The organism is Streptococcus sp. CCH5-D3, assembly GCF_001556435.1.
Taxonomy (GTDB): Bacteria; Bacillota; Bacilli; order Lactobacillales; family Streptococcaceae; genus Streptococcus.
Genome location: NZ_LSIW01000051.1, coordinates 1 through 46,847, shown reverse-complemented (window position 1 = coordinate 46,847; position 46,847 = coordinate 1). Strand labels below are relative to the sequence as shown.

Genomic DNA, 46,847 nt, shown 5'->3' with positions numbered 1-46,847 from the left:
TTTTGGAACCTTTTCAAGTTTGTGGCAAGTCTGTTAGGACAACTTTTATATCTTATCACCCAATTTAGTTCTTGTCAATAGGGTTTAGTAATGTTTTAACCTTTTTTAGACTGAACTTTTTTGAATCCTTGATACAATACCCATCCAACAACTACGCCAAGAGCATTCTGGCAGAAATTAGGAATCACTTCTGCGATTGAAGCTCCTGTTCCATACATAAATACTGAAGCAAGTGCATAGCCACCCACCATCACAACTGCTGCAATCAGAAGGCCTAGGATACGATAGTTCCCTTTAAAGCCAGCAAAATAACCTTGTGCACCATGGATTAACAAACTGATAAACATCCATTGCGGAGCAGATGATAGCAAATCTATCAAAAATGCAGATAGTCCTCCCACAATTGCCCCTTCTTTCTTCCCAAGATAAAAGGCTGTGAAGTAGATTCCTGCATCTACCAAAGTTAAAAGTCCTGTTGGAGTCGGGATTTTAGCTACGAATCCAAAGGTCACTGATAAAGCCGTTAAGATAGCTAATAATGTTAACTCTTTTGTTTTCTTATTTTGCATATTGAACTACTCCAAATTCATTTGATTGTTTAATTGATTCATAAACAAAGGCTTTAGCATTTGCTACAGCTTCCGTTTCTGAACATCCTTTAACTAATTCACTAGCTATACTTGAAGCAAATGTACATCCTGCACCGGTATTATTTTTGTCTAGCACAGCTTCTTCAAACAATTTGTAGTCTGTTCCATCATAAAAGACATCTATCGCTTTATTTCCATCCAAGCGGTTTCCACCTTTGACAACGATAGTCTTAGCTCCTAATTCATTGAGATAGCTAGCCGCATGCTTCATATCATCAAGAGTCTTGACCTTTCTATCTATAAGCAGTTCGACTTCAGGTAAGTTTGGAGTGATAACTGTGATATAAGGGAAAAATTTAACCAATTCATCACGTAGTTGAGAAACTTCAACGTCATGAGTCTCCTTACATACTAAAACGGGATCCAAGACAATTGGAATATCAGAATGATTTTTAACAAAATCCAACGTTAATTCTGCGATTTCAACGTTAGGCAACAAGCCAATTTTAATTGCTGAGAAGGGGACATCTTTTAGTGAATCAAGTTGTTGTTTAAAAACATTAGTATCAACCGGAATGACCTCAAAACCATTCTCAGGCATAGCTGTTAGACAGGTAAGAGCCACAAATCCATGCTGTTTATTTGTGGTAAATGTCGCTAAATCTGCATGAAGTCCGCCACCACTAAAAATATCATTCCCTGAAATCGCTAAAATCAATTCATCACTCATATCGTATCTCCTTTAAATACAAACCATTACCAGCTGCCGTTGGTCCTGCAAGATTACGGTCACGACTTTCTAACACTGTCTTAACTTGCGAAACAGGCATGCGACCATTGCCAATCTTCAACAAGGTGCCAACCATATTTCTAACTTGCTTATAGAGAAAACCATTACCAGAAAAAGTAAAGATATAAAATCCAGTTTTCTCATCGATAGATACACTAGCCTGTGTAATTGTACGTTCTTTATTTTCTACAGAAGTTCCTGAAGCTGTGAAGCCTGTAAAATCATGTGTACCGACCAAATCCTTAGCAGACTCCTGCATAGGTGCTAAACTTAGAGGGTAGGGATAGTGGGTCGCATAATTACGCATCATGGGGTTCTTAGGTCGCCCTGCATCTACTAGGAACTCATAAGTTTTACTATGTTTGTTGTATCGCGCATGGAATTCCTCCGATACAAGTTCGATACTAACAACATCAATATCATCTGGACATTGCGTATCTAAACCGAAACGCAACTTCTCTGGATCTCGCTCTTGAGGTAAATCGAAGTGAATAACTTGTCCATAGGCATGAACACCTGCATCTGTACGACCCGCTCCATGAACGGTGACAGGTGTACCGCTATTTAACCGTAAGAGAGTCTTTTCAAGTTCTTCTTGAATGGAACGTGCATTTGGTTGTCTTTGAAAACCTGAGAAAAGTGTACCATCATAGGAAATTGTCGCTTTGTATCTAACCATAGAATTATCATATCAGATTTTTTTAAGGATAAAAAGTAGGTCAATCGCCAACTGACCCCATACAGTTTTTGACGTAAAGAAAAAGACGCATTAAGCGTCCTTCCTTTATAAATCTTCTAAGGCATCCTTTACTTTATTGAAGAAACCTTTTTTCTGTGGTGCGATTTTTTCATCACCACTTGCTTTGGCGAATGCAAGGAGAGCTTCTTTTTGAGCAGCATTTAGCTTCGTAGGAGTTACAATCTTAACTGTAACGTGTTGATCTCCTTGTGAACCTCCACGAAGACGTGGAGCACCCTTTCCTTTTAGACGGAAAGTTTTGCCTGTTTGAGTTCCTGCTGGGATGGTCATCTCAACATTTCCGTGAACCGTTGGTACTTCGACAGTGTCACCAAGGGCTGCTTGGACAAAGGAAATATTAAGTGTATAGTAAATCGTTGATCCATCACGCGTAAATTTATCGCTTGGATTAACATTGATGATTACAAAGAGATCTCCATAAGGTCCACCATTGAAACCAGCTTCACCTTGACCAGCAAGACGGATTTGTTGACCTGTTTCAACACCTGCTGGAATCTTGACAGATACTTTGTGGCTTTGTTTTTCATGTCCTGTTCCATGACAAGTTTGACATGGCTCTTTAATTTCTTGACCTGTTCCATGACAGACATCACAGGTTACTTGACGACGCATCATACCAAGTGGTGTTTGCGTATCGACATTGATAACCCCTTGACCATGACAGCGACCACAAGTTACAGGGCTTGTTCCAGGTTTTGCACCAGATCCTGAACATGTCTTACATGTCGCTTCACGATTGTAGTGTACTTCTTTTTCTGCACCAAAAATCGCCTCTTCAAAGCTTAAGTTGACACGGTACTGAAGGTCATCACCTTGACGTGGAGCATTTGGGTTACGAGTAGCACCACCACCAAAGAAGCTAGAGAAAATATCCTCAAAGCCTCCAAAGCCTGCACCACCATCAAAACCACCAAAGCCTCCTTGACCACCAAAACCATTCGCACCATCTGGTCCGTATTGGTCATAGGCTGCACGTTTTTGGTCGTCACTTAGAGTTTCGTATGCCTCTTGGACCTCTTTATATTTTTCTTCCGCACCTGGTTCTTTATTAATGTCTGGGTGGTATTTCTTAGACATCTTACGATAGGCACGTTTAATTTCATCTTGAGAGGCATCCTTAGATACCCCAAGACGATCGTAATATTCGGTATTGTTCATACAAGATACTAAGAGCGAACAGAAAGCGACTGAAATTTAGGAAACCGACAAGAAATCCTGATTTCTTAGGAGGTTTATTTAATTTCCAAGCTTTCCGCTCGTGTTCAATTTCTCGAACTCTCTCTGTTCCTTTCTATTTTATTTGTTACGATACGAAGCACAAATATATCTTATATTCACTTCACTTATTTTACCGAAAAACAGAGGCTGGGTTGCAACCTCTGGATTTCTTACTATCATTTACTAATTAGTCAGAACTGAGCACGTCCTAACCTCTTGGTGAAAAAGAGAAACCTCCCTAGAAACTAAAGTTTCTGCGTCGGATATCCTATTTTCACTGTGAGGTTTTAACGGGCTTTGCATCTTATTTTTCAGTAAACTCTCCGTCTACGACATCATCGCCTGAGTTATCTGCTGTTTGTGCACCTTCTGCTCCTGCTTGAGCTTGTTGTGCTGCTGCAGCTTGTTCGTAAAGTTTAACCGCAAGAGCTTGAGCTTTTTCGTTAAGAGCTTCCAATTTAGCCTTCATGTCATCAAGATTGCCTGATTCTTGAGCTTTCTTAAGGTCATCAAGAGCTGATTGAGCAGCATCACGTTCTGTATCGAAGCCTTTACCTTCAGTTTCTTTGATTGTTTTTTCAGTCGCAAAGATAGCTTGGTCAACTTCGTTACGAAGATCTACTTCTTCTTTACGTTTTGCATCTGCTTCAGCATTTGCTTCAGCATCTTTCATCATCTTTTCAATTTCTTCATCTGTCAAACCAGAGTTAGATTGGATAACAATTGTTTGTTCCTTTTGAGTTCCAAGGTCTTTAGCTTTAACAGATACGATACCGTTCTTATCAATATCGAAAGTAACTTCGATTTGTGGGATACCACGAGGTGCAGCTGGGATATCAGTCAATTGGAAACGTCCAAGAGTCTTGTTATCTGCTGCCATTGGGCGTTCCCCTTGAAGAACGTGGATATCAACGGCTGGTTGGTTGTCTGCTGCAGTTGAGAAGACTTGTGACTTAGATGTTGGAATTGTAGTGTTGCGGTCAATAAGTTTTGTGAACACTCCACCCATTGTTTCGATACCAAGTGACAATGGAGTTACATCAAGAAGGACAACGTCTTTGACATCACCAGTGATAACACCACCTTGGATAGCAGCACCCATAGCAACTACTTCATCAGGGTTAACTGATTTATTTGGTTCTTTACCAGTTTCAGCTTTAACAGCTTCTACAACGGCAGGAATACGAGTTGAACCACCGACAAGGATGACTTCGTCAATATCTGACAAGCTCAAACCTGCATCTGAAAGGGCTTGGCGAACTGGAGTTTTAGTACGTTCTACAAGGTCACGAGTCAAATCATCGAATTTCGCACGAGTCAATGTCATCTCCAAGTGAAGAGGTCCAGCCTCACCAGCAGTGATGAATGGCAAGCTGATTTGTGTTGATGTGACACCAGAAAGGTCTTTCTTAGCTTTTTCAGCTGCGTCTTTCAAACGTTGAAGAGCCATCTTGTCTGTTGACAAGTCGATACCATTTTCTTTCTTGAATTCTTCAACCATGTGGTCGATGATTTTTTGGTCAAAGTCATCACCACCGAGTTTGTTATCCCCTGCAGTTGCCAATACATCAAAGACACCATCACCAAGTTCAAGGATAGATACGTCGAATGTACCACCACCAAGGTCGAATACCAAGATTTTTTCTTCTTTATCAGTCTTATCCAAACCATAAGCAAGGGCTGCTGCTGTTGGTTCGTTGACGATACGTTCTACTTCAAGACCAGCAATTTTACCAGCGTCTTTAGTTGCTTGACGTTGAGCATCGTTGAAGTAAGCAGGAACTGTAATAACAGCTTTGGTTACTTTTTCACCAAGGTAATCTTCAGCATAACCTTTCAAATATTGAAGAATCATAGCTGAAATCTCTTGCGGTGTGTATTCTTTACCGTTTGCAGAAACTTTTTCAGAAGTACCCATCTTAGATTTGATAGAGATGATGGTATCTGGGTTTGTTACTGCTTGACGTTTTGCAGCGTCACCAACGATGATTTCACCATTTTTGAATGACACAACAGATGGAGTTGTGCGGTTTCCTTCTGGGTTTGCGATGATTTTTGATTCAGTTCCTTCAAGAACTGCTACTGCTGAGTTTGTTGTACCTAAGTCAATACCAATGATTTTAGACATATGTTTTTCCCCTTTTTACTTAATTTCTATTTTGCTTTTTTATCTTTCATTCATAGTTTTCTGTCATTTCGGACAAGTTTTCAATTAATTATATACAACTACCATGGCTGGGCGTAAGACGCGTTCGTGGAGTTTATACCCTTTTTGGAAAACTTGTGCAATCGTATCTGCTGGATGTTCATCATCTGCAGGCATTGTTTGAATCGCCATGTGGAAGTTATGATCGAAATCACCATCTGCTGGAATTTCTTTAATCCCTTCCTCTTTAAGAGCATGCACTAAACTTTCTTGCACCATTTCCAAACCTTTTTTGACATCATCAGTCAAGCCCTCAACGGCAAGAGCACGTTCAAGGTTATCAAGTGATGGCAAAATTGCTTTTGCCAAATCTTGGCTACGATACTTTTGCAATTGTTGACGTTCTTCATTAGAACGGCGCTGAATGTTTTGCATTTCTGCATGGGCACGAAGGTATTTGTTTTCAAATTCTTCGGCACGCGCTTGGGCTTCTTCAAGTTCAGAAGGTTCGTTTACTTCCTCTACAACTTCTTCAGTTGTCTCAGTAGCTTCCTCTTCTTCCACTTCTTCTTTTTTAATATCTTCAGTCAAGGCATACACCTCTTTCTATACTTATTAAATGTTATATCTTAGCTAACTTCATAATGGTTACTATTGAGGTAACGGTAATAATCCGTCAACTTCATAACCAAAACTCTACTAATAACATTGACCAAACTAACCATGCGACGATAATCCATTTCAACTGGGCCAATCACATGCATGAGCGCCATCCCACGATAAGGAATCAGGAATTTATGACTCATAACTGTGACATTTTCAAGCGCTTCTTCAGTTGATTCTGCAACCGAAATCTTGGTCACTTCATCATCGGAGATAGCTGATCGAAGCTCAAGTGCCACATGTTGTGGATTGTCCAAAAATTGATAGGTTTTTAAGTCGGCATAAGTCAGTGATGCAACCTTACCTTCGATGAAAATCAATTCCTTAAAAAGTTGTGAAAAGATATAATCAAACAAATCTAGAACATTATCTGTTATCTTGAAATACTTTTGCACAATCTGAGGAATCTCAGTTCTCAATCGGTAATGGATCTCTAAGACAGTGTTTCCTAAAAAACGTTCTTGAACAAGCTTATGAAGAATTTCCAAATCACTAGACAAGAAATTTTTTGGAATAGCAAATTGAACTGTCACAGGCTTAGATTCATCTAGAGTAAGAACCGCTAAAGCGTCGTGATTGGATAGATGAACAATGTCAAATCCAGTCAGACGTTGTCGTGTCGGTTCCACATCTTGAATCACTGCTGTACATCCTGTCATTTCTGCCAGCAGCTTCGCCGCTGCATCCAAGATATCTTCAAGTTTAAAGGCTTCAAAATCAAAGGCCTTGACCACTTGATAAACATCTTGTTCATCAATCGTATCAAGATTCAAAGAATTAGCGACGAAATACTGGAAACCTGCTCGGCTTGGCATACGCCCACTAGAAGTATGAGCTTTTTCAAGATAGCCCATTTTTTCAAGCTTGGCCATGTCATTACGAATGGTCGCTGAACTCGAATCAATTGATTCTTGTAATGCTTTAGAACCAACCGGTTCATGTGTACGAGTGAACATCTCAACTATCAAATTCAAAATAGTGTTTTGCCTTTGCGTAATCACGATGTCACCTCATTTCTATTTATTAGCACTCTAACACATCGACTGCTAACTTATGATTCTATTATACACCTAAACTTGAACATGTCAACCCAAAAAACCAAAAAATTAGCACTCTTATAAAAAGAGTGCTAAAAATACATCTTAAGACCTAGAAAAGCAAAAAAAGAGCACCTCAGAGGCACTCTAATCTTATCAATCATATTTTGACAAATGATAGGTCTCAATAATAGATATGAGGTGTTTGGCATAATCTGGATCACTGCTAAAACCCGCAGCTTGTAGTTTTTCTGCCGCAACTTTATAACTAGTCGTTCCTGCTATCTCTTTATAGGTCGACTCGCCCCATGTTCCTTGGCGAAGTTCTTCTAAATAAGTCATCATAGAACTTGACCAATCCTTAAAAACTGCAAAATCCACCTTTTGGTATTGCCATTTCCCTTTACTGTAGATACTATCCTTTAAACGAATACGTTCTTGACCTGGCTGAGCAGGGAGACTGTAGATGTTATGGTATTTAACAGATAAAAGACTGCTACCATAATTTGACTCATATGCAGCTTGACTAAGGAGAATAGACGCAGGTACACCATAGTTTTTAGACATCTTTTGAGCTGTTGGAGCTAAGGTCTCAATAAATTCTTGCTGTGTGTAAGCAACCTTTACCGCACGAGCATTATCATCTGTAGAGGCATGAAGAATCAAAGGTAAGAGAATACCTAAAGCAAAAACAACAACTAAGGTAATGAAGGCTTTTAGTTTAAAACGTCGTCTCACTTAGCTTTCTCCTTTAATAATGCCAAATATTCTTCCAAAGTAAGATTATGTTCAGTCATATACTCTGCTGACTCTTTACCAACATAGCGGAAATGCCAATCCTCGTAGCCTACACCCGTTGACGATGTTTTACCATCTGGAAAACGAAGAACAAAGCCATATTTCGGCGCCAATTCTTTGACTTTAGCTACTGTATCTGGATCTGCTTCATTTAAGCTATCTACAGTACTCATATCAATCGCAAGACCTGTTTGGTGTTCACTCGCTCCTGGTGGTTGTGAATAGGTTTGAACCTTTTTCTCCGCCTGAGACTCCGTCAAACTTGGGTCAGCAGCCATTTCCTGCTGAACATAACTGTTATAAAGTTCAGTCTGATAAGCAACACTACGATAACCTGATATCAAGTGATAACTTGGATCAATTTCTTGAGCAGCTGCTAAAAACTCCTTAACGTTCTTAGCAATTCTTGCATCTACAGAAACACCATCGACATCAGCAATCTCAGGGTTAAGTTCTTTAGACTTATTATCTCGATTTACCAAAAGCAATTGCCAGTCTTTAGGCGATACATCAGGTAGTCCCTTTGCATCCTTGCTTTGAGTCGCATCGGTAGCTTGCTTACTACTTTTTGTTACTGACGATCCATTGGTTTGTTGGACTGTACGACTGACACCAAATACTGAATAAAGTCCTGCTACAACTAAAAGAATTGCAATCAAGACACTACTGATAACCAAAAACCAGTTGGTTTGCTTTTTCGCCTGACGGCGACTTGGATAGTTATTTTTTACCATTTTCTTTTTCTATTATCTCTCGCCCAACCTGACGATAAGTCATATCGCCAAGTGCTTCTAATGTAAATTTACCATTTTCATAAGCAACAACAGTAACCGAACCGTTGTCCAATGAAGGATGCTCGACAGAAGAATCAATTAACCAAGCAAAGGTTGCAATGGTCATACCGTGACTAACGACAATAGCATTACCGCCACCAGACCTCTCAAGATTTTCTGCAATAGCTATGAACCCCTCTAAAATACGTTTTCTGAGCACTTCCCAAGGCTCTGCCCAACCAGCCGTATCCACATCAAGGATACCCTGTGCAAGCTCAGGATAAGTTACCTCATGCAAATCCTTACCTTGAAAAGCATCTGTTCTCGGTAGCACACCGTAGAAAAGTTCACCGTCATAGCCACCATCTAAACTACCAAAACACCACTCACGAATACGTTTGTCACGTTTATAAGGAATAGTTTCTAAACCCGTCTCACGTAAAATGATATCCATGGTTTGAATCGTTCGACCTGAATCACTAGAATATGCGACCTTGAAAGGAATACCTGCTGCTTTCAGACCTACCCCCAATTCACGAATACCTTCTTCACCGAACGGGGTCAAAGGGCTATCAGACCAACCTTGTGCACGACCAATGGTGTTAAACATAGTTTTGCCATGTCTCGCAATATACAACTTAACCTCACTCATAGCGCCCCTTCTTTCCGTCATTTTTGAATTCATTATAGCACAAATCCCCTCCACTATCTAGCCAGCGAGACCATCAGAAAATGCCTTACCAATTGGCAAAGCATTTAACATCCGCTTAGTTTTTAAAGCTGTGAACAGGAGCTGGGATTTGACCACCACGCGCAATGAAGTCAGCCGATGAAGCTTTGTTTACCTTCATTACTGGTGCATAACCAAGAAGACCACCAAGTTCCAACATATCACCTTCCTTACCATAAGGAATGATACGAACAGCTGTTGTTTTCTGGTTAATGACACCGATAGCCGCTTCATCAGCAATCATAGCCGCGATTGTTGTATCTGGCGTATCAGCAGGAATAGCAATCATGTCTAGACCAACAGAACAGATAGCTGTCATGGCTTCCAATTTTTCAAGGTTGATATGACCAGACTGAACCGCCGCAATCATACCTTCATCTTCAGAAACTGGAATAAAAGCACCTGACAAACCACCAACTTGGTTACATGCCATGATACCGCCTTTTTTAACTTGGTCGTTAAGAAGGGCTAGAGCTGCAGTAGTACCATGCGTACCAACAACTTCAAGACCCATCGCTTCAAGTACACGGGCTACTGAATCACCAACTGCTGGTGTTGGCGCAAGAGACAAATCTACAATACCAAACTCGACACCAAGACGTTCGCTGGCCATTTGACCAACCAACTGACCAACACGTGTGATTTTGAAGGCGGTCTTCTTAACTGTTTCAGCTAGAACATCGAAACTTTCGCCTGGAACTTTCTCAACTGCACGTTGCACAACACCAGGACCTGAAACCCCAACATTGATTACAACATCAGCCTCACCAACACCGTGGAAGGCACCTGCCATAAATGGATTATCTTCAACCGCATTAGCAAAGACCACCAATTTACCTGGGCCCAATGGATCTGCCTCAGAAGCCTCTTTGATGATACGTCCCATGTCACGTACTGCTGTCATGTTAATACCAGTCTTTGTTGAACCAATGTTGACAGATGAGCAGACAAAATCAGTCTCTGCAAGCGCACGTGGAATAGAATTAATAAGAATCTCATCACCTTTTTGGTAGCCCTTTTGAACGAGTGCAGAGAAACCACCAATAAAGTTAACACCGATTTCCTTAGCTGCTCGGTCTAACGCCTTCGCAAAAGGTACATAGTCTGTTGCATCTGTTGCCGCACCGATGATTGAGATTGGAGTAACAGACACACGTTTATTAACAATCGGAATACCAAGTTCAGCTGCAATTTCGTCACCAACAGCTACCAAATTCTTAGCCTTAGATACAATCTTGTTATAGACTTTTTCCGCCGCCTTATCGATATCTGAATCGATACAATCTAGTAGTGAAATCCCCATGGTAATGGTACGAACATCAAAGTTCTGTTCCTCAATCATGGCAATGGTTTCTGTGACCTGTTTAATATCCATTTTAAGCTACTCCTATCTTACAAGTTGTGCATAGCATCAAAAATTGCTGAACTTTGGATGTTGATTTTAACGTTCAATGACTCACCAAAGGCTTCCAATTCAGCACGTAGGTGTGTAAAATCTTGTTTGTCTTCTGATGATACAACCGCCATCATGGTAAAGAATTCATCAAGAACTGTTTGAGAAATATCATCAATATTCAAGCCAAGTTCTGCCACCTTAGTCGCAACACCCGCAACAATACCTGATTTGTCCTTACCTACAACTGTAATAATCGCTTTCATGAGAAGCCTCCATCATTTTATTTTGTATAATTTTAGCATATTTTGATTAAAAATGCTATTTTTTATGAAATTTGCATATTTTTTCTTGAAAAAGACGAATATTTCCGAGAAATTTAACTAATATCGTTTATGAAAATATCCTCTCTTTGACCCAACTACTTGTGGATAAACTTGTTCACAACCTAAATAATTTCCTTCTTTTAAAACCTTGAAAAATCAAGATTCAACACTATTAACAGACTTTTCCACACCTGTGGATAAGTCTGTGGGTAACTTGTCGATAAACAAAAAAATATCGCCAAATTCAGGCGATATCTTAGCTTTATTTCCATTTTAAATTAACATGGGCATTCATTTCTTTATAAGCAGTATCTATACGCTCTTTGGTTTCTTCATCTAGTTTATTTCTATATTTACCACCCTTAATGAAATCCTCTAAAATATAAGTTTGGTAAGTATACAAAGGATATCCCTCTGGCGAAGATGTTCCTTTAGGCGTACGGTTAACCCAAGTCGGATGCGCTTGTGCAGTCTTAATCGTGGTTTGACCATTCTTTTTCTCAAGGGTGACATCCATTAAGACACCTCTCTCTGTCCACTCTGCACTATCCACACCATCCATAGTCTCTATGCGCTGGTTTGAGATGAAATTCCCCATTGAGTAAATAATAAGTTTTTGCTGTCCATCCTTTTTAACCACCTCAGAAGGTTCTACCACATGAGGATGACCTCCAAAGATAATATCAGCACCCCAATCAATCATCTTATGATAGAGTTTAACCTGTTCATCTGTCGGTTCCAAACGATATTCAACACCCATCTGAGGCATGATAACCGTGATATCCGCTTCTTTTTCGGCACGCTGAATCTCGGCTTTCATACGTTTTTCATCCAAATTCGATAAGTGGTCTGCAACCTCTTTATCCGTCAAGTTCGACTCTAGGCCATTGTAACCATAAGCATAGGAAAGTATTGCAACTTTGATACCATTAACATTCTTGATGAGCAGTGGCGCCTTGTCTCGCACCGGCTTTTCGTAAACACCAATAGGATCAATTCCCACTTTCTTAAAAGCATCAGCCGTTGTAAAAGCTCCCTCTAAACCAGAATCCAAGATATGATTATGGGCCAAATCCATAACATCATAACCAGCATCCTTAATAGCTGCTGTCACTGATTGAGGAGCATTAAACAGAGGATAGCCTGACAAAGGATAATCAGGATTAATCGTTCCCTCGAAATCACCCAAAACCAAATCAGCCTGCTTTAACCACGGCTTCACATAAGTAAAATTCTCCGTGAAATCATAGCTGCCATCTGCCTGCAGGGCACTCATATAGAGACCGTCATGATAGAGCAAGTCCCCATTAGCCATGATACGTGCTGTCTGTACCTGGTTTGAGGCATTCTTTTGCTGTTCATTCTTACTATGAACAATTAAAATCTCAAGAAAAAGCAAACCTAAGACGAGAGCAATCAACCCCATCAAAATCTTATTAGTCATCGCATTGTCACGCTTTTTAGCCTGGCTCTGTTTCATAATACTCTCCTTTTTCATACTTCTAGTGTACCAAAAAAACTTATCCATTGATGATAAAAAAGATTAATAAACGGTTACATCTCAATTCCATGGCGATTGAAAACATCAGTTTTCTTAGACAAGATAAAAACTCTACTTCATACGAAGTAGAGTTTGGTTAATAATTAGCGTGTTGGTGTGTATTCCAAATCTTTACCATGTTTAGCTACAAAATCAGACATTTCAGAGTCTGGAATTTGACGCAAGTAGAGATTAGCACGAATCGTTTCATCTTCCTCACGACAAGTCGAAAGAACGAGGTATTTATCTGAAGCACTAACCTTCAAATCCTTGTTTTTAACACTTGCTTGATCATAGATGATATCCAACTGTTGTTTAAAGTCTTTATCGCTTTCAAATGATGTACGATAGAAAGCTGTGTCTTCAGGCACAATTACCATAGCGAGCGCTTCATAATAATACTTACGTTGAGGCGTCTCAATAACAACATATTTGTGTTTATCAAAGAACGACTGATCACTATAGTAGTTAACATCGTTGAACATACGACTATCAGCAACCTTACTTCCTCGAGCATGGCCGAAGAGCCAAGTCAAACGATCGCTGAAATCTTTCTTATTATCTGTATCCATGAAGACCGTTCCCAAATATGGAACGTTTCCTCCATCAAATGTTTTATCTAAGTAGGTTGAATTGTCCGTTGTTTGAACAACTGGCTCATCCAATTTAGTCCCTGGTGCATAGACATAAGCGATAGTATCAGGGTTTGTCGCCTCAAGACCATCAAATTTATTTTTGAGGTAGGCTTTCTCCTCATCTGAAACTTTATAAGTGTTTGCTTTTTTAGTCGTTAAAACACTCTTAACACCATTAGAGGACGATGCTGTCGGAGACATAAACTGGAAGCCAAGGAAGATAGCCAAAGCAGCAATGACTAAGGCCGAAATCCCAGCAATCAGTTTTTTGCGAGATCCAGTAGATTTACGATTATGATTACTCATGAAATGTCAAATCCTTTTCTTTATCCATAGAAAAATATCACCGAAGCTCTAGCCCCAGTGATATTCTTTTTAGCAATAGCAGTTAATTATTTAACAGCTGCTGTGTTTGGAAGAGCTTTAGCTTCAGCTTTAGCTGCTGGAGCTTTCTTTTCTGCAGCTTTAACAGCTTTAGCTTCTTCTTTAGCGTCTTTGTTAGCGTTAGCTTTATCAGTAACTACAAACTCATCTTTGATGATGTTTCCGTTAGCATCACGTTTTGGTTCGATGTGTTCACCAGCATCTTCAAATTTTTGTTTAGTTGAATCTGCGTCAACGTTGTTAAGACCATCTTTAGCAGCTTGAGTAAGACCACCTTCGTTGTTTGTGAAGAAGTCACCACCAGTTGCTTCAGTTTTGTTATCAAGGTTTCCAGTGTGAACGTTACCGTCGTTAGCGAAAACTGCTGCTGATGAAGCGAATACTGCAAGAACTGCAGCTGATGTAAGCAATACTTTTTTCATAATTGTTTCTCCTCTAATGGATTATTATATATTTAGTATCAGGACCTCCCTGACATCTATAGATTATAACACTATCTAGAGATATGTCAACAAATTTTAAAAACTTTTTTAAATTTTTAATATATCCTACAATTCCTACAAACAAAGGTTTTTTGAGGTGTGTTGCCAAATAGTAATAATTAATCATTTTTAATTTTAATGTTATTTTAGGTAATTTATTATGTCCTTTGCTAAGTTTAAATACATATTTAAGTCATATATAAAAGCATAATTTGTAAAATATACATTCATTATTATGTGAGGTTTTATGGCTAAAAATCAAAAGATATTTAATAGACGTATAAAACCCTTTTACTGATAATATGTTTGAAGTATATAACAATATTATCTTTCAAATAAATGTATTCATTCACTTTTATCATTTTTGTATGATAACTACATAATATGCAAGATCTCAAAAGTGAGTAGATTAGAGAAACATTAGCGTTTTTGAGAGCATTTCGACCTAAAAAGTTCTATTATTGGGTTAAAATGCTTGAAAAATAAACTATTATCTTATTTTTGAAAGCGTTTTAACTAAGATGTAGTCAAAAATAACTCCTTTGAAAACACTCCCTCTTACCACTACCTCGCCTTAGAATAACAAGCTTCCAAAAACTGATACACAAATCAATTGGATTGTTTCACTTCTCTTATTTCAGACGAAATAGTTCTTCCACTTGTTTATTAAAGACTTGCGCTATTTTTAAAGCCATTTCCAACGAAGGGTTGTAGCGGTTATTTTCCAAGTGAACAATCGTTTCTCTCCGTATTCCTACATGATCTGCTAAATCTTGTTGAGTCATACCATAAGCTTCCCTTACTTCTTTCAAGTTAGTCTTTATTTTACTTTCTTTCGCCATATTTCATCCCCTTTTTTCAGTGATAAAGTAAGTAATGGCAAATAATAAGAGTAAAAAAGCCACCAAAATATAAAGGAATCCAGCATTCAAAACGAAAACTTTACAGAAAGCTATCAAGGTTGCCATTCCCAATAATATAAAGATTGCTATTGTAAACAAAATGGAAGAGGACTTTGCAATATTTCTATAAAATCGTTCATCGGGTTCTTCATTAATTCTCTTGAATAAGAAGTAAAACATTAATAACAATTGAACACCTAATCCAATTCCTAACATTATATTCTTAATCACAGAACCAGGAGTTAGAAGCCAAACTCCAATAGTATAGATTGAGGACGAGAGAAATACAAGCACTGTATATAATTTTGCAGTAATCCCAAACATTTTTTTCTCTTTCTTTTGATAGGTTGATTTTGAGAGGACCGATATCATCGTACAAACCAAATACGAAGGAAGCCAAGCCGTCGTCATAATAGCACCTTTCGCTAGAATCGGTAGGTGATTCCCCAGCAATAATACTAAACATACAACAATAAGCACGCTAGCGATATAAAGGATTATCTTTAAGTTCTTCGACATTTTCATTTTCTCCATCTCCTTTTAATGTGTTATAAATATATCACATCTTATCTGTTATAAATATATCACATTGTTATAAGAATTTCAAGATGAAGACAAAACACAAATAACATTTAAGTCATTTTTTTCAGAATCCCTTACCAAAAGGCAGCCATAAAGCAAAGCCTTGATGAGCTTAAAACGTTGATTTAATCGTATTGATTAACGTTTTGAGTGCAGTGGTTGCCACCCAATCAAACATCGCTTCGCTTGTTTTCTTGGGGCAACTGTGCATAGCATATCTCTATGCGACTAAAGTCGCTAGAGCTATCCTAATTGCGCACCGCCAGTAGTTCTCATACAAAAAAAAACACCTTGCAAGCTGCAAAGTGTTTTCGTTTGTACTCTGCTGTCCAGCAACGAATTAACGTTTTGAGAACTGGCTAGCTTTACGAGCTTTCTTAAGACCTGGTTTCTTACGTTCAACCATACGTGCATCACGAGTAAGAAGTCCAGCGCGTTTCAATGAATCGCGGAAGTCTGGATCTACTTGAAGAAGTGCACGAGCGATACCGTGACGGATCGCACCTGATTGACCAGCGTATCCACCACCTACAACGTTAACGTGTACGTCGTATGAACCTTCAGTTGAAGTAACTGCGAAAGGTTGGTTGATAACGAGACGAAGGTCTGCGTGTGGGATGTATTCTTCTACATCTTTTTTGTTAACTGTGATTTTACCAGTACCTGGAACCAAACGTACGCGTGCAACAGCGTTTTTACGGCGTCCTGTACCTGCATATTGTGCTTGTGCCATTATATTAGTGCTCCTTTCCTCTTAGAATTAGATAAGTCCTGAGATATCAAGTACTTCTGGTTGTTGTGCAGCGTGAGTGTGCTCACCGCCAACGAAGACTTTCAATTTCATACCTTGTGCGCGTCCAAGAGTGTTGTGTGGAAGCATACCTTTAACTGATTTTTCAATCAAACGAACAGCATTTTTAGAACGAAGTTCACCTGCTGAGATTTGTTTCAATCCACCTGGGTACATTGAGTGAGTGTAGTAGATCTTATCAGTTGCTTTTTTACCAGTCAATTTAACTTTTTCAGCATTGATAACGATTACGAAGTCACCTGTATCAGTGTGTGGTGTGAAAGTTGGTTTGTTTTTTCCGCGAAGTACGCTAGCAACTACTGCAGAAAGACGTCCAAGTGGCACATCAGTTGCGTCAACGACATACCATTTACGTTCAACTTGGCCTGGTTTAGCCATAAATGTTGTTTTGTTCATGATTTCTCCTATATATAGTTCGATTTTTGTTTACGAGTGATGGGTGTTCCTTCCCATCGAAAAGTATTTGGAAGGTTCCGGGGCCTTTCAAATGGGGTAAACAATACCGTTTAACATAATATCAAAAAAACACGTCCAAGGCAAGTCATTTGGAGGTGTTTTTCTTTTATTTTTTGTATTTTTTTAGTCTCTAATTTTATAAGGTGGAAGACTAGAAATCATACCTAATTAACCTCTAAGGGGGTACAAATTAATCTTCAGATTCCCAAAAAAGCTGGTCTAAAGTTTTGTCCAGAGTTTTGCAGATAGCAATACACAGATTTATAGTCGGGTTGTAGTCTCCCTTTTCAATAGCTGAGATAGTCTGACGAGAGACTCCTATAGCATCTGCCAACCCCTGTTGAGTGAGATCCTTTGCTACACGAGCTGACTTCATTTTTAAATTTTTCATTCAAAAATCCTATTCTTCGTCTTCTAGTTCTTCCAAACGGTTCTTCTTGATTCTTTTAATAATAACCCAGCAGTCACAAATAAGGGTCAAACCCAATGTCAAAAATGCTACACTACTCATAAGATTCTTCCCTATCTTAAACGACTGAAATAAACTTAAGAGGCCCATTAGCAATATAAAAATTCCCAAAAAACACATTACCCAGGAAATTATAAGCATCTTCTTCTCAAGTTTTTTGTCTAGCAACCATGGGTGCCCATTCCGTGATACGCTGTGCACTACGACTACGCACATAGAACCAAAGAAGGTGATGAATAATAAGGACTGAGCTAATTCTAGGGAGTGTGTCTTAGCAGTAACCAGAATCGTTACAAATAGACCAAGCATAGCCACCCAATAACCTCCAGCAGCAGATTCCGCACTGATTAATCGAGCACGTTCATCCATCGTGCTAGCTACTTTTTTCTTTGACTTTTTCATTTTGTTTCCTCCATTTTCTAGATTTATTATAGCATTATTTTACGTTATGTCAAATATATCATTCATTTTGTATGGATTATCTTTTTATATTCTATTAATCTATCATTTCAGAAAACAAAAAATCAGATAGGAAAGCCTATCTGACACTTTTTCTATCTAGCTTCTTTACCAATCGTAAAGACGGCCAAGGTATCTGGTCCGACGTGGGTAGAAATAACTGGCCCAAGTGGCATAATGAGAACTTGCTCAATGCCGTCAACTGCTAACAATTGTTCTTTTAGATTCTCCGCCGCTTCAATATCATTGGCATAAGCAACAATTGCTGTGCTATGTCCAATATCCTGGGTAGCTTGTAGGACCATTTCTTTAATGGATTTTTTACGTCCACGGATCTTGGCCAGAGGAACCAACTTGCCCGAAGCATCTAACCAAAGGAGAGGTTTAATATTAATCAAACTACCAATAATAGCTGAGCTCTTAGAAAGGCGACCCCCACGCATGAGATGGTAGAGATCATCAACTAAGAAATAAGTCCGTAAACGTGGCAGAATGTCCTCAATCATGGCTTTCGTTTCAGATAAGCTCTTACCTTGGTCACGAGCTTCTGCCGCCAAGATAGAGAGATAACCTTCCCCACCTGCTGCCGCTAGAGTATCTACAATCTCAATGACAGCTTCTGGGTATTCATCCAAAATCATGTCACGCGCCATAACAGCACTTTGATAAGTACCTGAAAGCACTGATGAAAAGGCAATATAAAGAAGGGCATCACCATTTTTGGCGTGACGACGAAAAACCTCTTCAAATTGACCAACATTCACCTGGCTTGTGGTAGGCTGACTGCCTTCTTGCATACGTTCTAAGAGACGGTCACTCGTTAAACGGTTAGGACCAACGGTCTCATAGGCAATATCATCAAGCGTAATGGTCAAACCAACGAGCTCTACCTTATTCTCCTGAGCCCATTTTTCATCTAGATCTGCTGTGGAATCTGTCAAAATGTTAAATGTCATATGTCCCTCTATTCTATTTCATTTAAAAGGTCCTGTAATTTCCCTAATTGTGCATCGTCCCATGGACGTAGTTTTGGTGTCTTTAAGTCAATATGTGCCGACATCTTGTCTAAGTCAGACTTAACAGTATTGACACGCTCTTCCAACTCACGCGCCGAAACACGTAAAGCTCCTTGTGAAAAGATAGCCCACTGTTCATTTAAGTCACTAGTTGCTACTTCAACTAAATTTTGAACAGTATTCATCTCAGCCGCTGCGCGCTCAATATAGCTATCTGCTGTCTCATCTTCCTCAGTAAAAATAACACTGATACGATACTGATCATAACGCTGACGACTTCCTGGAACAAACTGGGCATCAAACACACAGATAATATCAATATGTTTAAAGTTAGCATAATGATTGAGCTTACGAAGCAATGTTTCACGAGCTTCATCAAGCTGATTGGTCTTAAAGAGTTGACGGGTTTCTTGCCAAAAGGCAATCATATTATAACCATCAACTAGAAGTATTCTTTTTTTCATAGTTACAATCGGTTTCGATAAACTTCATACATGAGAACTGCTGCTGCCACACTGGCATTAAGGCTCTGCACATGACCACTCATGGGTATAGTAATCATCTCATCCACTTGTTTCTTGATGTTAGCAGAGATTCCCTTACCTTCATTACCAATGATAAGGGCAACCTTTCCAGCTGTATTCCATTTATGAGATGGGGTCCCATCCATATCCGTTCCAAACACCCAGAAGCCTGCTACTTTAAGCTTATCAAGAGTTTGGCTAAGATTAGTCACTCGGGCAATGGGAATATGCTCCACGGCCCCTGTTGATGTCTTAGCAACAACAGGTGTTACCCCCACAGCACGATGCTTAGGAATAATAACTCCTGTCACCTGAGTAGCATCAGCTGTACGTAGGATAGAACCAAAGTTATGAGGGTCGTTAAGTCCATCTAAAATGAGGACTAGAGGATTCTCCTCTTGTTCAGCCTTATCCATAATAACTGAGAGCTCAGAATAAGCGAACTCTGACACACGAAGAACAAAACCTTGATGCACAGCCCCACCTGTCATATCAGACAAGGTTTTCTTAGGTGTCCAAGAGATGGAAACCTTCTTTTCAGCTGCCAAGGCCTTAATGGCATCAACATTTTTCCCTCGAAGATCATCTTGAATATAGAGTTTATTACCAGTATTTGCTTCTAGACTCTCTGTTACGGCGTGCACACCATAAACAATGTCTAGACTTGTTTCTTTAGTTGTTTTCATAAGCTAATTCTATCATAAAAAAAGCCCTCTTACGAGGGCAAAGCATGTTAAATAAATGTAATTGCTGCTAGGTAAAGCACTAGGAGAACTAGAACAACAGTTGCAGCAGCCAAAGCTTGCTTACCAATTGTATCTGGATCTGAGATTGATTCTGCAATCTTTCTCGCAGCTTGAGTAATGGTTTTACCTGCCGCTTGGAAGATATCAATTGAACCTGTGCTTGTTGAATTATTTCCAGAAATCGCTGAAGACCAACCACTCAAAACCTCAGCAATTTGTTCTGCTAATTGCTGTGTTAACGCTCTAGTTGTCTCAGCCAACTCATTAACAGCCGTAGCTTGTATATGATTGGCGGTCTCAGTATAGTTATTTGCACTGGTATTATAAGTAACCGGTACAGTCGTTGTTGTCGTTGATGAATACTGATTCCTACGGTAACTATCAGGTGTCACTGGACGTTCGCCTTCATTGAAGACGCTAAAAGTCTGTGTCAGGTAATGAATATTGTTATTCGTATCAATCAACTCAAAGGTCATTTTATGAATACCAGTCGTTTGTTCTGCCAAATGGTAGGCACTCAAACCAGCATTGACCTCATCCAGAGTTCCTTCAACAAAGTAACTATGATGAATTTGTTTGCCATCAAGGACTAGATTAAGGCCCTTAATCTTCTTACCTTCCATCTTGTTAACATCAAAATTGACGTTAAAGATTTCACCACGTGCTAAATAAAGAATGTCTGTATTCCCTGTAACAGCAGGTTGATCTTCAAGAAGCGCTCCAGTACTATCTCGTTTTGGAACAACGGTGTATACTTCAGAAGTGATTGGAGTCGCTAAGATTTCTGAGATGAGTCCATCCGTAAAGGTTACCTCTGACGAATAGGTCAAACTCTCACTTTGCAACATAGAAACCACTTCAGAAGTTTCAAAGACCTCAGAAGTTGATGATGAATCTTTCCAACCAATCGTGAGGACAGTTAAGCTATCTTCTGAATTATTATTTAACTGACTCGTTTCTGGAGCCGTAGATGCAAGAGAGCTAGCAGTACTTGCAGACTCAGAAGCGACTTCAGAAGTTGCAATAGCTTGGCTAGTATGAGTTGCACTTACAAATGTCTTATGAGAATCCAATGAAGAATACTCTGATTTTTCAATAACATCATGTGTATTTCCAGCAAGTTCTGATGTATATAGTGTACTTTCACTCTTATACATTGAAGTCACAGCTTGTGACTCTGCAGTCGCTGTAGCCTCACGAGACTTATCATAAGTAAGCACAATATTTGGTTTAGCTTGTTCAGAATCAGATGTTGGATTTGCATCTCCTCGTTCAGACGCCGCTACTGATCGATCCTCACCAAAAGCTTGGGCACGAGCCTCTTCTGAATGAGGTGTCGTCGTAGAAACGCTAGTCTCCACGATATCAACTTGAGAATGTACCTCAAGAAGCCCCTCATCTGTCTCACTTGAAGAGACAACCATCAGTGACGTTGAGGTCACTACTGAACTTACTTGACTCGCTGGCTCTGCCTTAGCTCCTACTGAAGAAAGATCAGCCTGAGGAGCAACTGGAGCCGGTGCCTCACTATTAACATAATCTATTTTAGCTTCATCAGGTTTTACCTGAACCTCATCTGCTTTACCTGTTTGAAGCGTAAAGCTAGATAAAATCAAAGCAGCAAAAGTTGTATAGAAAACTTTTTTCTTAGCTATTTCCATTCACCTCCTCATTTTTTATGGCCTCATTTACTAATATTATAGACTTTTTTTTTACTTTCTGTCAAATTAGTTTTATTAAAAAACGCTATAATATCAGGGTTTTACACGTGTCAGACATCCCTTAACTTTCTCATTTTCAAGGTGCTAAATATTAGTTTCATCTTATTTTTTATTGTCAAATCGCTGAATTACTTTGATTCTCAAATAATCTAAATTTTGAAGCTTCAACTAATTGTCACAATTTTTATAGCCTTTAAATAACAAAAAATCCTGCTCTCGGCAGAATTTTTAGATTTCTTTTTCAACTTCGTCAATACACCAAGCAATCAGTTCCTCTAAGCGAGCAATATCCTCGGTCATATGAAGATAGCCCATGACTGCTTCGAAGCCTGTTGACATTTTATAGGTAATGACATCTGTATTTTTAGCCTTGGTGTGGCTATTCGCATTACGACCTCGTTTATAGATATCTAGCTCTTTTTCAGTCAAAAGCTCTTGCTCTAGCATTTTTTCAATGAGACTAGCTTGCGCCTTTGCCGACACATAGCGTGTAGCTAGACGGTGCAATTGATTTGGCTTGGTCTGACCTTGAAAAATCAGGTGACGGCGAATGTACAAGGAATAAACAGCATCTCCCTCAAAAGCGAGAGCAATACCATTAATAAGGTTGACATCAAGGTGTTTAGTCACGTGTCCACCTCACACCATCCTTGGTATCAAGAAGTTTGATACCTTGAGCAGCTAATTCATCGCGAATGCGGTCTGCTGTCGCAAAGTCTTTGTTGGCCCGCGCTGCTTGACGCTCTTCAATGAGTTTTTCGATATCTTCATCAAGGACTTCTTCTTCGAAAACAATACCGAAGACTTGGAGCATTTTTTCAAAAACATCCTTAACGGTTTGGTCATAATTGCCTGAATTAATCCATTTGGCCATGTCAAACAGAACAGTCACACCATTCGCTGTATTAAAGTCATCATCCATAGCTTCTTGGAAGGCTTCAAGATAAGTTTGCAACTCATCTTGATTCACCTGATCTGTCAATGGAAGACTGTGGGTGTTTTTCAAATACTTAAGATTGACTTCAGCATCATGAATAGCTTTTTCAGTAAAGTTAATTGGCTTACGGTACTGTTGTGTTGCTAGGAAGAAGCGAAGCACTTGACCATCGACTGTCTTAAGCATATCATGAACCGTTACAAAGTTACCTAAGGATTTTGACATTTTCTCATTGTCCACATTGACAAAACCGTTGTGCATCCAGTAGTTGGCGAAGGTCTTGCCAGTTTTGGCTTCTGATTGGGCAATTTCATTGGTATGGTGTGGAAACTCAAGGTCTGCCCCTCCACCATGGATGTCGATGGTATCTCCAAGGATTTCAGTCGACATAACTGAACATTCGATGTGCCAACCAGGACGACCAGGTCCCCACGGGCTGTCCCAAGAAACTTCTCCCTCTTTGGCAGCTTTCCAAAGGGCAAAATCCAGAGGATTCTCCTTACGTTCTGTTTCAGCATCCGTACGTCCGCTTGCACCAATTTCAAGATCTTCCAAAGTCTTGTTAGCCAATTTAGCATAGTTGTTTGACTTGGCTACTCGGAAGTAAACATCACCTTCAGAGACATAGGCGAATCCTTTGTCAACCAAGGTTGACACAAATGCAATGATTTCATCCATGTAGTTAATAACACGAGGATTTTGTGTCGCTGGTTTAATGCCAAGCTGTGCAGTATCCTCCATAAAGGCTGCGATAAACTTGTCCGACAATTCCTTAGTTGAAATACCAGCTTCATTAGCTGCCTTGATGATCTTATCATCTACATCCGTAAAGTTGGAAATATAGTTGACTGTGTAGCCACAATACTCAAAATAACGACGAATAGTATCAAAAGCTACTGCTGAACGGGCATTTCCGATATGAATATAATTGTAAACTGTTGGTCCGCAGACATACATATTGACAACATTTTCTGTCAAAGGTACAAAATCACGGAGCGAACGCGTCATCGTATCATAAATTTTAATCACTAGAGATTCCTTTCAATTAACTGGAAACTATTTTTTATCCTTGATATGGTTTAGGTATAAACACAAGAGTATCACAAGAATGATAATCCATATAGCCGCTACCAGCTGACCTTGAGCCAAGAGAGACATAGCTGAAAGGAAACTCCCAACTATATAGAAGACCAAAAAAGGATTGTTTTTGAATAAATTTTTCATAACTCAAGTATTACTTGTGACGTTGCTTAAAAACAAGACCAACCCATAAAAGAGCAATGCAAAACCACAAGGCTGCCATGCTATAGTCTGCTCTATGTAAAGCAATGTAAACAAGGGCAAGAGGGCCCACGACCGTCAATCGAGTTACCTTTGAACTAAAAAGTTTCATCGTTTCCTTTCCTTATAGCCGTGATGAGTGGAAGCTAGCTGCTTTTAGAAGGTCTTCTAGCTTTTCGCTATAGTATTCACGACCTTCTTCAATATCGTGGATAACTTCTTCATCCTTTTGACCATGAACACGCACAACCTTAGCAGGAACACCAACGACTGTAACATCTTCTGGGACATCCGCAACAACCACAGCTGCCGCACCGACCTTAGAATTCTTTCCAATCTCAATAGGGCCTATGACCTGAGCATGGGCTGAAACCAAGGCACCCTCACGAACGGTTGGGTGACGTTTTCCGACATCTTTACCAGTACCACCTAAAGTGACACCGTGGTAAAGCATAGCACCCTTCTCCACAACAGCTGTCTCGCCAATGACAAGGCCTGAGCCATGGTCAATGAAAACACCTTCAGCAATCTGAGCCCCTGGGTGAATCTCGATTTGAGTCCAGAAGCGCCAAAACTGACTATGCATACGCGCTAAGAGTCGACAATGGTGGCGCCAGAGAAAATGTGAGATACGATGAGCAGCCAAGGCTTTTAATCCAGGGTAGGTTAAAAGAACCTCCAGACTCGTCCGAGCTGCTGGGTCATTTTTCTTTACTATATCAATACTTTCTTTCCACCAACCCATTTAGGTCACTCCTTACATCATTATTGCTATTATTGTTTGTTGTGGCCCTATTATTTCTTTAAAGTGGAAAGCTGTAAACACTAGGTCTACTCGCTATCCCCCTCAAAATAAGACCAATCGACTAACTCAGGTTGCTCATCAAACGGATTGATGACAATACCTTGAACCTTATCCAACTCATTTTCACCTGTTGAAGGCTGGTAAATTTCTGACAGTGGCCATTGTAAAATCGTCCCTTTAGCCTTACGGAAAGGTAGGCCAAAAGTTTCGTTACCGTACCATTTTGCAAAGCTCGTTAAGTTCGTAAACACAGGCACATAACTCTGTCCCTCTGCATTCGACATGGTCGCAAAGAGACGGTCATCCTGACCATCTTCCTCGCGTTTGTGAATGAAGGCTGGGACAAGATAAATCTTATCTTCAGGATCCGCCTTTTGATTTTCCTCACCCAAAAGGTTATTGAGCGTCTGAGTGAAATAGTTGATAAACTGGATAAGTTCACTGCTTGCAAACAGAGTGGTATTTGAGAAATCACCATCCTCTTTTAAATTGAAAGCAATACCAAAAAGCTCTGCCTGAACCAGTTGTGTTAGGATATCTAAGCTTGAACGTTCTATCCAAGTCTGTTCTCGAGCACTCTCTTGAGTAGCTTTGAAAGATTGTAAGTCCTGTTCACTAGTGAAGACAGGAACAACCTTCTTGCCTTCCACTTCAACTGCGTAGAGGTCTTGGGCAGCCAAGACGGGAGTACGTTGTAAGTGATTAACCAAAGCCAAACTGGTCAAAAAGTGGTCTGGTTCCTTTAAAAATTCTTTTAGAGTTTCATCAAAAGCTTGCAATTCTTGATTTTCTGTCATTCTTCTATCTGTTCTTTCGTTTCTGATTTATCAGGATTTTTCGGTGCTTCACCATTTTCATTATGGTGGCGTGGTTTGTGATGAGAACGACGGCGGTGACGATGCTCTCCTTTATTTTCCCCGTCCTCAATCTTTTCAGGCTTAGGAAGCAAGGTCTTGATTGAGGCATCGATACGTCCTTTTTCATCGATTTTGATAATTTTAACAGTTACCATATCCCCAACCTTAACCACATCTTCGACACGCTCAGTGCGTTCCCAAGCTAGTTCTGATATGTGGACAAGAGCATCTGTCTTATTGAAGAGGTGAACAAAGGCACCGAACTTTTCAATACGCACAACTGGTACAGTGTAAACCTCTCCAACCTTAGCTTCACGTACAAGATCGGAGATGATAGCTTTAGCACGGTTAATGGCATCCTGATCACTAGAGAAAATCTGAACAAGACCTTCTTCATCGATATCGATAGTGACACCAGTCTCAGCGATAATCTTGTCAATCGTTTCGCCACCTTTACCGATGACAACCTTAATCTTGTCAACAGGAATCTGAATACAGTCAATCTTAGGCGCCGTTGGTGCCAATTCTGGACGTGGCTCAGCGATTGCTGACTCAATAACGTCAAGAATCTCAAAACGAGCTACCTTGGCTTGAGCCAAAGCCTCTTCGAGAATGGCAGGTGTAATACCTGAAATCTTAATATCCATCTGAAGAGCTGTAATTCCTTGACGTGTACCAGCTACTTTAAAGTCCATATCTCCAAAATGGTCTTCTAAACCTTGAATATCAGTCAGGACAGTGTAGTTAGTACCATCTGAGATAAGCCCCATGGCTATCCCTGCAACAGGCGCCTTAATCGGTACACCGCCAGCCATAAGAGCCAAGGTTCCTGCACAAATAGAGGCTTGTGAGGAAGAACCATTTGACTCCAAGACTTCTGCTACCAAACGGATAGCGTAAGGGAACTCTTCAACACTTGGAAGAACCTGAGCAAGGGCACGTTCACCTAGGGCTCCGTGACCTATTTCACGTCGACCTGGTGCACCGTAACGCCCTGTTTCACCCACTGAATACTGAGGGAAATTATAGTGATGAAGGAAACGTTTCTTATACTCTGGATCCAAACCATCAACAAGTTGTGTATCACTCATAGGTGCCAAAGTCAAAACTGACAAGGCTTGAGTTTGTCCACGTGTAAAGAGACCTGAACCATGAACCTTAGGAAGAAAGTCAATCTCTGCGTCCAAAGGACGGATTTCATCCACACGACGACCATCTGGACGAACCTTATCCTCGGTAATGAGACGGCGCACTTCGGCATGTTCCATCTGCTCAAGGATTTCTGCTACATCACGCAGAATGGTTTCCTTATCTTCATCTTCTGCAAAGCGTTCTTGATAAGAAGTAAGGACCTCTTCTTTAACAGACTGGGTTGCTGCTTCACGCGCTAGTTTTTCTTCCACCTGAACAGCCTTAGCTAACTGATCATAATAAGCGGTTTCGATTTCGACTTTCAAATCAGCATCAACTTGTAGAAGTTCAACCTCGGCCTTTTCCTTACCAACAGCTGCAACGATATAATTTTGGAAATCAACCAACTCTTGAATAGCCTCATGTCCCTTCAAGAGTGCTTGCAACATAATATCCTCAGACAATTCCTGAGCACCCGACTCTACCATATTGATAGCTTCCTTGGTACCTGCCACTGTCAAGTCTAAAAGTGAAATTTCCTTATCCGCTGCACTTGGGTTGATGATGAAATCTTCTGCGGCATAGGCCACTTGAACCCCAGCAATCGGACCATTGAAAGGAATGTCAGAAATAGAAAGAGCTAAAGAGCTGCCAAACATAGCCGCCATCGGAGCACTAGCATTCTCATCATAAGAGAGGACGGTGTTAATGACTTGAACTTCATTTCGGAAACCTTCCGCAAACATAGGACGAATAGGACGGTCAATGAGGCGAGCAGTCAACGTGGCATCTGTTGAAGGACGACCCTCACGCTTGTTAAAGCCCCCCGGGAACTTACCAGCTGCATACATTTTTTCCTCATAATTAACCTGTAAAGGAAAGAAATCTGCAGTTGCCATCTTTTTAGACATAACAGCTGTTGATAATACCGTTGTATCTCCATAACGCACGACGACAGCACCATTAGCCTGCTTGGCTACCTGCCCAACTTCAACGACAAGCGGGCGTCCTGCAAAGGTCATCTCAAAAGTTTGTTTAGCCATGTTTGATCCCTCTTTTTATCCATGACCAGCCCTTATAAAAACGAACCGGTCAACTTTATATCATTCATTTGATATAACTTTCATTTTACCATAATATAGTCAAAAATGGCAGAGCTCCGGCATAAGTTAGCAGCTAAGATTCCCTTTCTCTCAGATATTTAAGTCGTTTTGTGATATAATAAACACTTATGAGAGACAAAGGAATGACTATGAAAAAATTACAACACATCATTATGATTGCCTTAATCTTACTAGGCCTAGTAACACCTGCTCTAGCACAAGAACAGACAGATGACTTCAATGTTTCCGCTAAACATGCGATTGCTATCGAAGCAACTACAGGGAAAGTCCTCTATGAAAAGGACGCCACTACCCCTGATGGTGTGGCTTCAATGACTAAAATCCTAACAGCCTACATGGTCTATAAAGCAGTTGATCAAGGAAAAATTACCTGGGACACTGAAGTAGATATTTCAGACTATCCTTTCAACTTAACCGTTGATTCAGAAGTTTCAAATGTCCCACTGGATTCCCGAAAATACACTGTTAAACAACTCCTAGATGCCACCCTCATTTCCAGCGCTAACAGTGCTGCTATTGCTCTGGCTGAAAAAATCTCAGGATCAGAGAGTGCCTTCGTTGACACTATGACAGCCCAACTAAAAGAATGGGGCATTACAGATGCTAAATTATATAACGCTTCTGGTCTAAATAATAAATATCTTGGGGATAACCGCTATCCTGGCTCAAAACCAGATGACGAGAATACGATGAGCGCCCTAGATGTTGCCATTATTGCGGACCGCCTCATCAAAGACTATCCTCAGGTACTTGAAATCACCAAGCAAACCGAAACTGACTTCGAAGGTGACAACAAATTAACGACACACAACTACATGTTGGAGAGGCAAGACAACTACCGTGAAGGCGTTGATGGACTCAAGACTGGAACAACCGAACTTGCAGGGGCATCCTTTGTAGCCCACTCCAATGAAAATGGCATGAGTTTGATTACAGTTGTTATGAATGCGGACAATGGCGGAGAGGATGAAGCTGCTCGATTCACAGCCACAAATGAGTTGCTAGATTATGTGACTCAAAACTGGGAAATCAAAACCCTCAACACCAAAGGACAAATCGTCAAGAAAAATGATATTAAGGTAGCCGATGGAGACCGTCAAACCATCTCTGCTAAGCTCGAGTCAGACCTTACAGTCATTCAAAAAATAAACAGCAAAAATGATGCTGTTATAATCAAAGCAAAAACCATAACAGCACCTATCAAAAAAGGTGACACTATTGGAACAGCAACCTTTGATGATAAGAATCTCGTAGGAACAGGTTACATCTCTGATCCGCCTCAAATTTCGGTAACAGCCAACCAATCTATCAAGAAAAGTTTCTTCTTAAAAGTTTGGTGGAACCATATCGTTAATTTCTTTACAGGAAATAAGTAAACACAAAACTACCTTTTAGATATCAAAAGGTAGTTTTATCTTGCCTTCAAAATTAGTCCTGTTAGTAAATGCCCCTTCTCTACACCTTATGTTCCTCTCAAAATGTGGTATAATAAATATCCAAAACACATGAAGGAACAAACCATGAAAAAACTGATTACGCTTATGATGACCTTCTTACTCTGTCTGGGAAGCGTAGCCCCTGCTTTTGCAACAGATAAGAAAAAAGGATATGATGCCGCAGCCAAACATGCCATCGCTGTCGAAGCTACTACTGGCAAAATTTTATACGAAAAAGATGCAACCACTTCTACAGGGATTGGCTCTATTACCAAGCTCCTAACAGCCTACATGGTTTATAAAGCGGTAGATCAGGGAGACCTCAAATGGAACAGCAAAGTTGATATTTCTGACTACCCCTTTGAACTAACTGTCAGTGCCGGAGTATCCAATATCCCACTAGACGCCCGCAAATACACTGTCAAACAACTTCTTGACGCAACTCTTATTTCCAGTGCCAATAGTGCATCGATTGCTCTAGCCGAGGAAATCGGAGGAACCGAAAGTAAGTTTGTCGACATGATGAAAGCCCAACTTAAAGATTGGGGTATCACTGATGCCAAGATTGTCAATGCCTCTGGTCTCAATAATTCTTACTTAGGTGACAATATCTATCCAGGCTCTAAATCAGACGAAGAAAATACCATGAGTGCTAAAGATGTTGCTATCATTGCACAACACGTGGTGAAAGAATATCCTGAAATCCTCGATATTACTAAAAAAACTGAGGCTGATTTTGATGGTGTTAACAAACTTAAAACCTTCAACTATATGCTTAAGGGACAACCTAGTTACCGTAAAGGGGTGGATGGCCTAAAAACGGGAACCACTGATTTAGCCGGTGCTTCCTTCGTGGCCCACTCAAATGAAAGTGGTATGAGCATTATTACAGTCATTTTGAATGCTGATAATACCGATACTGATGACTACGCCCGTTTCACTGCAACCAATGACCTACTTAATTACGTGGTCTATCATTGGGAAAGCAAGACCATTGCCAAAAAAGGGCAAGCTATCGGTAAAAGTCAAGCCCCTGTCCTTGATGGTAAATCTAAGCAAGTCACTGCTGTCGCTAAGTCTGACTTTAATATCATCCAAAAAATAGATGCTAACAATAGTAAACATATTAAAGTTACTACAAATCAAGTCCAAGCCCCTGTCAACTCAAGTGACAAGGTTGGAACTGCTACCTTTGAAGATAAATCACTTGTAGGAGAAGGTTACTTGCCTAACCAAGGTATGCCTAGCATGGAACTGGTTGCTGGTAAAGAAGTTAAGAAAAGCTTCTTCCTCAAGGTCTGGTGGAATCACTTTGTCAACTTTGTCAACGAAAAACTCTAATTATTACAGTCGAGCTTTGCTCGGCTTTTTCTTTTACCCCATCTTTACAGAAAGATTGACTCTACCTTGACTCCTATTGACACAAAAAAAGACAAACTACACCTGTAATCTGTCTTTTTGTTTGATTTTTACACTACTGTAAAGGTTAATTTATCTTTCGAGCAGCCGATTTTAAGAGTTTGTCCACTAACTACTTGGCCACCTAGTAAGAGCTCAGATAACTTATCCTCCACCTGAGTTTGAATCGTGCGACGTAATGGACGAGCACCCATCTCAACATCATAGCCATCTTTAGCTAAATGTTTGAGGGCAGCTGGTTGGAATTTCAAGTCAATCCCTTTTTCAGCCAAAGCTGATACCAACGGTTTTACCATAATCTTGACAATCTCACGAAGTTGCTCTTCCTCTAAACTATGGAAGACAACCTTTTCATCAATACGGTTGATAAACTCTGGTCGGTAGGCCTTCTTAAGTTCTTCCATGATACGTGACTGCATAGCTTGGTGATTATGAGAAATGTCTTGGACTCCAAAACCAACGGTCTTATCATCACGAAGAGCAGTCGCTCCCAAGTTCGAAGTCATAATGATAATGGTATTTGAGAAGTCAACTTTACGACCTCGGCTATCCGTCAAGACACCGTCATCCAAAACCTGTAAGAGAATATTGAAAATATCTGGGTGAGCCTTTTCCACCTCGTCAAAGAGAAGAACTGAGTAAGGCTTATTACGAACTTTTTCTGTTAACTCACCGCCCTCATCATATCCAACATAACCTGGAGGAGCACCGTTAAGTCGGCTAGCCGCAAATTTTTCCATGTATTCTGACATGTCAAAGCGAAGCAAAGCTGACTCATCATCAAAGAGAACTTCCGCCAATGCCTTGGCCAATTCTGTCTTACCAACACCAGTAGGCCCAAGGAACATGAAGGAACCAATCGGACGTTTTCCAGTACGAATACCTGACTGGTTACGACGAATAGCACGACTAATCGCTGAAACTGCTTCGTCTTGACCAATAACACGTTTGTGAAGCTCTGCTTCCAGATTCAAATAACGCTTGCTATCTGCCTGAGTCATCTTCTCAACAGGGATACCTGATAGACGACTAAGGGTTTGCATAATCTGATCCGCATCTACCAAGGCAGGTTTTGGTAATTTTGCTTTTTGGCTAGCCTTATATTGTTTAACAGCAGACTTCATATCACCAGATAGAAGCGCTTCATCCAAAGGCGTTATCTCACGTTTGGCTTCTTTTTTAATACGACCTTGAACAGTCGCACTCGCTTCATCTAAAAGGTCAATGGCAGAGTCAGGCAAGTTTTTACTCGTCAAATAACGATGTGCCGCCTTGACCGCTGTCTCAACCGCTTCATCAGTAATCGTTACACGATGATAGTCTTCATAAGACGAACGTAGGCCTTTTAGAATATCAATCGCCTCAACTACACTTGGCTCCTCAATTGTAATCTTAGCAAAACGGCGAGAAAGAGCTGCATCTTTCTCAATATGCTTCTGGTACTCAGCTTGAGTAGTTGCTCCAACCATATGAAGGGTTCCACGTGCTAGAGCAGGTTTCAAAATATTTGCCGCATCTAAGGTACTATCAATACCTGAACCAGAACCAATAATCGTATGCAATTCGTCAATAAAGAGAATGATTTTTCCATCAGCTTCAATCTCATCAATGATTTGATTCATACGTTCTTCGAAATCACCACGGAAACGTGTTCCTGCAACCACACTCATCATATCAAGCTCTAAGATACGCATATCAGCCAGCTCAAAAGGTACTTCGCCTGAAGCAATACGCTGTGCCAAGCCAAGCGCCAGTGCCGTCTTACCAACACCTGCTTCACCAACAAGAACTGGGTTATTCTTCGTTTTACGACTCAAAACCTGAATCATGCGTGAAATTTCTTTCTCACGTCCAATAACAGGATCAAGAGCACCTGACTCGGCTACAGCCGTTAAGTCCTTGGTATAATCTGACAGTTCCCCAGTAGAAGATTGGGGAGGCTGCATCATATTAGCAAAATTTCCTGATGCCTTTGATTTTTTAGGCTTACGAAGGTCATGAATGGCCTTCAAGTCTTGCTTACTAAGACCTGCGTAACGCTCCAAAGAACGTCGTAAATCGATAATGCGAGGCTTATCACTGTCATCCTTATATTGAAAACCAGCAACTTCAAGGAGACGACAAACCATCAAATCCTTATGAAGGAGAAAGGCCATCAATACATGTTCAGACCCTACCTCTACAGCACCAGTCACACCAGCAATTCCCTCTGCCTCTTGCAACATAGCCTCTAAAGCATGTGACTGTGCACGTAAATCGATAATATCTGATTCAGACAAGTCTTTTGGACTTTTCTCCATCGCTAGTACAGCGGCTGTCTCAATCTCTTCCGCACGAATACGGTCCTCAAAATCAGTAAATGTTAGGTAGGCTACAGATCCTGGAACCTCAACCATAGCCAGAAGCACATGCCAAGTCTCCAGAAAAGGACTTCCAAAACGCTCTGCCTCAAGCTGTGCACGATGGAAAATGGCCTGCATTTTTCTTGAATATGTCGTCATCTAATTTCCTTTTCTATCCAATCTAAGTAATAGCGAGCGTAGAATACGCGAACGAATAGCAGCCGCATCTGCGCCTAAAATATCATCACTAGCAGTTGCTAAAATCAAATTTCCCTCACGTTCTGTGATGATTTTTTCATCAAAAAGCAACTGGATCAAGTCTGTAAATACCTGCTCGCTGAGCTGATCCGCTAAGTTCTGAAGCAAATCATTAATCATGTGGTGCTTATCAGAGAATCTGACTTTGACGATACGAATATAACCGCCACCTCCACGCTTACTCTCAACAATATAACCACGACTTTCTGTAAAGCGGGTCTTAATAACATAATTAATCTGACTCGGTACAACTTGAAAAGTATCTGCTAAGTTCGAGCGTTGAATCTCAGCAATTCCAGACTGGCCCAGCAATTCTTTAATATATTCTTCTATACTATCTGATGTATTTCTTGCCATCTTAATTCCTCCAGTCTAATTTGACTATAACTGACTATTATTATACCAAAAATGTCAGCACATGGGAAACTATACCTTCAAAAAGCTTTTTAAAGTTGTCATTAGAGACCATATAAGATACAATAAATAAGACTAAAATATTAGGTAACTTTAAGTGTTTGATCCACTTTGACAGGCTGAGCCTCACCTAATCCAACAAGTACTTTTTAGCACTTTCGCAGTAGTATTAGTCTTATCACTCTTGATAAAGCTCTTGTGACTTTTAGTCTTTATTTTATTTCTCTATGAAAGGTTACTCATGAAATACATCATTGCATTCTTAATCTCTATGATTCCCTTGGTTGAGCTCCGTGGAGCCGTTCCTGTTGCTATCGCCTCAGGTATCCCTTGGTGGCAAGCCCTTATTCTTTGTGTTATTGGGAACATGATTCCAGTTCCAATTATCTTCTTCTTCGCCCGCCGTGTTCTCGAATGGGGGGCAGACAAACCTCTAATTGGTGGCTTCTTTACCTGGTGTCTTAAAAAAGGTCACAGTGGTGGGCAAAAACTTGAAAAAGCTGCCGGAGATAAGGGGGTCTTCTGGGCCCTCCTCCTCTTTGTGGGAATTCCACTTCCAGGAACAGGAGCCTGGACTGGTACCCTAGCAGCATCTATCCTAGATTGGGACTTTAAACGTAGTGTTATTGCCGTTATGCTGGGGGTTATCCTTGCAGGTATCATCATGGGAACACTCTCTCTTCTACTTGGTGTAAATACCTTCGCTCATTAATTACTTTGTTAACGTCTGGGGCATGCTCAGATGTTTTTTAATAACAACAAAAAAGAAGTTACGATTCATTTACGTAACTTCTTTCTTTTTATCTAGCAACTAGAATTAGTTGTTAAGTGCTGCTGCCATTGTAGCTGCAACTTCTGATTCAAAGTCGTTAGATGCTTTTTCGATACCTTCACCAACTTCAAAGCGAACGAATTCTACTACTGAAGCGTTTACTGATTCAAGGTAAGCTTCAACTGTTTTGCTGTCGTCCATGATGTAAACTTGAGCAAGAAGAGTGTAAGCTTGGTCAACTTTAGTGTTGTCAAGCAAGAAGCGGTCCATTTTACCTGGGATGATTTTATCCCAGATTTTTTCTGGTTTACCTTCAGCAGCCAACTCAGCTTTGATATCTTCTTCAGCTTGAGCAAGAACAGCATCAGTCAATTGAGCTTTAGAACCATATTTAAGGTGTGGAAGAGCTGGTTTGTTAACCATTGCACGGCTTTCGTTATCTTGATCGATAGCGTGGTTAAGTTGTGCCAATTCATCTTTAACAAATTGTTCATCCAATTCAGTGTATGAAAGAACAGTTGGTTTCATCGCTGCGATGTGCATTGAAATTTGTTTTGCAAGAGCATCATCTCCACCTTCGATAACTGAAACAACACCGATACGTCCACCGTTATGTTGGTAAGCTCCGAAGTGTTGTGCATCAGTTTTCTCAACAACTGCAAAACGACGGAATGAAATCTTTTCACCGATAGTAGCTGTAGCAGTTACGTATGCAGCTTCAAGAGTTTCACCTGAAGGCATAGTCAATGCAAGTGCTTCTTCGTTGTTAGCTGGTTTACCTTCAGCAATTACTTTAGCTGTTTCGTTTACCAACTCAACGAATTGAGCGTTTTTCGCAACGAAGTCAGTTTCAGCGTTAACTTCAACAACTGCTGCAACGTTACCGTTAACGTAAACACCAGTCAAACCTTCAGCTGCAACACGGTCAGCTTTCTTAGCTGCTTTAGCCATACCTTTTTCGCGAAGCAATTCAATCGCTTTTTCGATATCACCTTCCACTTCAACCAATGCTTTTTTAGCGTCCATGACACCAGCACCAGATTTTTCACGCAATTCTTTAACAAGTTTAGCTGTAATTTCTGCCATTTTGTTTTTCTCCAAATTTATTTTATCAAACTAAGGGGCAGGGCTGAGCCCCGCCCCTTAGGTGTTTGTCGTATCTTAAGTGGGCATATAGCCCTAACCAATCTTAAAGATTAGTTGTTGTCACCTTCGACAACTTCAACGATTTCTTCGATTGAATCAGCTGCAGCTGCTTCTTGGAAATCTGCAGAAGCATCTTCACCTTGGTTACCTTCGATGATAGCATCAGCCATTTTTGAAGTGATCAATTTAACGGCACGGATAGCGTCATCGTTAGCTGGGATGATTACATCGATCTCATCTGGATCAGCGTTTGTATCAACCATCGCTACAACTGGGATACCAAGTTTTTTAGCTTCTTTAACAGCGATTTGTTCTTTGTGTGGGTCAACGATGTAGATTACATCTGGAATGCGAGGCATATCTTCGATACCACCCAAGAATTTTTCAAGACGTGCACGTTGTTTGTTAAGAAGTGCAACTTCTTTCTTAGGAAGAACTTCGAAAGTTCCATCAGCTTCCATTTGTTTGATTTCTTTCAAACGAGCGATACGTTTTTGGATAGTATCCCAGTTTGTAAGAGTACCACCCAACCAACGGTGGTTGATGTAGTATTGACCAGCACGAGTTGCTTCTTCAGCTACTGCTTCAGCTGCTTGTTTTTTAGTACCAACGAACAAGATTACTGCATCGTTAGCTGCTGCTTCACGAACGAATTCGTAAGCTGTATCAGCCATTTTTACAGTTTGTTGCAAGTCAATAACGTGGATTCCGTTACGTTCTGTGAAGATGTACTTAGCCATCTTAGGATTCCAGCGACGAGTTTGGTGACCGAAGTGAACACCAGCCTCAAGAAGTTGTTTCATTGAAATTACTGCCATGAGTATTTCTCCTTAAAAATTGTTTTTTCCTCTTCTAAGCTTTAGACTTGCAGTCCCACCCTGCGGCAACAAGACCACAATCGGCTTAGAATGAGTATTTGTCACTTTACGCAACTATAATAGTTTATCAAAAAAAGTGACATTTGACAAGCTCTAAAATCAGTCTGACCATTAGAAAAATCCCCCTCTCATTAAAATTGCAATCGTTTTCTTTGAGGTTGATGAGTATTTCGTTTATAATTAGGCTATTAAAAATAGAGGAGGACATTATTTTGTCATTAGTCGGAAAAGAAATTATTGAATTTTCAGCACAGGCTTATCACAACGGGGAATTCATTACTGTTACAGATGAAGATGTTAAAGGTAAATGGGCGGTCTTCTGCTTCTATCCTGCAGATTTTTCATTTGTCTGCCCAACTGAACTCGGTGACCTTCAAGAACAATATGAAGCTCTTAAATCTCTTGGTGTAGAGGTTTACTCTGTCTCTACCGATACTCACTTTGTTCACAAAGCTTGGCATGATGACTCAGATGTTGTTGGAACTATTACTTATCCTATGATTGGGGATCCTTCACACCACATCTCACAAGGTTTTGATGTTCTTGGACAAGATGGTCTCGCACAACGTGGTACATTCATTATTGATCCAGATGGTGTTATCCAAATGATGGAAATTAACGCTGATGGTATTGGACGCGATGCAAGTACTCTTGTTGATAAAGTCCGTGCTGCTCAATATATTCGTCAACATCCAGGTGAAGTTTGTCCAGCCAAATGGAAAGAAGGAGCTGAAACACTTACTCCTAGCTTAGATCTTGTAGGTAAAATTTAACAACCAGGGGGTATCCATGGTCTTAGATAAAGAAATCAAGACACAATTAGCGCAGTATTTAAATTTACTAGAATCTGATATTGTATTACAAACAGATTTAGGGGATGATGATAATTCTCGTAAAGTAAAAGAATTTCTAGACGAGATTGTTACTATGTCTGACCGCATTAGTCTTGAATCAACACATTTAAAACGTCAACCTAGTTTTGGTATTGCACAAAAAGGGCAAAAAAGTCGTGTTATTTTCTCAGGCTTACCAATGGGCCACGAATTCACATCTTTCATTTTAGCTCTCTTGCAAGTTTCTGGTCGTCCACCTAAAGTTGATGAGGATATTATCGAACGTATCAAGAAGATTGATAAAACCATCGATTTAGAAACTTATGTTTCACTAACCTGTCACAATTGTCCAGACGTTGTTCAAGCCTTTAATATAATGGCTGTTTTAAACCCCAATATCACCCACACCATGATTGAAGGTGGTATGTATCAAGATGAGGTCAAAGCCAAAGGTATCATGTCTGTTCCTACGGTTTACAAAGACCAAGAAGAATTTACGTCTGGTCGTGCAACCATTGAACAGCTTGTAGAAAAATTGGACGGCCCACTTGATGCTGAGGCTTTCGCTGATAAAGGTGTCTATGATGTCTTGGTTATTGGTGGTGGTCCTGCTGGAAACAGTGCTGCAATTTACGCTGCTCGTAAAGGGCTTAAAACTGGGCTTTTAGCAGAAACTTTTGGTGGACAAGTTATCGAGACAGTTGGTATTGAGAACATGATTGGTACGCTATATACAGAAGGTCCTAAGTTAATGGCCCAAGTTGAAGAGCATACAAAATCTTACAATGTTGATATCATCAAAAGTCAATTAGCTACTGGCATTGAGAAGAAAGAACTTATTGAAGTCACACTAGCTAACGGTGCCGTTCTACAGGCTAAAACTGCTATCCTAGCACTAGGAGCCAAATGGCGTAATATCAACGTTCCTGGCGAGGAAGAATTCCGCAATAAAGGGGTTACTTACTGTCCACACTGCGATGGTCCTCTATTTGAAGGAAAAGATGTTGCTGTTATCGGTGGTGGTAACTCAGGTTTGGAAGCTGCTTTGGATTTAGCGGGTATTACTAAACACGTTACAGTCTTAGAGTTCTTGCCTGAATTAAAGGCAGATCAAGTCTTACAAGAACGAGCTGCTAAAACTGATAATCTAACCATTCTTAAGAACGTTGCAACCAAAGAAATTCTTGGTCAAGATCATGTGACTGGTTTGAGTTACGTTGAGCGTGATACAAACGAAGAAAAACATCTTGATCTTGAAGGTGTCTTTGTCCAAATTGGTCTTGTACCAAGTACTGCTTGGCTCAAAGACAGTGGTATTGAACTCAATGAACGCCAAGAAATTATCGTTGATAAATTTGGTTCAACAAATATCCCTGGTATTTTTGCCGCAGGTGACTGTACTGACAGCGCCTACAAACAAATCATTATTTCCATGGGATCTGGTGCTACAGCTGCTATCGGAGCCTTTGATTACTTGATTAGACAATAATCAAAACATACGTGTTAGTAATCTATCTACAACAATTACAAGAAACATAAAGAGGTTGAATGTCTTTCAGCCTCTTTATGTTTCTTGTAAATAGGCAGTTTGAACAATCAACCAACCAATTTGATGAAAGAGACTTGACGAATCTTTGTTTTTTCGATAGAATGGTATCTGTTATGGCGGTATAGCCAAGTGGTAAGGCACGGCTCTGCAAAAGCTTGATCGTCGGTTCAAATCCGTCTACCGCCTTCATAATACGAGGACACCTTAGGGTGTCTTTTTTCATTGTTGCATATAAAAATACCCGAAGCTAGATACCTCGGGTATTCGTTATTCTTATTTAATGGCTTCAACCAAAGCCTCCGCTTGAGTCTGAAGGCTTTCAAGAACTTCTGCTGTTGCTACGAATTTTCCATCCACCCAGGCTGTATCATTTACACGTGTCGCTGTAAAATCACCAACCACTTGGGTACGGATAAATGGTAACAATTCTTTGTAGACATCAAAAAGTTGATTGTGACCACCATTAGCAACTGATGACACGGTTACAATCTTATCTTGAAGAGCTGATGGTCCTGAAGGAGCTGATAGGTCAAGGGCGCGGCTCAACCAGTCAAGCAAATTTTTCACTGGCTCAGGAATTGAAAAATTTTAAACCGGTGAGAAAATCCAGATTGCATCTGCTGCCAAGACCTGCTCTCGAACTTCTGCCAAAATAGGAAGAACCGGACTTTCTAAATCCTGATTAAAAACAGGTACTTGACTATAGTCAAGATAAGAAACATTAGCTTTATCAGCTAGCATTTTCTCAGCTTCTTTTGCTAATTGGTGGTTAAATGATCCCTTACGAAGGGACCCAACGATAAATAGAATGTTTTTCATGATACATTTCCTTTGTATTTCTAACAATTAATAATTAATACTACATAGTAATATATGTGATTTCATTAGAAATATAAAGAAATATACTCAGACATTCTTAAATTTTTTCAGTAGCTCTACCAACTGTACCTGCTCTTCAGATGTCAGAACGGAAAAAGTCTCCTCAATAGCTCGCTGATGTGGGGGGATTGCTGCTTGAATAATACGACGTCCCTCATCCGTCAAATCAACCTCGAAAGCACGCTTATCTGTTTGGCAGGCTTCTCGCGTCAGCCAGCCTTTTTTCTCCATATTTTTAATGACGACAGTCATATTACCGGAGGTAGCAAGCATGCGATCAATTAATTCGCCAATCTTCATACGTCCTTTGGCATTTAGCACGTCCATGACTCCAAATTGAGTTGGTGTCAAATTAAATTCTTTAAAGGTCTCAGAAACCTTGGCATCGATGGTACGAAAAGCCTTACGCATAACTACCATACTTTTTACAGCCATATTTTTATCTAAGTCGCTCATTTCTAGTCCTTTCCAAATAGATGCTGTTTTTATTACTCTACCACAGTTTTTCTAAAAGTGGTATATGAAAATGAAAAAATAAGAAAAAAGAGTCCTTAGATATCTAACCAATACCTCAGAACTCTTTCATTTCTAACTATTACGATTCCAAAAAAGGGCTAATAAGATAACAGCACCTAGCACCGAAGGGACTATAGCAGTATCTGCTAACATCGGTCCCCAATTTCCAAAAAGAAGCTGACCAACAAAAGCACCTAGCCATCCAACAAAGGTCTTGCCAATACAGCCCATACGTTCACCCCTATTTGATATAGCAGAAGCAATAAGGCCAATTAGAAAACCAACTATCATACTTCCAATCATGATAAATTCTCCATCATACTTAGATTACCCAATCCCCATTTCGGAAGATTGGTACACGACTACCATCTTGGCGGATACCATCAATATCCATTTGATTTGAACCAATCATAAAATCTACGTGTACATCAGAACGATTAAGACCAGCTTCCTTAAGCTCCTCTTCTGTCATGTCTGCACCTCCCTCAACACTGGTAGCATAGGCTGCTCCAATAGCTAGGTGGTTGGATGCATTCTCATCAAAAAGAGTGTTAAAGAAAGTGATTCCTGACTGTGAAATAGGACTTGGATCTGGTACCAAAGCACATTCACCTAGAGCACGCGCCCCATTATTGTTGAAGACGAGATTCTTCATCACCTCATCGCCCTGGTCCGCTGTGATATCTACAATTTCACCGTCTTTGAAGGTTACCTTGATTCCCTCAATAATATTGCCATTGTAACTTAGAGGCTTTGTACTTGAGACATAGCCATCTGCACGACGAAAATCTGGTGCCGTAAAGACTTCTTCTGTTGGCATATTAGGAAGGAAGCCTTCACCTTGCGCATTGATGGCACCTGCAGACTCCCAAACGTGATTTTTAGGCAATCCTAGAGTCAAATCTGTTCCAGGTGCTTGGTAATGCAAGGCTGAGAATTGTGCCTCATTGAGTAGGCGTGCTTTAGCATCCAAACGGTCAGCATGTTCCTTCCAAGCACGTACAGGATCCTCTTCATAAACACGACAGGTCTTGAAAATTTGGTCCCAAAGTAAATCTACAGCTTCCTCATCACTCGAAGCATCAGGAAAGACCTTCTTAGCCCATTCCTTACCAGCTGCAGCAGCTACAGTCCAACTAACCTTATTAGACTGAGTTGCCACCTGCATAGGTTTAAAGGCCACTCCAGTAGCTTTAGCATGGGCAGATAAACGTTCAGGAGCTACACCATTAAGGGCACCTGGATCTGATGAGCGAACACCTAAGCGACTTGCCTTTTTAGCCAACAAATATTCCATCTCAGCTTTTTTATAGGCAGGAACCTCTTCGATGCGGTCCATATCAGCATGCAAGAAGCGCTCGCGATTAATAATATCATCTGACCATTGAACGATTACCTCAGCTGCTCCTAAAGTATAGGCTTCTTTTACTAAGAGGTGAGCTAGCTCTGCTTGTTCTACATCAATGCTCAAGGCCACTGTGTGACCAGGTTGCACATTAATCCCATTAGCAACCAGTAATTTAGCATATTTCTCAAGATTTTCTTTAAAATTTGGTAAAACCATGATTAACTCCTTGAAACTATATTTTTCTATCAGTATACCATAAGACGAAGAAAAAGGTTTCTTCTCAGCTTTAGCTTGTTAGCATCACATGCAGACCCCTAAACAAAAAGAGAACGGAGACTGACTCCATTCTCTCAAAGTTGATGACGATTCTCTTTAGCTATTAAAAGAAATCATCAAAAAGACTTAATTGATTATCTTCTGGCATATTTCCTAGGATTCCCATTTCATCCAATTTTTCAACCAAGGTTGATGATAAACCTCCTCGTTTACGCAATTCTGTTTTGGAAAGGAACTCCCCTTCTTCACGCGCAGCAACCACTTGCTTAGCAACGTTCTCACCCAAACCTTCAAGTGCAATAAACGGTGGAATCAAGGTATCTCCTTCAATCAGAAATTCAGTTGCCTGACTCTTATAAAGATCTAACTGGCCAAAGGTAAAGCCACGTTCTAACATTTCATTAACAATCTCAAGCGTCGTAAATAAGTCATTTTCAACATTAGTCGCTTCATTTCGTTGGCGCTTCTCCTTAATATCTTCCATTCGAGCTTTAACAGCATCAAGACCCGCAGACATCGTTTTAAGCTCGAATGCTTTAGCTCGAATTGAAAAGTAGGCACAATAGTAATAAATAGGATGGTGCACTTTGAAATAAGCTACACGCAGGGCCATCATAACGTAGGCTGCCGCATGGGCTTTAGGGAACATGTATTTGATTTTACCACAAGATTCAATATACCAGTCTGGAACATTATTTTCACGCATGGCTTGAATATAGCCATTTCGCTCTTCTTCAGAAATTTTCAACCACATTCCCTTACGCACACGTTCCATAATGGTGAATGCCATCTTAGGATCTAATCCCGCATGCATTAGGTATACCATGATATCGTCACGACAACCGATAACGGTTTTCAGAGTGGCAATACCTTCCTTGATCAAATCTTGTGCATTACCCAACCAAACGTCTGTACCATGGGACAAACCAGATAACTGTAAGAGTTCCGCAAAAGTCGTCGGATGCGTCTCGTCTACCATACCACGAACAAAGTTAGTCCCAAACTCAGGGATTCCTAACATTCCCGTTGGTGTCCCAATCTGTTCAGGTGTTACCCCTAAAATATCAGTCCCTGAAAAAAGTTTCATTACATCTGGGTCATCTGCTCGAATATCTTTTGGATCAATTCCTGATAAATCCTGCAACTTACGAATCATAGTCGGATCATCATGTCCCAGAATATCAAGTTTCAACACGTTCTCATCAATATCGTGGAAGTTAAAGTGAGTCGTCTGCCAGGCAGCCGTTACATCATCAGCCGGATATTGAACAGGTGTGAAATCATAGACATCCATATAATTTGGAATAACAACGATACCTCCCGGGTGCTGACCTGTGTTTCGCTTAACACCAGCAGCCCCCATGGCCAGACGATCGACCTCGGCATCACGGTAAAACTTATTGTAGTCACGTTCGTAACCTTTGACAAAACCATAAGCCGTCCTATCTGCAACAGTACCTACTGTTCCAGCACGAAAAGCATATTGCTCTCCAAAAATATCACGAACATCCAAGTGGGCTGATGGTTGATCATCACCGGAAAAGTTCAAATCGATATCCGGAACCTTATCCCCATCAAAACCTAGGAAAGTCTCGAAAGGAATATCCTGACCATCTTTTTTATACTCCGTTCCACATTCCGAACACTCCTTATCAGGCAAATCGAAGCCAGATCCATAAGAACCATCTGTAATGAACTCTGAGTGTTGACATTTAGGACATAAATAGTGTGGCGGCATCGGATTAACCTCAGTAATTCCAATCATCGTCGCAACAAAACTAGAACCAACAGATCCACGCGAACCAACTAGGTACCCACGTTCATTTGAACGGTTAACCAGCATCTGCGAAGCCAGGTAAATTACGGCAAAACCATTACCAAGAATTGAGGACAACTCTTTCTCAATTCGCAGATCAATAATATCAGGCAAAGGATTACCATAGAGCTCAAACGCTCTAGCATATGTCATCTCCGCAACCTGTTCTTCCGCACGATCAATGAAAGGTGTGTACAAGTCTTTTTTGACAACCTCGACCTCTTCAATTTGTTCTGCCATAGCCTGCGTATTAGTTACAACAATTTCATAGGCTAAGTCTTTTCCCAAAAAGGCAAAGTCATCTAGCATCTCATTCGTTGTTCTAAAATGCGCTTCAGGTAAAGGAGCAGGTTTCGCATTTTCTCCCTTACCGATTGGCCTATTAATCATTGCTCCTTGTCCCAAAGCACGAACAATGATTTCACGATAAATCGCATCCTCAGGATTGATATAATGTACATTTCCTGTAGCAAGCACAGGCTTGTCCAGACGATTAGCAACTTCAATCAGATCTCGAATCAGTTGTTCTGTAGCCACCTCATCCTTAATTAAGTCCTTCGCAATCAATGGTGCATAAATCGCTGGTGGCATAACTTCAATAAAGTCATAATATTTAGCAACTTCAACCGCCTTGTCAATACCGTGAGACAGGAGCGTATCAAAAACCTCACCATCAGCACAAGCAGAACCTACAATGATTCCCTCACGATACTCATCTAAGACCGTACGAGGAATACGTGCTACCCCCTCAAAGTATGAGACGTTTGATAAACTTACCAACTTAAAGATATTCTTCAAGCCAGTTTGATTCTGAACATACAGCGTCGCATGTTTAACACGAGACTTTTTATACGAATCTTCAGAAACCAAATCCGTGTTCAACTGTTCCAAATTAGTCAAACCGTGCTTATCAAACACATCTTTTATGAAGATAAACAACAAACGGCCCGTTGCTTCCGCATCATAATTGGCCATGTGGTGGTGATCCAAAGCCACACCAAACCGCTTCGTCAAAGGACCCAAACCATGACGCTTATACTCAGGATAAAGATTTCGTGCAAATTCTAAAGTATCAATAACTGGTTGTGAAATTGTTGGTAACTGATGTCTTTCATAATTGGCATTCATAAAACCAACGTCAAAAGTCGCATTATGGGCTACTAGCACAGTTCCTTGACAGAATTCTTGAAACTCCTGTAAAACTTGGACTAAAGGTTTAGCACCTTTTACATGATTATCAGTAATACCTGTCAACTCAGTAGTAAAAGCAGAAAGAGGATGCCCTGGGTCTATAAATTCATCAAATTGCTCAATAATATTACCTTTATGCATTTTTGATGCCGCAATCTGAATCAAATCATTATGAACAGCAGACAAGCCCGTTGTCTCAACGTCAAATACAACATAAGTAGCTTCTTTTAATTCCAAATTCTGGGAATTATAAACAATAGGAACTTTATCCTCAACAAGATTGGCTTCAAGACCAAAAATAGCTTTAATACCAGCTTTCTTAGCCCTATGGTAGCCATGAGGAAAACTCTGAACATTAGCGTGATCAGCTATAGCAACAGCTGGATGCCCCCAAGAAGCAGCAGTATCAATAAGCTCTTCCACAGTTGGCATGGCATCCATAGTCGACATGTTAGTATGTGCATGAAATTCCACACGCTTTTGTCCCTCAGGCATCAAATCCTTGCGAGGTGTGTGCGAAATCTCTTTGATATCTTGTACATTCATTGTCAGACTATGAGTGAAAGGATTATTCTCAATACGACCGCGAACTCTTACCCAGTTCCCCTTTTTTATCATATCGAACTTAGCAAGCTCATCACTATCTTTGACCCAGCGCTGCATTGCAAAACTAGAGGTATAATCAGTTACCTTGAAATTAATAATAATTCGACCCGTCTTAGTTTCACGTTGCTCTACATCAAAAATATATCCTTCAAAAACAACACGATTCTCTTCAGAATTAATATCAACCATTGGCGTTATTTCAGCCTTATCAAAACTAGCTTGACGTTGACTTTGTTTCTCAGCAAAATTTTGGGCCGGTTCATTCACAGGTCTCGGTGCTGGAGCACTCTCAAGAATAGATTGAAGAGCCTGTCTTGCCTGAGATTCAGCTTGTTCTTGCAAAGAAACCTTGTTTGTTTCGTAAGCCTCTTCTATAGAAGATGACGCTTCCTTATCTTCAAGAACAGAAATTGATACGTCAGATAAACCAACTTGAGAAAGAGATTTAGAAATCAAAGAAATAAATCTATCCTGTAAATTTTCTTTAATAATATGCGCTGGAGCCTTAACACAAATACTATTATTTGAAATTTCAACCTTTAGATTTGAGAATAAAGAATAAATAGAAAAGTGAGAAACTTTTAAACCATCTAAGGCATGTGAAAAATAATCTCCAAGTAAAGAATCATCGCAAGAAGTAGAAAGTAAACGAATCTCAAAAGAAGCTTTAGCACCTAAAGAATCGAAGGAAGAATGAAGTAAACTATCAAAAAGCACAAAAGACTCATAAGAAAGAACACTAGGGAAAGAAAAAACAAAAAACCACTGCCGTTTTGATTTAAATAGTTTTACAGTTTCGATAGAACCATCTTTAATTTCTTTAAAAGCATCGTGTTCCTCAGGAAAACGAATTTGTTTTAAGAGAAGCTGAAAATTATCAGACATAAAAAATAAACTCCTATAGACAAAAAAACACTCCTAAAGGAGTGTAACTTATACCGGCGGCCGGGGTCGAACCGGCACGTCCTTGCGGACACTGGATTTTGAGTCCAGCGCGTCTGCCAATTCCGCCACGCCGGCAAAGTATAACTGGGGTAGCTGGATTCGAACCAACGCATGAGGGAGTCAAAGTCCCTTGCCTT

The 46,847-nt window shown here is 40.3% G+C and carries 43 protein-coding genes, 2 tRNA genes and 1 pseudogene; 6 read left to right on the top strand and 40 right to left on the bottom strand.

The window, feature by feature from the left end:
• Positions 1 to 95: 95 nt before the first annotated feature.
• The 30 genes from AX662_RS02525 to pnp all read right to left on the bottom strand — a co-directional run bounded on the left by AX662_RS02525 (position 96) and on the right by pnp (position 28,005).
• Positions 96 to 569, bottom strand: a complete 474-nt coding sequence (locus AX662_RS02525) for an ECF transporter S component (RefSeq protein ID WP_037600219.1) — start codon at positions 567 to 569, stop codon at positions 96 to 98.
• Positions 559 to 1,320, bottom strand: coding sequence for a bifunctional hydroxymethylpyrimidine kinase/phosphomethylpyrimidine kinase (locus tag AX662_RS02520; protein WP_060971536.1), 762 nt, complete (start codon positions 1,318 to 1,320; stop codon positions 559 to 561). The genes AX662_RS02525 and AX662_RS02520 overlap by 11 nt, the downstream gene beginning before the upstream one ends.
• Positions 1,313 to 2,059 carry a tRNA pseudouridine(38-40) synthase TruA gene (truA, locus tag AX662_RS02515; RefSeq protein ID WP_060971535.1) on the bottom strand — a complete coding sequence of 249 codons (747 nt, stop codon included), beginning with the start codon at positions 2,057 to 2,059 and terminating at the stop codon, positions 1,313 to 1,315. Before truA ends, AX662_RS02520 begins: the two co-directional genes overlap by 8 nt.
• A gap of 105 nt (positions 2,060 to 2,164) precedes the next feature.
• A complete protein-coding gene (gene dnaJ / locus AX662_RS02510; protein ID WP_060971534.1) occupies positions 2,165 to 3,298 on the bottom strand; it encodes a molecular chaperone DnaJ in 1,134 nt (377 codons plus the stop codon).
• Positions 3,299 to 3,662: 364 nt separating this feature from the next.
• Positions 3,663 to 5,486 carry a molecular chaperone DnaK gene (dnaK, locus tag AX662_RS02505; RefSeq protein ID WP_002886397.1) on the bottom strand — a complete coding sequence of 608 codons (1,824 nt, stop codon included), beginning with the start codon at positions 5,484 to 5,486 and terminating at the stop codon, positions 3,663 to 3,665.
• A gap of 84 nt (positions 5,487 to 5,570) precedes the next feature.
• On the bottom strand, positions 5,571 to 6,095 hold the full coding sequence (gene grpE / locus AX662_RS02500; protein WP_060971533.1) for a nucleotide exchange factor GrpE: 525 nt from the start codon (positions 6,093 to 6,095) through the stop codon (positions 5,571 to 5,573).
• A gap of 38 nt (positions 6,096 to 6,133) precedes the next feature.
• Positions 6,134 to 7,168 (bottom strand): heat-inducible transcriptional repressor HrcA, encoded by a 1,035-nt coding sequence (gene hrcA / locus AX662_RS02495; RefSeq protein WP_021143460.1) that lies wholly within the window; start codon positions 7,166 to 7,168, stop codon positions 6,134 to 6,136.
• 192 nt (positions 7,169 to 7,360) lie between these two features.
• Complete coding sequence (locus tag AX662_RS02490; RefSeq protein ID WP_060971532.1) at positions 7,361 to 7,942, bottom strand: glycoside hydrolase family 73 protein; 582 nt, start codon at positions 7,940 to 7,942, stop codon at positions 7,361 to 7,363.
• Positions 7,939 to 8,736 (bottom strand): M15 family metallopeptidase, encoded by a 798-nt coding sequence (locus tag AX662_RS02485; RefSeq protein ID WP_014633799.1) that lies wholly within the window; start codon positions 8,734 to 8,736, stop codon positions 7,939 to 7,941. The genes AX662_RS02490 and AX662_RS02485 overlap by 4 nt, the downstream gene beginning before the upstream one ends.
• On the bottom strand, positions 8,723 to 9,427 hold the full coding sequence (locus AX662_RS02480; RefSeq protein ID WP_048790482.1) for a histidine phosphatase family protein: 705 nt from the start codon (positions 9,425 to 9,427) through the stop codon (positions 8,723 to 8,725). The genes AX662_RS02485 and AX662_RS02480 overlap by 14 nt, the downstream gene beginning before the upstream one ends.
• Before the next feature lie 115 nt (positions 9,428 to 9,542).
• Entirely contained in the window at positions 9,543 to 10,880 is a 1,338-nt protein-coding gene (locus AX662_RS02475; RefSeq protein ID WP_014633797.1) for a PFL family protein, read from the bottom strand.
• Positions 10,881 to 10,897: 17 nt separating this feature from the next.
• Positions 10,898 to 11,164 (bottom strand): ACT domain-containing protein, encoded by a 267-nt coding sequence (locus AX662_RS02470; RefSeq protein WP_002886390.1) that lies wholly within the window; start codon positions 11,162 to 11,164, stop codon positions 10,898 to 10,900.
• Positions 11,165 to 11,486: 322 nt separating this feature from the next.
• Entirely contained in the window at positions 11,487 to 12,704 is a 1,218-nt protein-coding gene (locus AX662_RS02465; RefSeq protein ID WP_014633796.1) for a CapA family protein, read from the bottom strand.
• A 164-nt stretch (positions 12,705 to 12,868) separates the two neighbouring features.
• Positions 12,869 to 13,705 carry a class B sortase, LPKTxAVK-specific gene (gene srtB, locus AX662_RS02460; RefSeq protein WP_014633795.1) on the bottom strand — a complete coding sequence of 279 codons (837 nt, stop codon included), beginning with the start codon at positions 13,703 to 13,705 and terminating at the stop codon, positions 12,869 to 12,871.
• Positions 13,706 to 13,791: 86 nt separating this feature from the next.
• On the bottom strand, positions 13,792 to 14,205 hold the full coding sequence (locus AX662_RS02455) for an LPKTxAVK-anchored surface protein (RefSeq protein WP_002889684.1): 414 nt from the start codon (positions 14,203 to 14,205) through the stop codon (positions 13,792 to 13,794).
• 692 nt (positions 14,206 to 14,897) lie between these two features.
• Complete coding sequence (locus tag AX662_RS02450) at positions 14,898 to 15,107, bottom strand: helix-turn-helix transcriptional regulator (protein ID WP_014633794.1); 210 nt, start codon at positions 15,105 to 15,107, stop codon at positions 14,898 to 14,900.
• Between the two features lie 3 nt (positions 15,108 to 15,110).
• Positions 15,111 to 15,692: a hypothetical protein gene (locus AX662_RS02445; protein WP_014633793.1), complete on the bottom strand. Its 582-nt coding sequence runs from the start codon at positions 15,690 to 15,692 to the stop codon at positions 15,111 to 15,113.
• 397 nt (positions 15,693 to 16,089) lie between these two features.
• Positions 16,090 to 16,482, bottom strand: a complete 393-nt coding sequence (gene rpsI / locus AX662_RS02440; RefSeq protein ID WP_002888293.1) for a 30S ribosomal protein S9 — start codon at positions 16,480 to 16,482, stop codon at positions 16,090 to 16,092.
• 27 nt (positions 16,483 to 16,509) lie between these two features.
• The gene (rplM, locus tag AX662_RS02435; protein ID WP_002886374.1) at positions 16,510 to 16,956 is read right to left on the bottom strand and encodes a 50S ribosomal protein L13; all 447 of its coding nucleotides are present in this window, start codon (positions 16,954 to 16,956) and stop codon (positions 16,510 to 16,512) included.
• Between the two features lie 250 nt (positions 16,957 to 17,206).
• Positions 17,207 to 17,407, bottom strand: a complete 201-nt coding sequence (locus tag AX662_RS02430; RefSeq protein WP_002886373.1) for a helix-turn-helix transcriptional regulator — start codon at positions 17,405 to 17,407, stop codon at positions 17,207 to 17,209.
• A gap of 9 nt (positions 17,408 to 17,416) precedes the next feature.
• Entirely contained in the window at positions 17,417 to 17,887 is a 471-nt protein-coding gene (locus AX662_RS02425) for a hypothetical protein (protein WP_060971531.1), read from the bottom strand.
• A 152-nt stretch (positions 17,888 to 18,039) separates the two neighbouring features.
• Positions 18,040 to 18,900, bottom strand: coding sequence for a DegV family protein (locus AX662_RS02420; protein WP_060971530.1), 861 nt, complete (start codon positions 18,898 to 18,900; stop codon positions 18,040 to 18,042).
• 8 nt (positions 18,901 to 18,908) lie between these two features.
• Positions 18,909 to 19,424, bottom strand: a complete 516-nt coding sequence (locus tag AX662_RS02415; RefSeq protein WP_060971529.1) for an NYN domain-containing protein — start codon at positions 19,422 to 19,424, stop codon at positions 18,909 to 18,911.
• Between the two features lie 2 nt (positions 19,425 to 19,426).
• Positions 19,427 to 20,170, bottom strand: coding sequence for a 23S rRNA (guanosine(2251)-2'-O)-methyltransferase RlmB (gene rlmB, locus AX662_RS02410; RefSeq protein ID WP_060971528.1), 744 nt, complete (start codon positions 20,168 to 20,170; stop codon positions 19,427 to 19,429).
• A gap of 47 nt (positions 20,171 to 20,217) precedes the next feature.
• Positions 20,218 to 21,891, bottom strand: a complete 1,674-nt coding sequence (locus AX662_RS02405) for a hypothetical protein (RefSeq protein WP_060971527.1) — start codon at positions 21,889 to 21,891, stop codon at positions 20,218 to 20,220.
• A gap of 288 nt (positions 21,892 to 22,179) precedes the next feature.
• The gene (locus tag AX662_RS02400; protein ID WP_002886359.1) at positions 22,180 to 22,581 is read right to left on the bottom strand and encodes a Mini-ribonuclease 3; all 402 of its coding nucleotides are present in this window, start codon (positions 22,579 to 22,581) and stop codon (positions 22,180 to 22,182) included.
• A complete protein-coding gene (cysS, locus tag AX662_RS02395) occupies positions 22,574 to 23,917 on the bottom strand; it encodes a cysteine--tRNA ligase (protein ID WP_060971526.1) in 1,344 nt (447 codons plus the stop codon). Before cysS ends, AX662_RS02400 begins: the two co-directional genes overlap by 8 nt.
• Positions 23,918 to 24,293: 376 nt before the next feature.
• Positions 24,294 to 24,914, bottom strand: a complete 621-nt coding sequence (cysE, locus tag AX662_RS02390; RefSeq protein ID WP_014633706.1) for a serine O-acetyltransferase — start codon at positions 24,912 to 24,914, stop codon at positions 24,294 to 24,296.
• A gap of 86 nt (positions 24,915 to 25,000) precedes the next feature.
• Positions 25,001 to 25,771: an SseB family protein gene (locus tag AX662_RS02385; protein WP_060971525.1), complete on the bottom strand. Its 771-nt coding sequence runs from the start codon at positions 25,769 to 25,771 to the stop codon at positions 25,001 to 25,003.
• Positions 25,768 to 28,005, bottom strand: a complete 2,238-nt coding sequence (pnp, locus tag AX662_RS02380; protein WP_060971524.1) for a polyribonucleotide nucleotidyltransferase — start codon at positions 28,003 to 28,005, stop codon at positions 25,768 to 25,770. Before pnp ends, AX662_RS02385 begins: the two co-directional genes overlap by 4 nt.
• 209 nt (positions 28,006 to 28,214) lie before the next feature.
• Here pnp and pbp3 (AX662_RS02375) point away from each other — a divergent pair, with 209 nt between their 5' ends.
• Complete coding sequence (gene pbp3 / locus AX662_RS02375; RefSeq protein ID WP_060971523.1) at positions 28,215 to 29,462, top strand: D-alanyl-D-alanine carboxypeptidase PBP3; 1,248 nt, start codon at positions 28,215 to 28,217, stop codon at positions 29,460 to 29,462.
• Between the two features lie 144 nt (positions 29,463 to 29,606).
• A complete protein-coding gene (pbp3, locus tag AX662_RS02370; RefSeq protein WP_060971522.1) occupies positions 29,607 to 30,863 on the top strand; it encodes a D-alanyl-D-alanine carboxypeptidase PBP3 in 1,257 nt (418 codons plus the stop codon).
• 128 nt (positions 30,864 to 30,991) lie between these two features.
• Here the strand turns inward: pbp3 (AX662_RS02370) and AX662_RS02365 are convergent, their stop codons facing one another.
• Both AX662_RS02365 and AX662_RS02360 read right to left on the bottom strand, forming a co-directional pair.
• The gene (locus tag AX662_RS02365; RefSeq protein WP_060971521.1) at positions 30,992 to 33,442 is read right to left on the bottom strand and encodes an ATP-dependent Clp protease ATP-binding subunit; all 2,451 of its coding nucleotides are present in this window, start codon (positions 33,440 to 33,442) and stop codon (positions 30,992 to 30,994) included.
• Positions 33,443 to 33,898, bottom strand: coding sequence for a CtsR family transcriptional regulator (locus AX662_RS02360; protein ID WP_002889615.1), 456 nt, complete (start codon positions 33,896 to 33,898; stop codon positions 33,443 to 33,445).
• 298 nt (positions 33,899 to 34,196) lie between these two features.
• Here AX662_RS02360 and AX662_RS02355 point away from each other — a divergent pair, with 298 nt between their 5' ends.
• Positions 34,197 to 34,667 (top strand): COG2426 family protein, encoded by a 471-nt coding sequence (locus tag AX662_RS02355; protein WP_002889614.1) that lies wholly within the window; start codon positions 34,197 to 34,199, stop codon positions 34,665 to 34,667.
• Between the two features lie 105 nt (positions 34,668 to 34,772).
• Here AX662_RS02355 and tsf read toward each other — a convergent pair whose 3' ends face one another.
• Both tsf and rpsB read right to left on the bottom strand, forming a co-directional pair.
• On the bottom strand, positions 34,773 to 35,813 hold the full coding sequence (tsf, locus tag AX662_RS02350; RefSeq protein WP_002886343.1) for a translation elongation factor Ts: 1,041 nt from the start codon (positions 35,811 to 35,813) through the stop codon (positions 34,773 to 34,775).
• A 110-nt stretch (positions 35,814 to 35,923) separates the two neighbouring features.
• A complete protein-coding gene (gene rpsB / locus AX662_RS02345; RefSeq protein ID WP_002886342.1) occupies positions 35,924 to 36,691 on the bottom strand; it encodes a 30S ribosomal protein S2 in 768 nt (255 codons plus the stop codon).
• Between the two features lie 272 nt (positions 36,692 to 36,963).
• Here rpsB and ahpC point away from each other — a divergent pair, with 272 nt between their 5' ends.
• The 3 genes from ahpC to AX662_RS02330 all read left to right on the top strand — a co-directional run bounded on the left by ahpC (position 36,964) and on the right by AX662_RS02330 (position 39,319).
• Entirely contained in the window at positions 36,964 to 37,524 is a 561-nt protein-coding gene (gene ahpC, locus AX662_RS02340) for an alkyl hydroperoxide reductase subunit C (protein WP_037599758.1), read from the top strand.
• Positions 37,525 to 37,540: 16 nt separating this feature from the next.
• The gene (gene ahpF, locus AX662_RS02335; RefSeq protein WP_060971520.1) at positions 37,541 to 39,073 is read left to right on the top strand and encodes an alkyl hydroperoxide reductase subunit F; all 1,533 of its coding nucleotides are present in this window, start codon (positions 37,541 to 37,543) and stop codon (positions 39,071 to 39,073) included.
• 175 nt (positions 39,074 to 39,248) lie between these two features.
• Positions 39,249 to 39,319, top strand: a tRNA-Cys gene (locus AX662_RS02330).
• Positions 39,320 to 39,406: 87 nt separating this feature from the next.
• On the opposite strand, the pseudogene AX662_RS10545 reads toward AX662_RS02330, so the two are convergent.
• The 6 genes and pseudogenes from AX662_RS10545 to AX662_RS02300 all read right to left on the bottom strand — a co-directional run bounded on the left by AX662_RS10545 (position 39,407) and on the right by AX662_RS02300 (position 46,785).
• Positions 39,407 to 39,952, bottom strand: a pseudogene (locus AX662_RS10545) (NAD(P)H-dependent oxidoreductase).
• Positions 39,953 to 40,039: 87 nt separating this feature from the next.
• Positions 40,040 to 40,468 carry a MarR family winged helix-turn-helix transcriptional regulator gene (locus AX662_RS02320; RefSeq protein ID WP_060971519.1) on the bottom strand — a complete coding sequence of 143 codons (429 nt, stop codon included), beginning with the start codon at positions 40,466 to 40,468 and terminating at the stop codon, positions 40,040 to 40,042.
• A 132-nt stretch (positions 40,469 to 40,600) separates the two neighbouring features.
• Positions 40,601 to 40,831: a GlsB/YeaQ/YmgE family stress response membrane protein gene (locus AX662_RS02315; RefSeq protein ID WP_002889604.1), complete on the bottom strand. Its 231-nt coding sequence runs from the start codon at positions 40,829 to 40,831 to the stop codon at positions 40,601 to 40,603.
• Positions 40,832 to 40,850: 19 nt separating this feature from the next.
• Positions 40,851 to 42,092: an aminopeptidase gene (locus AX662_RS02310; RefSeq protein ID WP_060971518.1), complete on the bottom strand. Its 1,242-nt coding sequence runs from the start codon at positions 42,090 to 42,092 to the stop codon at positions 40,851 to 40,853.
• A gap of 163 nt (positions 42,093 to 42,255) precedes the next feature.
• Complete coding sequence (locus AX662_RS02305; RefSeq protein ID WP_060971517.1) at positions 42,256 to 46,650, bottom strand: PolC-type DNA polymerase III; 4,395 nt, start codon at positions 46,648 to 46,650, stop codon at positions 42,256 to 42,258.
• Positions 46,651 to 46,701: 51 nt separating this feature from the next.
• A tRNA-Leu gene (locus AX662_RS02300) sits at positions 46,702 to 46,785 on the bottom strand.
• Positions 46,786 to 46,847: the final 62 nt, after the last annotated feature.

Coding starts and splice junctions, on each gene's coding strand:
- AX662_RS02415 (WP_060971529.1), bottom strand. CDS start 19,424: ATGAAAAAAAGAATACTTCTAGTTGATGGTTATAATATGATTGCCTTT.
- pnp (WP_060971524.1), bottom strand. CDS start 28,005: ATGGCTAAACAAACTTTTGAGATGACCTTTGCAGGACGCCCGCTTGTC.
- AX662_RS02465 (WP_014633796.1), bottom strand. CDS start 12,704: ATGAAACAGAGCCAGGCTAAAAAGCGTGACAATGCGATGACTAATAAG.
- rplM (WP_002886374.1), bottom strand. CDS start 16,956: ATGAACAAAACAACATTTATGGCTAAACCAGGCCAAGTTGAACGTAAA.
- AX662_RS02320 (WP_060971519.1), bottom strand. CDS start 40,468: ATGAGCGACTTAGATAAAAATATGGCTGTAAAAAGTATGGTAGTTATG.
- pbp3 (WP_060971523.1), top strand. CDS start 28,215: ATGAAAAAATTACAACACATCATTATGATTGCCTTAATCTTACTAGGC.
- AX662_RS02425 (WP_060971531.1), bottom strand. CDS start 17,887: ATGAAAAAGTCAAAGAAAAAAGTAGCTAGCACGATGGATGAACGTGCT.
- dnaJ (WP_060971534.1), bottom strand. CDS start 3,298: ATGAACAATACCGAATATTACGATCGTCTTGGGGTATCTAAGGATGCC.
- AX662_RS02315 (WP_002889604.1), bottom strand. CDS start 40,831: ATGATTGGAAGTATGATAGTTGGTTTTCTAATTGGCCTTATTGCTTCT.
- rpsI (WP_002888293.1), bottom strand. CDS start 16,482: ATGGCACAAGCACAATATGCAGGTACAGGACGCCGTAAAAACGCTGTT.
- rlmB (WP_060971528.1), bottom strand. CDS start 20,170: ATGAAAACAACTAAAGAAACAAGTCTAGACATTGTTTATGGTGTGCAC.
- truA (WP_060971535.1), bottom strand. CDS start 2,059: ATGGTTAGATACAAAGCGACAATTTCCTATGATGGTACACTTTTCTCA.
- AX662_RS02420 (WP_060971530.1), bottom strand. CDS start 18,900: ATGACATTTAACATTTTGACAGATTCCACAGCAGATCTAGATGAAAAA.
- AX662_RS02355 (WP_002889614.1), top strand. CDS start 34,197: ATGAAATACATCATTGCATTCTTAATCTCTATGATTCCCTTGGTTGAG.
- AX662_RS02470 (WP_002886390.1), bottom strand. CDS start 11,164: ATGAAAGCGATTATTACAGTTGTAGGTAAGGACAAATCAGGTATTGTT.
- AX662_RS02385 (WP_060971525.1), bottom strand. CDS start 25,771: ATGACAGAAAATCAAGAATTGCAAGCTTTTGATGAAACTCTAAAAGAA.
- AX662_RS02525 (WP_037600219.1), bottom strand. CDS start 569: ATGCAAAATAAGAAAACAAAAGAGTTAACATTATTAGCTATCTTAACG.
- AX662_RS02310 (WP_060971518.1), bottom strand. CDS start 42,092: ATGGTTTTACCAAATTTTAAAGAAAATCTTGAGAAATATGCTAAATTA.
- AX662_RS02455 (WP_002889684.1), bottom strand. CDS start 14,205: ATGAAAAAAGTATTGCTTACATCAGCTGCAGTTCTTGCAGTATTCGCT.
- AX662_RS02365 (WP_060971521.1), bottom strand. CDS start 33,442: ATGACGACATATTCAAGAAAAATGCAGGCCATTTTCCATCGTGCACAG.
- rpsB (WP_002886342.1), bottom strand. CDS start 36,691: ATGGCAGTAATTTCAATGAAACAACTTCTTGAGGCTGGTGTTCACTTC.
- pbp3 (WP_060971522.1), top strand. CDS start 29,607: ATGAAAAAACTGATTACGCTTATGATGACCTTCTTACTCTGTCTGGGA.
- ahpF (WP_060971520.1), top strand. CDS start 37,541: ATGGTCTTAGATAAAGAAATCAAGACACAATTAGCGCAGTATTTAAAT.
- tsf (WP_002886343.1), bottom strand. CDS start 35,813: ATGGCAGAAATTACAGCTAAACTTGTTAAAGAATTGCGTGAAAAATCT.
- dnaK (WP_002886397.1), bottom strand. CDS start 5,486: ATGTCTAAAATCATTGGTATTGACTTAGGTACAACAAACTCAGCAGTA.
- AX662_RS02450 (WP_014633794.1), bottom strand. CDS start 15,107: ATGGCGAAAGAAAGTAAAATAAAGACTAACTTGAAAGAAGTAAGGGAA.
- AX662_RS02405 (WP_060971527.1), bottom strand. CDS start 21,891: ATGGAAATAGCTAAGAAAAAAGTTTTCTATACAACTTTTGCTGCTTTG.
- AX662_RS02485 (WP_014633799.1), bottom strand. CDS start 8,736: ATGGTAAAAAATAACTATCCAAGTCGCCGTCAGGCGAAAAAGCAAACC.
- AX662_RS02475 (WP_014633797.1), bottom strand. CDS start 10,880: ATGGATATTAAACAGGTCACAGAAACCATTGCCATGATTGAGGAACAG.
- AX662_RS02445 (WP_014633793.1), bottom strand. CDS start 15,692: ATGAAAATGTCGAAGAACTTAAAGATAATCCTTTATATCGCTAGCGTG.
- AX662_RS02430 (WP_002886373.1), bottom strand. CDS start 17,407: ATGAAAAATTTAAAAATGAAGTCAGCTCGTGTAGCAAAGGATCTCACT.
- AX662_RS02360 (WP_002889615.1), bottom strand. CDS start 33,898: ATGGCAAGAAATACATCAGATAGTATAGAAGAATATATTAAAGAATTG.
- AX662_RS02305 (WP_060971517.1), bottom strand. CDS start 46,650: ATGTCTGATAATTTTCAGCTTCTCTTAAAACAAATTCGTTTTCCTGAG.
- srtB (WP_014633795.1), bottom strand. CDS start 13,705: ATGAGTAATCATAATCGTAAATCTACTGGATCTCGCAAAAAACTGATT.
- AX662_RS02520 (WP_060971536.1), bottom strand. CDS start 1,320: ATGAGTGATGAATTGATTTTAGCGATTTCAGGGAATGATATTTTTAGT.
- cysE (WP_014633706.1), bottom strand. CDS start 24,914: ATGGGTTGGTGGAAAGAAAGTATTGATATAGTAAAGAAAAATGACCCA.
- AX662_RS02480 (WP_048790482.1), bottom strand. CDS start 9,427: ATGAGTGAGGTTAAGTTGTATATTGCGAGACATGGCAAAACTATGTTT.